Annotated in this window: 62 protein-coding genes (2 of these 62 cut by a window edge); 36 read left to right on the forward strand and 26 right to left on the reverse strand. The window is 72.0% G+C overall.

The window, feature by feature from the left end; translation table 11 throughout:
- Positions 1 to 180 carry the 5' end (the start) of an alpha/beta fold hydrolase gene (locus ACYVJ3_RS05620; RefSeq protein WP_460851539.1) on the reverse strand. It extends 762 nt beyond the left edge of the window, so 180 of the gene's 942 nt are visible here — the first part of the coding sequence; its start codon is at positions 178 to 180; its stop codon lies beyond the left edge, outside the window.
- A 69-nt stretch (positions 181 to 249) separates the two neighbouring features.
- Between ACYVJ3_RS05620 and ACYVJ3_RS05625 the strand changes: the two genes are divergently transcribed.
- Positions 250 to 1,050, forward strand: coding sequence for an esterase/lipase family protein (locus tag ACYVJ3_RS05625; protein WP_460851540.1), 801 nt, complete (start codon positions 250 to 252; stop codon positions 1,048 to 1,050).
- A 200-nt stretch (positions 1,051 to 1,250) separates the two neighbouring features.
- Here the strand turns inward: ACYVJ3_RS05625 and glpX are convergent, their stop codons facing one another.
- From glpX to ACYVJ3_RS05650, 5 genes are read right to left on the reverse strand one after another with little or no spacing between them, the layout of a single operon-like run.
- Complete coding sequence (gene glpX, locus ACYVJ3_RS05630) at positions 1,251 to 2,261, reverse strand: class II fructose-bisphosphatase (protein ID WP_460851542.1); 1,011 nt, start codon at positions 2,259 to 2,261, stop codon at positions 1,251 to 1,253.
- Positions 2,262 to 2,271: 10 nt separating this feature from the next.
- The gene (locus ACYVJ3_RS05635; protein WP_460851544.1) at positions 2,272 to 2,904 is read right to left on the reverse strand and encodes an ATP-binding cassette domain-containing protein; all 633 of its coding nucleotides are present in this window, start codon (positions 2,902 to 2,904) and stop codon (positions 2,272 to 2,274) included.
- A complete protein-coding gene (locus tag ACYVJ3_RS05640; RefSeq protein WP_460851545.1) occupies positions 2,901 to 3,692 on the reverse strand; it encodes an ABC transporter permease in 792 nt (263 codons plus the stop codon). Before ACYVJ3_RS05640 ends, ACYVJ3_RS05635 begins: the two co-directional genes overlap by 4 nt.
- Positions 3,689 to 4,420 (reverse strand): molybdate ABC transporter substrate-binding protein, encoded by a 732-nt coding sequence (modA, locus tag ACYVJ3_RS05645; protein WP_460851547.1) that lies wholly within the window; start codon positions 4,418 to 4,420, stop codon positions 3,689 to 3,691. The genes ACYVJ3_RS05640 and modA overlap by 4 nt, the downstream gene beginning before the upstream one ends.
- Complete coding sequence (locus ACYVJ3_RS05650; protein WP_460851548.1) at positions 4,417 to 4,818, reverse strand: TOBE domain-containing protein; 402 nt, start codon at positions 4,816 to 4,818, stop codon at positions 4,417 to 4,419. The genes modA and ACYVJ3_RS05650 overlap by 4 nt, the downstream gene beginning before the upstream one ends.
- A gap of 107 nt (positions 4,819 to 4,925) precedes the next feature.
- On the opposite strand from ACYVJ3_RS05650, the gene ACYVJ3_RS05655 reads away from it, so the two are divergent.
- On the forward strand, positions 4,926 to 5,507 hold the full coding sequence (locus ACYVJ3_RS05655) for a DUF4245 family protein (RefSeq protein ID WP_460851550.1): 582 nt from the start codon (positions 4,926 to 4,928) through the stop codon (positions 5,505 to 5,507).
- 8 nt (positions 5,508 to 5,515) lie between these two features.
- Here the strand turns inward: ACYVJ3_RS05655 and ACYVJ3_RS05660 are convergent, their stop codons facing one another.
- The 3 genes from ACYVJ3_RS05660 to ACYVJ3_RS05670 form a co-directional block, all read right to left on the reverse strand.
- A complete protein-coding gene (locus ACYVJ3_RS05660; RefSeq protein WP_460851552.1) occupies positions 5,516 to 5,710 on the reverse strand; it encodes an exodeoxyribonuclease VII small subunit in 195 nt (64 codons plus the stop codon).
- Entirely contained in the window at positions 5,703 to 6,932 is a 1,230-nt protein-coding gene (gene xseA, locus ACYVJ3_RS05665; protein ID WP_460851553.1) for an exodeoxyribonuclease VII large subunit, read from the reverse strand. Before xseA ends, ACYVJ3_RS05660 begins: the two co-directional genes overlap by 8 nt.
- A gap of 70 nt (positions 6,933 to 7,002) precedes the next feature.
- Positions 7,003 to 8,682 (reverse strand): NAD(P)/FAD-dependent oxidoreductase, encoded by a 1,680-nt coding sequence (locus tag ACYVJ3_RS05670; RefSeq protein ID WP_460851555.1) that lies wholly within the window; start codon positions 8,680 to 8,682, stop codon positions 7,003 to 7,005.
- A 38-nt stretch (positions 8,683 to 8,720) separates the two neighbouring features.
- On the opposite strand from ACYVJ3_RS05670, the gene truA reads away from it, so the two are divergent.
- Both truA and ACYVJ3_RS05680 read left to right on the forward strand, forming a co-directional pair.
- Positions 8,721 to 9,608: a tRNA pseudouridine(38-40) synthase TruA gene (truA, locus tag ACYVJ3_RS05675; RefSeq protein WP_460851556.1), complete on the forward strand. Its 888-nt coding sequence runs from the start codon at positions 8,721 to 8,723 to the stop codon at positions 9,606 to 9,608.
- The gene (locus ACYVJ3_RS05680; protein WP_460851558.1) at positions 9,605 to 10,210 is read left to right on the forward strand and encodes a class I SAM-dependent methyltransferase; all 606 of its coding nucleotides are present in this window, start codon (positions 9,605 to 9,607) and stop codon (positions 10,208 to 10,210) included. Before truA ends, ACYVJ3_RS05680 begins: the two co-directional genes overlap by 4 nt.
- Positions 10,211 to 10,374: 164 nt before the next feature.
- Here ACYVJ3_RS05680 and ACYVJ3_RS05685 read toward each other — a convergent pair whose 3' ends face one another.
- The 4 genes from ACYVJ3_RS05685 to ACYVJ3_RS05700 form a co-directional block, all read right to left on the reverse strand.
- Complete coding sequence (locus ACYVJ3_RS05685; RefSeq protein ID WP_460851561.1) at positions 10,375 to 11,034, reverse strand: maleylpyruvate isomerase family mycothiol-dependent enzyme; 660 nt, start codon at positions 11,032 to 11,034, stop codon at positions 10,375 to 10,377.
- A 9-nt stretch (positions 11,035 to 11,043) separates the two neighbouring features.
- A complete protein-coding gene (locus tag ACYVJ3_RS05690) occupies positions 11,044 to 12,399 on the reverse strand; it encodes an ABC1 kinase family protein (RefSeq protein WP_460851562.1) in 1,356 nt (451 codons plus the stop codon).
- An 81-nt stretch (positions 12,400 to 12,480) separates the two neighbouring features.
- Positions 12,481 to 13,008, reverse strand: a complete 528-nt coding sequence (locus ACYVJ3_RS05695) for a hypothetical protein (protein ID WP_460851564.1) — start codon at positions 13,006 to 13,008, stop codon at positions 12,481 to 12,483.
- On the reverse strand, positions 12,987 to 13,487 hold the full coding sequence (locus ACYVJ3_RS05700) for a thioredoxin family protein (RefSeq protein WP_460851565.1): 501 nt from the start codon (positions 13,485 to 13,487) through the stop codon (positions 12,987 to 12,989). The genes ACYVJ3_RS05695 and ACYVJ3_RS05700 overlap by 22 nt, the downstream gene beginning before the upstream one ends.
- Before the next feature lie 99 nt (positions 13,488 to 13,586).
- Between ACYVJ3_RS05700 and ACYVJ3_RS05705 the strand changes: the two genes are divergently transcribed.
- Together ACYVJ3_RS05705 and ACYVJ3_RS05710 are read left to right on the forward strand one after the other, a co-directional pair.
- Positions 13,587 to 14,060 carry a DUF3592 domain-containing protein gene (locus ACYVJ3_RS05705; RefSeq protein WP_460851566.1) on the forward strand — a complete coding sequence of 158 codons (474 nt, stop codon included), beginning with the start codon at positions 13,587 to 13,589 and terminating at the stop codon, positions 14,058 to 14,060.
- A 179-nt stretch (positions 14,061 to 14,239) separates the two neighbouring features.
- A complete protein-coding gene (locus tag ACYVJ3_RS05710; protein ID WP_460851567.1) occupies positions 14,240 to 14,566 on the forward strand; it encodes a hypothetical protein in 327 nt (108 codons plus the stop codon).
- 93 nt (positions 14,567 to 14,659) lie between these two features.
- On the opposite strand, the gene ACYVJ3_RS05715 is transcribed toward ACYVJ3_RS05710, so the two are convergent.
- Positions 14,660 to 14,956, reverse strand: coding sequence for a hypothetical protein (locus tag ACYVJ3_RS05715; protein ID WP_460851568.1), 297 nt, complete (start codon positions 14,954 to 14,956; stop codon positions 14,660 to 14,662).
- A gap of 50 nt (positions 14,957 to 15,006) precedes the next feature.
- Positions 15,007 to 15,645 carry a peptide-methionine (S)-S-oxide reductase MsrA gene (msrA, locus tag ACYVJ3_RS05720; RefSeq protein ID WP_460851569.1) on the reverse strand — a complete coding sequence of 213 codons (639 nt, stop codon included), beginning with the start codon at positions 15,643 to 15,645 and terminating at the stop codon, positions 15,007 to 15,009.
- Between the two features lie 427 nt (positions 15,646 to 16,072).
- Between msrA and ACYVJ3_RS05725 the strand changes: the two genes are divergently transcribed.
- The 7 genes from ACYVJ3_RS05725 (at position 16,073) to ilvA (ending at position 23,405) form a co-directional block, all read left to right on the forward strand.
- The gene (locus tag ACYVJ3_RS05725) at positions 16,073 to 16,651 is read left to right on the forward strand and encodes a hypothetical protein (protein ID WP_460851570.1); all 579 of its coding nucleotides are present in this window, start codon (positions 16,073 to 16,075) and stop codon (positions 16,649 to 16,651) included.
- A gap of 8 nt (positions 16,652 to 16,659) precedes the next feature.
- Complete coding sequence (locus tag ACYVJ3_RS05730; RefSeq protein ID WP_460851571.1) at positions 16,660 to 17,919, forward strand: copper resistance CopC/CopD family protein; 1,260 nt, start codon at positions 16,660 to 16,662, stop codon at positions 17,917 to 17,919.
- A 118-nt stretch (positions 17,920 to 18,037) separates the two neighbouring features.
- Positions 18,038 to 18,985, forward strand: a complete 948-nt coding sequence (locus ACYVJ3_RS05735; RefSeq protein ID WP_460851572.1) for a cupredoxin domain-containing protein — start codon at positions 18,038 to 18,040, stop codon at positions 18,983 to 18,985.
- An 84-nt stretch (positions 18,986 to 19,069) separates the two neighbouring features.
- Positions 19,070 to 19,699 carry a cupredoxin domain-containing protein gene (locus ACYVJ3_RS05740; RefSeq protein WP_460851574.1) on the forward strand — a complete coding sequence of 210 codons (630 nt, stop codon included), beginning with the start codon at positions 19,070 to 19,072 and terminating at the stop codon, positions 19,697 to 19,699.
- 69 nt (positions 19,700 to 19,768) lie between these two features.
- Positions 19,769 to 20,929: a cystathionine gamma-synthase gene (locus ACYVJ3_RS05745; protein WP_460851575.1), complete on the forward strand. Its 1,161-nt coding sequence runs from the start codon at positions 19,769 to 19,771 to the stop codon at positions 20,927 to 20,929.
- Positions 20,926 to 22,200: an AI-2E family transporter gene (locus ACYVJ3_RS05750; protein WP_460851576.1), complete on the forward strand. Its 1,275-nt coding sequence runs from the start codon at positions 20,926 to 20,928 to the stop codon at positions 22,198 to 22,200. Before ACYVJ3_RS05745 ends, ACYVJ3_RS05750 begins: the two co-directional genes overlap by 4 nt.
- Positions 22,197 to 23,405, forward strand: a complete 1,209-nt coding sequence (gene ilvA, locus ACYVJ3_RS05755) for a threonine ammonia-lyase (RefSeq protein WP_460851579.1) — start codon at positions 22,197 to 22,199, stop codon at positions 23,403 to 23,405. Before ACYVJ3_RS05750 ends, ilvA begins: the two co-directional genes overlap by 4 nt.
- A 37-nt stretch (positions 23,406 to 23,442) precedes the next feature.
- Here the strand turns inward: ilvA and greA are convergent, their stop codons facing one another.
- Positions 23,443 to 23,946, reverse strand: a complete 504-nt coding sequence (gene greA / locus ACYVJ3_RS05760; RefSeq protein WP_460851581.1) for a transcription elongation factor GreA — start codon at positions 23,944 to 23,946, stop codon at positions 23,443 to 23,445.
- Positions 23,947 to 24,037: 91 nt separating this feature from the next.
- Positions 24,038 to 24,454, reverse strand: a complete 417-nt coding sequence (locus ACYVJ3_RS05765) for a DUF4307 domain-containing protein (RefSeq protein ID WP_460851583.1) — start codon at positions 24,452 to 24,454, stop codon at positions 24,038 to 24,040.
- A 41-nt stretch (positions 24,455 to 24,495) separates the two neighbouring features.
- Here ACYVJ3_RS05765 and mca point away from each other — a divergent pair, with 41 nt between their 5' ends.
- Together mca and ACYVJ3_RS05775 are read left to right on the forward strand one after the other, a co-directional pair.
- Positions 24,496 to 25,392, forward strand: a complete 897-nt coding sequence (gene mca, locus ACYVJ3_RS05770) for a mycothiol conjugate amidase Mca (protein ID WP_460851584.1) — start codon at positions 24,496 to 24,498, stop codon at positions 25,390 to 25,392.
- A 4-nt stretch (positions 25,393 to 25,396) separates the two neighbouring features.
- On the forward strand, positions 25,397 to 25,645 hold the full coding sequence (locus ACYVJ3_RS05775) for a hypothetical protein (protein WP_460851585.1): 249 nt from the start codon (positions 25,397 to 25,399) through the stop codon (positions 25,643 to 25,645).
- On the opposite strand, the gene ACYVJ3_RS05780 is transcribed toward ACYVJ3_RS05775, so the two are convergent.
- Positions 25,630 to 26,238, reverse strand: coding sequence for a TetR/AcrR family transcriptional regulator (locus tag ACYVJ3_RS05780; RefSeq protein ID WP_460851587.1), 609 nt, complete (start codon positions 26,236 to 26,238; stop codon positions 25,630 to 25,632). The two genes, ACYVJ3_RS05775 and ACYVJ3_RS05780, sit on opposite strands and share 16 nt — an antisense overlap.
- Positions 26,239 to 26,302: 64 nt before the next feature.
- Here ACYVJ3_RS05780 and ACYVJ3_RS05785 point away from each other — a divergent pair, with 64 nt between their 5' ends.
- Positions 26,303 to 27,565 carry an oxygenase MpaB family protein gene (locus tag ACYVJ3_RS05785; RefSeq protein WP_460851589.1) on the forward strand — a complete coding sequence of 421 codons (1,263 nt, stop codon included), beginning with the start codon at positions 26,303 to 26,305 and terminating at the stop codon, positions 27,563 to 27,565.
- Positions 27,566 to 27,673: 108 nt separating this feature from the next.
- On the forward strand, positions 27,674 to 28,042 hold the full coding sequence (locus ACYVJ3_RS05790; RefSeq protein ID WP_460851591.1) for an MmcQ/YjbR family DNA-binding protein: 369 nt from the start codon (positions 27,674 to 27,676) through the stop codon (positions 28,040 to 28,042).
- On the opposite strand, the gene ACYVJ3_RS05795 is transcribed toward ACYVJ3_RS05790, so the two are convergent.
- Genes ACYVJ3_RS05795 through ACYVJ3_RS05815 form a run of 5 tightly spaced genes read right to left on the reverse strand, consistent with a single transcriptional unit; the run spans position 28,043 to position 31,312 of the window.
- Positions 28,043 to 28,366, reverse strand: a complete 324-nt coding sequence (locus tag ACYVJ3_RS05795) for a LapA family protein (RefSeq protein WP_460851593.1) — start codon at positions 28,364 to 28,366, stop codon at positions 28,043 to 28,045.
- 38 nt (positions 28,367 to 28,404) lie between these two features.
- Positions 28,405 to 29,307 carry a pirin family protein gene (locus tag ACYVJ3_RS05800; protein WP_460851594.1) on the reverse strand — a complete coding sequence of 301 codons (903 nt, stop codon included), beginning with the start codon at positions 29,305 to 29,307 and terminating at the stop codon, positions 28,405 to 28,407.
- Positions 29,308 to 29,310: 3 nt separating this feature from the next.
- Entirely contained in the window at positions 29,311 to 29,610 is a 300-nt protein-coding gene (locus ACYVJ3_RS05805) for a GNAT family N-acetyltransferase (protein WP_460851596.1), read from the reverse strand.
- A complete protein-coding gene (locus tag ACYVJ3_RS05810) occupies positions 29,607 to 30,251 on the reverse strand; it encodes an FMN reductase (protein WP_460851598.1) in 645 nt (214 codons plus the stop codon). The genes ACYVJ3_RS05805 and ACYVJ3_RS05810 overlap by 4 nt, the downstream gene beginning before the upstream one ends.
- The gene (locus ACYVJ3_RS05815) at positions 30,248 to 31,312 is read right to left on the reverse strand and encodes a CE1758 family FMN-dependent luciferase-like monooxygenase (protein ID WP_460851599.1); all 1,065 of its coding nucleotides are present in this window, start codon (positions 31,310 to 31,312) and stop codon (positions 30,248 to 30,250) included. Before ACYVJ3_RS05815 ends, ACYVJ3_RS05810 begins: the two co-directional genes overlap by 4 nt.
- 128 nt (positions 31,313 to 31,440) lie before the next feature.
- On the opposite strand from ACYVJ3_RS05815, the gene ACYVJ3_RS05820 reads away from it, so the two are divergent.
- The 4 genes from ACYVJ3_RS05820 to rlmC are packed head-to-tail and all read left to right on the forward strand — an operon-like array spanning position 31,441 to position 36,975.
- Positions 31,441 to 33,486, forward strand: a complete 2,046-nt coding sequence (locus ACYVJ3_RS05820; RefSeq protein WP_460851601.1) for a thioredoxin domain-containing protein — start codon at positions 31,441 to 31,443, stop codon at positions 33,484 to 33,486.
- On the forward strand, positions 33,483 to 34,286 hold the full coding sequence (locus tag ACYVJ3_RS05825; RefSeq protein WP_460851603.1) for a DUF1353 domain-containing protein: 804 nt from the start codon (positions 33,483 to 33,485) through the stop codon (positions 34,284 to 34,286). The genes ACYVJ3_RS05820 and ACYVJ3_RS05825 overlap by 4 nt, the downstream gene beginning before the upstream one ends.
- Before the next feature lie 50 nt (positions 34,287 to 34,336).
- A complete protein-coding gene (locus ACYVJ3_RS05830; RefSeq protein WP_460851604.1) occupies positions 34,337 to 35,818 on the forward strand; it encodes an aldehyde dehydrogenase family protein in 1,482 nt (493 codons plus the stop codon).
- A gap of 23 nt (positions 35,819 to 35,841) precedes the next feature.
- On the forward strand, positions 35,842 to 36,975 hold the full coding sequence (rlmC, locus tag ACYVJ3_RS05835) for a 23S rRNA (uracil(747)-C(5))-methyltransferase RlmC (protein ID WP_460851605.1): 1,134 nt from the start codon (positions 35,842 to 35,844) through the stop codon (positions 36,973 to 36,975).
- A 17-nt stretch (positions 36,976 to 36,992) separates the two neighbouring features.
- Here the strand turns inward: rlmC and trhA are convergent, their stop codons facing one another.
- Both trhA and ACYVJ3_RS05845 read right to left on the reverse strand, forming a co-directional pair.
- Complete coding sequence (trhA, locus tag ACYVJ3_RS05840; RefSeq protein ID WP_460851607.1) at positions 36,993 to 37,733, reverse strand: PAQR family membrane homeostasis protein TrhA; 741 nt, start codon at positions 37,731 to 37,733, stop codon at positions 36,993 to 36,995.
- 24 nt (positions 37,734 to 37,757) lie between these two features.
- Positions 37,758 to 38,765 (reverse strand): AIM24 family protein, encoded by a 1,008-nt coding sequence (locus ACYVJ3_RS05845; RefSeq protein WP_460851609.1) that lies wholly within the window; start codon positions 38,763 to 38,765, stop codon positions 37,758 to 37,760.
- A gap of 50 nt (positions 38,766 to 38,815) precedes the next feature.
- Between ACYVJ3_RS05845 and ACYVJ3_RS05850 the strand changes: the two genes are divergently transcribed.
- Positions 38,816 to 39,622, forward strand: coding sequence for an isoprenyl transferase (locus tag ACYVJ3_RS05850; RefSeq protein WP_460851610.1), 807 nt, complete (start codon positions 38,816 to 38,818; stop codon positions 39,620 to 39,622).
- Between the two features lie 75 nt (positions 39,623 to 39,697).
- A complete protein-coding gene (locus ACYVJ3_RS05855) occupies positions 39,698 to 40,222 on the forward strand; it encodes a hypothetical protein (protein WP_460851612.1) in 525 nt (174 codons plus the stop codon).
- Here the strand turns inward: ACYVJ3_RS05855 and ACYVJ3_RS05860 are convergent.
- The gene (locus ACYVJ3_RS05860; protein WP_460851613.1) at positions 40,219 to 40,770 is read right to left on the reverse strand and encodes an RNA polymerase sigma factor; all 552 of its coding nucleotides are present in this window, start codon (positions 40,768 to 40,770) and stop codon (positions 40,219 to 40,221) included. The two genes, ACYVJ3_RS05855 and ACYVJ3_RS05860, sit on opposite strands and share 4 nt — an antisense overlap.
- A gap of 19 nt (positions 40,771 to 40,789) precedes the next feature.
- Between ACYVJ3_RS05860 and ACYVJ3_RS05865 the strand changes: the two genes are divergently transcribed.
- The 13 genes from ACYVJ3_RS05865 to ACYVJ3_RS05925 form a co-directional block, all read left to right on the forward strand.
- Positions 40,790 to 42,400 carry a serine/threonine-protein kinase gene (locus ACYVJ3_RS05865; RefSeq protein ID WP_460851614.1) on the forward strand — a complete coding sequence of 537 codons (1,611 nt, stop codon included), beginning with the start codon at positions 40,790 to 40,792 and terminating at the stop codon, positions 42,398 to 42,400.
- 68 nt (positions 42,401 to 42,468) lie between these two features.
- Positions 42,469 to 42,942 carry a DUF3817 domain-containing protein gene (locus ACYVJ3_RS05870; protein ID WP_460851615.1) on the forward strand — a complete coding sequence of 158 codons (474 nt, stop codon included), beginning with the start codon at positions 42,469 to 42,471 and terminating at the stop codon, positions 42,940 to 42,942.
- Positions 42,943 to 42,982: 40 nt separating this feature from the next.
- Positions 42,983 to 44,314 carry a serpin family protein gene (locus ACYVJ3_RS05875; RefSeq protein WP_460851616.1) on the forward strand — a complete coding sequence of 444 codons (1,332 nt, stop codon included), beginning with the start codon at positions 42,983 to 42,985 and terminating at the stop codon, positions 44,312 to 44,314.
- Between the two features lie 11 nt (positions 44,315 to 44,325).
- Positions 44,326 to 47,973 (forward strand): transcription-repair coupling factor, encoded by a 3,648-nt coding sequence (gene mfd / locus ACYVJ3_RS05880; protein WP_460851618.1) that lies wholly within the window; start codon positions 44,326 to 44,328, stop codon positions 47,971 to 47,973.
- A gap of 14 nt (positions 47,974 to 47,987) precedes the next feature.
- The gene (locus ACYVJ3_RS05885; protein ID WP_460851620.1) at positions 47,988 to 48,566 is read left to right on the forward strand and encodes a hypothetical protein; all 579 of its coding nucleotides are present in this window, start codon (positions 47,988 to 47,990) and stop codon (positions 48,564 to 48,566) included.
- Positions 48,567 to 48,580: 14 nt separating this feature from the next.
- Positions 48,581 to 49,222: a MazG nucleotide pyrophosphohydrolase domain-containing protein gene (locus tag ACYVJ3_RS05890; protein WP_460851621.1), complete on the forward strand. Its 642-nt coding sequence runs from the start codon at positions 48,581 to 48,583 to the stop codon at positions 49,220 to 49,222.
- 116 nt (positions 49,223 to 49,338) lie between these two features.
- Positions 49,339 to 50,619 carry a CpaF family protein gene (locus ACYVJ3_RS05895; RefSeq protein ID WP_460851623.1) on the forward strand — a complete coding sequence of 427 codons (1,281 nt, stop codon included), beginning with the start codon at positions 49,339 to 49,341 and terminating at the stop codon, positions 50,617 to 50,619.
- Between the two features lie 4 nt (positions 50,620 to 50,623).
- A complete protein-coding gene (locus tag ACYVJ3_RS05900; RefSeq protein ID WP_460851624.1) occupies positions 50,624 to 51,475 on the forward strand; it encodes a type II secretion system F family protein in 852 nt (283 codons plus the stop codon).
- Positions 51,472 to 52,392 carry a type II secretion system F family protein gene (locus tag ACYVJ3_RS05905; RefSeq protein WP_460851625.1) on the forward strand — a complete coding sequence of 307 codons (921 nt, stop codon included), beginning with the start codon at positions 51,472 to 51,474 and terminating at the stop codon, positions 52,390 to 52,392. Before ACYVJ3_RS05900 ends, ACYVJ3_RS05905 begins: the two co-directional genes overlap by 4 nt.
- A gap of 28 nt (positions 52,393 to 52,420) precedes the next feature.
- On the forward strand, positions 52,421 to 52,618 hold the full coding sequence (locus tag ACYVJ3_RS05910) for a hypothetical protein (RefSeq protein WP_460851626.1): 198 nt from the start codon (positions 52,421 to 52,423) through the stop codon (positions 52,616 to 52,618).
- Positions 52,615 to 53,004 carry a TadE/TadG family type IV pilus assembly protein gene (locus tag ACYVJ3_RS05915; RefSeq protein ID WP_460851627.1) on the forward strand — a complete coding sequence of 130 codons (390 nt, stop codon included), beginning with the start codon at positions 52,615 to 52,617 and terminating at the stop codon, positions 53,002 to 53,004. The genes ACYVJ3_RS05910 and ACYVJ3_RS05915 overlap by 4 nt, the downstream gene beginning before the upstream one ends.
- Complete coding sequence (locus ACYVJ3_RS05920; protein ID WP_460851630.1) at positions 53,001 to 53,456, forward strand: hypothetical protein; 456 nt, start codon at positions 53,001 to 53,003, stop codon at positions 53,454 to 53,456. Before ACYVJ3_RS05915 ends, ACYVJ3_RS05920 begins: the two co-directional genes overlap by 4 nt.
- Positions 53,437 to 53,834, forward strand: the 5' portion of a protein-coding gene (locus tag ACYVJ3_RS05925) for a Tad domain-containing protein (RefSeq protein WP_460851632.1). It continues 52 nt past the right edge of the window; the window shows 398 of its 450 coding nt (coding positions 1-398); the start codon lies at positions 53,437 to 53,439; the stop codon falls past the right edge of the window. Before ACYVJ3_RS05920 ends, ACYVJ3_RS05925 begins: the two co-directional genes overlap by 20 nt.

Consider the following 53,834-nt stretch of genomic DNA (forward strand, 5'->3'; position numbering starts at 1 on the left):
TGCGAGGTCCTCGCAGAGCAGCGGGTCCCACCACGTCATCGGGCCGCCGAGGCCCATCACCAGCAGCAGCGGCTCGTCCGCCGGATCGCCGTACGTCTGGTAGCAGAGCTCGAGGTCCGGCGACACCGGCGCGAACAGCTCGGGGGAGACCTGGACGGGGAGGGGCGTGGGACCGGTCATGCATCCAGTGTGACCGCTGATCCTCGGACGTCCGACATTTCGTGCTTGCTTCGGGCTAGCATCCGTGGCGTGAGTCACACTCTCGCTCCGTTCTTGCTGCCCGAGGGCTACGCCCGTCCGCGGCTCTCCGCGCTGCTGCACGAGCGCCGCGTGGTTGAGGAGGCCGGGCGCGCCGTCGTACGTCGCGGGGTGGGGCTCGTACGCCGACCCGTCGGTGGCGGCGACGCCGACCCGATCCTGCTCGTGCCCGGGTTCCTCGCGGGGGACTGGACGCTGGTCGGCCTGGCGGAGCGGCTGCGCCGGGAGGGCTTCCGCACCTACCGCTCCTCGATCCACGCGAACGTCTCGTGCACGATCAACGCCGCCGCGATCGTCGAGTCGCGGCTCGAGTCGATCGTGGCGCGGCGTGGTCAGCGCGTCCAGATCGTGGGTCACTCGCTCGGCGGCATGATCGCGCGCGGTCTCGTCGTACGCCGCCCCGACCTGGTCGCGGGAGTGGTCACCATGGGCTCCCCGATGGCGGCGCCCGCCGCGCACCACGGACTGCTCACCAGCGGCGTACGCCTGCTGAACCGCATGAGCGAGGCCGGCATCCCCGGGGTCATGTCGGCCGACTGCGTCGCCGGTCGCTGCGCCCACCTGAGCTTCTCGGAGTCGCGCGAGCCGTTGCGCGGCAACGTGGCGATGACCAACATCTACTCCCGCCGCGACGGCATCGTCGACTGGCGTGCCTGCATCGACCGCCAGGGCACGGCCGTCGAGGTCCTCGCCTCGCACATCGGCATGGCCTTCGACCCGCGGGTCGGCGACGAGGTCGTGTCGGCTCTTCTGGCCCAGCGGGGTGGTGGGTCGCTCGAGGCGACTGGCTAGCTCGTTGGTTGAGTAGGTGCGAGCGCCAGCGAGCGCCGTATCGAACTAGCTCGTTGGTTGAGTAGGTGCGAGCGCCAGCGAGCGCCGTATCGAAACCAACCTCCGTCGATGGTCTCGATACGTCCTCGCCCAGCGGCTCGGACTACTCGACCAGCGAAGATACGTCCTCGCCCAGCGGCTCGGACTACTCGACCAACGAATCAGTCGAAGTCGATCGCCGAGTAGGCCCGCAGCTTGGACAGGCGGTGCTCGGAGGTGATCCGGCGGACGGTGCCGGAGCGGGAGCGCATGACGAGGGAGTCGGTGGTGGCGCCGCCGGAGCGGTAGCGCACGCCCTTCATCAGCTCGCCGTCGGTGATGCCGGTCGCGACGAAGAACGCGTCGTCACCGGTGACCAGGTCGTCGGTGTGGAGGACGAAGTCGGGGTCGAGGTTGTGGCCGGCGTCGAGGGCCTGCTGGCGCTCCTCGTCGTCCTTGGGCCACAGGCGGCCCTGGATGGTGCCGCCGATGCACTTCATCGCGCACGCGGCGATGATGCCCTCGGGGGTGCCGCCGATGCCGAGCAGCAGGTCGATGCCGGTGTCGGGGCGGGCGGCCATGATCGCGCCGGCGACGTCGCCGTCGGAGATGAACTTGATGCGCGCACCGGCCTCGCGGATCTCGCGCGCCATCTGCTCGTGGCGGGGGCGGTCGAGCAGGACGACGGTGACGTCCTCCGCGCCGGAGTTCTTGGCCTTGGCGACGCGCGCGATGTTCTCGGCGATCGGCAGGCGGATGTCGACGACGTCGGCGGCCTCGGGGCCGGTGACGAGCTTCTCCATGTAGAACACGGCCGACGGGTCGTACATCGTGCCGCGCGGGGAGGCGGCCATCACGGCGATCGCGTTGTTCATGCCCTTGGCGGTCAGGGTGGTGCCGTCGATCGGGTCGACCGCGATGTCGCACTCGGGACCGGTGCCGTCACCGACCTGCTCACCGTTGTAGAGCATCGGGGCGTCGTCCTTCTCGCCCTCGCCGATGACGACGGTGCCGTTCATCGAGACGGACGAGATCATCACCCGCATCGCCTCGACGGCCACGCCGTCGGCGCCGTTCTTGTCTCCCTTGCCGACCCAGCGGCCGGCGGCCATCGCCGCGGCCTCGGTCACCCGCACCAGCTCGAGGGCGAGGTTGCGGTCGGGGGCATCGGGCTCGACGCGAAGGCGCTCCATGACCCGAACCTTATCGGCTCTCCTCGCGCACCTCTCCGCCCGCCACACGGAGGAGACGGTCGGTGAGGGCTTCGATGTCCCGGGCGTCGTGCGAGACGACCAGCGCGACGCCGGCGTACGCCGAGAGGTGCGTCGCCAGCAGGGTCCGCAGCTCGTCCGCGGCGTCGGTGGCCAACCCGGTCAGCGGCTCGTCCAGGAGGAGCAGCCGTGGCTCGGTCACGAGCGCGCGGGCGAGGGCGACGCGCTGGGCCTGGCCGCCGGACAGCTCGGTGACGCGGCGGTCGGCGAGATCGGTGGCGCCCAGGCGCGCCAGCCAGTCGCCGGCGGCGGCTCGGGCGGCGGCGCGGGAGGCCCCGCGGGCGCGCGGCCCGAAGGCGACGTTCTCGATGGTGGTCAGGTGCGGGAACAACCGGCGGTCCTGGAAGACCAGTCCGACCTGTCGGTCGGCTGCCGCGAGCGTCAGGAGGTCGACGCCGTCCAGCTCGGCCGACCCGGTGCAGGAGACGGTGCCAGCCAGGGCGGCGAGCAGGGTCGACTTGCCGGCGCCGTTGGGGCCGACCACGCCGACCACCGATCCGGCGGGGGCGCTGAACGACGCCGACAGCCGCCCTGGCACCGCCAGGTCGACGGTCAACCCGCTCATGGGGCCACCAGCCAGCGGTCCCGCAGCGCCAGGAGGATCGCGACGGCGGCGAGGAGCATCACCAGGCTGAGCGCGACGACGGCGTCGGGGTCGGACTCGCGGGCGACGTACGTCAGTGACGGCATCGTCTGGGTGGTGCCCGGGTAGTTGCCGTTGAAGGTGATCGTCGCGCCGAACTCGCCGAGCGAGCGCGCCCACCCGAGCAGGAGGCCCGCGCCGATCCCGGGCAGTGCCAGCGGGACCGTCACCCGCCGGAAGGCGTGCCAGCGGGAGGCGCCGAGGGTCGCCGCGGCGGCGTCGTACTCCTGGCCGGCGGCACGCAGGCCACCCTCCATCGCGAGCACCACGAACGGCAGGCAGACGAAGACGTGGGCGAGGACCACACCCCAGGTCGTGTAGGGGAACGCGAAGCCGGTGGCGTCCAGCAGCGGCTTGCCGAGGACGCCGCTGCGACCGAACGCCGAGCGCAGCGCGATGCCGCCGACGACGGGCGGCAGCAGCATCGGCACCATCACGATCGCGCGCACGACGCGGCTGCCGGTGAACGGCACCCGGGCCAGCACCCACGCCAGCGGCAGGCCGAGCACGCCACAGATCGCGGTGGCCGCGACGGAGGTGAGCAGCGAGAGCCACAGCGCCTCGCGCACGGACCGCGACCCGAGGGCGTCGAGGACGGCGGCCGGGTGGGCCTGGGCGACGAGGGCCGCCAGCGGCAGCACGACGACCGCGACCGCCGCGGCCGCGAGGACCAGCAGCGGCAGCGGTGGGCGGCCGAGGGTGCGACTCACGGGGTGCCGAATCCTGCGGCGGTCAGCACCTTCCGGCCGTAGCGGCTGAGCACCAGGTCGGTCCATCCGGTGGCCAGGCTGAGGTGCGCGCTCTGGTCGAGCGGGCTGATGAAGTAGTCGGCCTTCGCCTTGTCGGCGCCCGGGATCGGGACCGCCGTCACGGCACTGCCTGCCGAGCGCGCGTCGCTGGCGTAGACGAGAGCCGCGTCGGCCTCGCCGCTCACCACCTTGTCGAGGGTCGCGCGGGCGTCGGGCTCGTCGCTCTTCGGCCGGGTGGTGACGTGCTGGGCGGCGAGCACCTCGTCGGCGACCTTCCCGCAGGGAGCGGCCGGGTCGCAGCGGACCCAGGCGTGGCCCGCGAGGTCCGCGAGCGAGCGGATGTGGTCGGCGTTGCCGGGCGCGGTGGCGATGACCAGGACGTTGGTCGCGAAGGCGCCGTCGTGCGCGGTGGCCGCTGGGCCGGCGGCCAGGAGTGAGTCGTGGTCGGCGGTGGCGAGCACGTCGCCGGGCGCGCCGTCCTTCGCCTGGGCGGCGAGGTCGGTGCTCGAACCGAAGCTGAGCTGTACGTCGACGCCCGGGTGCTCGGCCTCGAACGTCTTGGCCAGCTGCGTGAACACGTCGGTCAGGGACGAGGCGGCCAGGATCCGCAAGGTCGTGCGGTCGCTGCCGCAGGCGGTCAGTGCCAGCGCCAGGACCAGGCCGACCGCCGCGGCGATCAGGCGCCTCATCGGGCGGGCCGCTCGACGACGACGTTGGTGGACTTGATCGACGCGACGGCCAGCGCGCCCGGCTCGAGACCGAGCTCCGTCGCTGCCTCGGCGCTCATCAGCGAGACGATCCGGTAGGGCCCGCACACCATCTCGATCTGCGCCATCACCTTGTCCTTGGTCACCTTGGTGACCAGGCCCCGCATCCGGTTGCGGGCGCTGATGCCCGTGCCACCGATCCGCTCGCGCTCACCGCTGTCGATGAGCGAGGCCGCGAACGCGGCGAGGTCGGGCCCCGGGATCGACGTACGACCGTCGACGGTGTGGGCGCTCAGGCGACCGGCCTCGACCCAGCGGCGGACCGTGTCGGGGGAGACGCCGAGCAGGTCGGACGTCTCGGAGATGCGGTACGTCGTCACCGGGCGATTGTCGCACCTGCGGCGATCTGATGGCGATATCGGCGTAGATGCGACCGAAGGGCGGGCGCCGTCGGGTCTCTTGTCGACTCCGGGGAGAATGGGGCGCGATGAGCACCACGGAGCAGACCGGCCGGCCCGGCAAGTACAACCGCACGCCCTTCGGCCTGGTCGCGGCGCTGGTCACCACGGTCGTGGTCGTCGGCGGCCTGCTGGTGTTCATGGGGATGTTCCGGCACAGCACCGACATCAAGCCGCAGCCCATCGACTACCTGCAGGCGGTGCGCGACGCGCAGCCGCGGCTCGAGCCGGTCTACCCGACCCGCCTCCCGGAGGGGTACATCGCCACCCAGGCCCAGGTCCCCGACGACAACGACGGCTTCGAGATCGACCTGCTCCACGGCGAGCACGACTTCATCGGGATCCGCGTCGCGCACGTCGCGCCGATCGCGCAGCTGGTCCACGAGGGCATCGACAAGGACGCCGTCGACGCCGCGGACTACACCGTGCCCGCCGAGATCGCCGCGCCGCTCGCCCGCCACTGGGACGGCTTCCGCGACGACGGCGGTGACACCGGCTACGGCGCGGTCGTCGGGCGGCTGAAGGTGCTGGTCTACGGCTCCGCCCCGGCCGAGCAGCTCCAGCAGGTCGTGGACGTGCTCACCACGAAGCTGCTGCCCGAGAAGAGGTAGGTCTCGACCTACGACTCGGCGTCGACGACGGCGTCGAGCTTCTTGCGGGCACCGTCGAGCCACTCCTGGCACACGCCGGCCAGCTTCTCACCGCGCTCCCAGAGCGCGAGGGACTCCTCGAGGCTGGTGCCGCCGGCCTCGAGCTGCTGGACCACCTCGATCAGCTCGGCACGCGCGTCCTCGTAGGACGGGGTCTCACTCATGGGTCTCCTCGATCTGCTCGATCTTCTCGGTGGTGACGTGGAAGCGGCCGTCGGCGACGCGCACGCTCATCGCGGCGCCCGCGCTCGCGCCGGCCACGCTGGTGACGACGTGACCGTCGGCGTCCTGGAGGACGGCGTACCCCCGCTGCAGGGTGGCGAGGGGTGAGAGCGCGCGGGCGCGCGCCCGCTGGTGGGTGATGTCGTCGGCCGCGCGGTCGAGCCGGTGCGCGAGCGTACGTCGCATCCGCGCGCGCAGGGTCGCCACCTCGTCGGTGCGCGCGCTGAGCAGGTTGCGCGGGTCGGCGAGCGCCGGGCGTGAGCGGATCGCGTCGAGGCGGGCCTGCTCCTGGTCGAGCCAGTCGGTCATGCGTCGTCGGATCCGGTCGCGCGCTGCGGTGATGCCGGCGGTCTCCTGCAGGACGTCGGGGACGACCAGCTTGGCGGCGTCGGTGGGTGTGGAGGCGCGGACGTCGGCCACCAGGTCGAGGTGCGGGGAGTCCTGCTCGTGGCCGATCGCGCTGACCACCGGCGTACGGCAGGCGAAGACGGCGCGCACCACGCCCTCGTCGGAGAACGGGAGCAGGTCCTCGATCGACCCGCCGCCGCGGGCGATGACGATGACGTCGACGTCCGGGTGGGCGTCGAGGCGGCGTACGGCCTCGATGACCTCCTCGGCGCAGCGGTGGCCCTGCATCGCGGCGTACGCGATCTCGAACTCGACGCCGGGCCATCGGCGACGGGCGTTGTCGAGCACGTCGCGCTCGGCGGCGCTGTTGGCGGCCGTGACCAGGCCGACGCGGTGGGGGAGGAACGGGAGGCGGCGCTTGCGCTCGAGCGCGAACAGCCCCTCGGCGGCCAGCAGCTGGCGGCGGCGCTCGAGGCGCGCGAGCAGCTCGCCCAGGCCGACCATCCTGATCACGCGGGCCTGCAGGGAGAGCGTGCCGCGGTTGGCCCAGTAGGACGGCTTGGCCTGGATGACGATGCTCGCCCCCTCGGTCACCGGGGTCTCCAGGCCGTCGAACAGCACGCGGCTGCAGGTGACCGGGACCGAGATGTCGGCGATCGAGTCGCGCAGCGTGATGAAGACCGTCTGCATGCCGGGTCGGCGGCTGATCTGCGCGACCTGCCCCTCGACCCACACCACGCCGAGGCGGTCGATCCAGCCGGCGATCGCGTTCGCGATCGCGCGGACCGGAGCCGGCTGCTCCTGCGAGGTCTCCATGGCGCACACCCTAGGACCGTCTCGTCTCACTGAGAGTGACCCATCGGTCACTCTCAGTGAGACGAGGCCGTCAGAGGCCGCCGAGGTGGGCGTGGACGAGAGGTACGACGGACGCGCCCTCGCCGCTCGCGGCGGCCACGCGCTTCATCGAGCCCGAGCGGATGTCGCCGACCGCGAAGACGCCGGGAACCGTGGTGCACAGGCTCGGCGGAGGTACGCCGTCCACCCAGTGCTCGGGCGGGACGTCGCGGCCGGTGAGGACGTAGCCGTCCTTGTCGCGGCCGATGTGGTCACCCATCCACTCGCTGCGTGGCTCCGCGCCGAGCAGCAGGAACAGCCCGATGGCAGGCACGTCCTCGGTGGTGCCGTCGCGGTTGTCACGCAACGTCAGCCATCCCAGCCGCCCCTCGCCGCCGCCGTCGACGACCTCGGTGCAGGGGCGGACGGTGATCCGGTGGTGGTACGTCAGCTCCTTGATGAGGTACGCCGACATGGTCGTCTCGAGGCTCTCCCGGCGTACGACGATCGTCACGGACCGTGCGAACCGCGCGAGGTGCAGCGCGGCCTGGCCGGCGGAGTTGCCGCCGCCGACGACGACCACGTCACCGCCCTCCATCTCGCGCGCGACGGACATGGCGCTGCCGTAGTGGACGCCGAGGCCGAGCAGGTCCTCGAGCGGCTCGATGCCGAGCTTGCGGTAGGTGACGCCGGTGGCGAGGACGACGGTGCGGGCGTGCACGTCGCCGCCCTCGGTGTGCAGGACGTGCGGTGCGTTGCCCGCGCCGGGGGTGAGGCCGGTGACCTCCCAGCCGGTGAAGAAGCGGGTCCCGAAGCGGATCGCCTGGTTGCGGGCGCGCTGTGCGAGCCGCATCCCCGAGATGCCGCGGGGGAAGCCGAGGTAGTTGCGGATCATCGAGCTGGTCCCGGCCTGGCCGCCGATGGCGCCCATCTCGACGGCGACCGTGGTCAGTCCCTCGGAGGCGGCGTACACCGCTGAGGCCAGGCCCGCCGGTCCGGCGCCGACGATGCAGACGTCGATGACGGTGTGCGCGCCCTCGGGGTCGATCGAGTCGGGTCGGCCGTACATGCTCGCCGCGACCTCGCGGACGCTCGTCGGTGCGGTGAGGCCGGTCCTGATGTTGCGGACCAGGGGGAACGTCTGCGCGTTGCCCGCTCCCTTCCATTCCTCGACGGCGGCGCTGCCCTCGGGCGAGTCGGGTGCGTGGACGGCGTTGGGCATGCCCATCCGGTCGAGGAACTCGCGGATCTCGTTGGCGAGGCGGTCGTCCGGCGGCGCGATGATCTCGGCCGCGATGACGAGCGGTGCGGCGACGGTCGAGCCCCAGTCGGACAGGAGCTCGGAGACGGCGCCGTGGAACTCCTCGTCCCGTTGGCCTCGGGGCATGAGCAGGAAGGCGTCGTACTTGCCGGTCGTCATACCGGTCCGCAGCGCCTCGGCGTCCTCGAGGAAGTGCTCCCAGTGGGCGGCGACGAGGCGTCGTGCCGTCGGTACGGCGACCCGCCAGCTGTGCAGGGCGGCCATCGTGGGGGCGTCGGGGAGGCGGGACTCGGTGACGAAGAGGGCGACCTGGCGGCCGTCGGCGGTGAGGGTGCGTGCGGTCGCCTCGGCCTGGGCGGCCGTGGCGGCGGCGTGCAGGTCGTAGTCGCGGGCGTAGCGCCCGAACTCGTCGCGAACGAAGTCGGTGTGGTGCTCCGAGACGAGGATGATCACGGGGCGGTCGTCGGCCATGACCGCAGTATGTCGGGCGGCCACTAGCCTTGCTGCTCGTGGACGTGGACGTGGAGCCGAGGCTGCGGATGAGGATCCGGATCGACCTCTCCTACGACGGCACCGAGTTCAAGGGCTGGGCGGGGCAGCCTCTGCTGCGGACGGTCCAGGGTGAGCTGACCGCGGCGCTGCACGCGGTCCTGCGGCTGCCGGAGGGCACGCTGTGGGTCACCTGCGCCGGACGGACCGACTCCGGCGTGCACGCGCGGGGGCAGGTGGTGCACGTGGACCTGCCGGACGGGACTGCTCCGGAGGTGGTCGACGGCCTGCGGATCCGGCTGAACGGCTACCTGCCCACGGACGTGCGGGTGCGGCGCGTGGCGCTGGCTCCGGACGGGTTCGACGCGCGCTTCGCTGCCTTGTGGCGGCGCTACGCCTATCGCTTGGTCGACTCCGCGGAGGCGGTGGATCCGCTGACGCGGGGGCACGTCGTGCACTGGCGCCGGCCGCTGGACGTCGCGGCGATGGATGCCGCGGCCCGGCGACTGGTCGGTCTGCACGACTTCGCGGCGTTCTGCAAGAAGCGCGAAGGAGCGACGACGATCCGGACCCTGCAGGAGTTCTCGTGGTCGCGTGAGCCGTCCGGCGTCATCGTCGGGCACGTGAAGGCTGACGCGTTCTGTCACTCGATGGTGCGCGCGCTGGTCGGCTGCATGGTCCTGGTCGGTGAGGGCAAGCAGGACGCCGAGTGGGCGGAGGCGATCCTGCTCGGTCGCGTTCGCGACCAGCGGGTGCACGTCATGGCGGCGCGCGGGCTGGTGCTCGAGGAGGTCGGCTATCCCGACGAAGCGGGCCTCGCGGCGCGGGTCGCGGCGACCGCTGCCCGCCGGCAGGCGCACGAGGTCGACGGCCACCCGGACGACTCGGACCAGGAGGGCGAGGGATGACCACCGAGGACCACTACTTCTCCGCGGACCCGTCGGCGCCGTTCGCGCGCTCGTCGGTCTCGGCCGTGGTCTGGGACCACGAGCTGTCGCTGGTCTCCGGGTCCGGCGTGTTCGCCAACGGGCGCGTCGACATCGGTACGTCGGTGCTCTTCCGCGAGACTCCGCCGCCTGCCGGTGGGCGTCTGCTGGACCTCGGGTGCGGGTACGGCGTCATCGGGCTGGCGTGTGCCGTCGCGGCGCCGTCGGCCGTGGTGACCGCGGTCGACGTCAACCGGCGGGCGCTGCTGCTGGCCCGCGAGAACGCCGTGTCGCTGGGCGTGGACGACCGGTACGTCGCGTGTGAGCCGGCCGAGGTGCCCGCCGACGCGATCTTCGACGAGATCTGGTCCAACCCGCCGATCCGGATCGGCAAGGAGGCGCTGCATGCGCTCCTGCTGGAGTGGCTCCCGCGCCTGGCACCGGGCGGGCGGGCCGTGATGGTCGTCGGCAAGAACCTCGGCGCCGACTCGTTGCAGCGTTGGCTCGGCGACCAGGGCTTCCCCACCGAGCGGATCGCCTCCGCGAAGGGCTTCCGGGTCCTGGAGACGCGTCAGGCGGGCTGACCCGACCGTGGCCGTGGCTGCCTGTGGCCGCGCTTGCTTGCATGCCTGCAAGTGGGTCGGTGCGGTCCTTGCTTGCATGCCTGCAAGTGGGTCGGGCGGTCCTTGCTTGCATGCATGCAAGTAGGCCGGAGCCGTTCCTTGCAGGCATGCAAGCAAGCCACGGCTCAGGGTGTGATCGCGGCAGCGAGGACCTCGGCGACGGCGGGGTCCTCGGCGGGACGGCGCTTCCACAGCGTGAGGTAGAGGTCGGCGGCGGTGCCGACGAGCGGGACGGAGGCAGGGGCCTCGCCGATCGTGACGGTCCGATCGACGTCGGTGGCGGTGATGACGAGCGAGGTGGCGAGCGGATCGATCCGCTCCATGCGCACCTGGCGCGGGTAGAACAGCGTCGCGACCTCGTCGACACCGTCCCAGGCCAGGTCGGCCGGCGGCGCCCAGTCCGCCTCGCGCCCGAGCGCCAGGAAGGCGTCGTACAGGTGGATGACGGTCTCGTGGACCTGGCGACGTCGCCAGAAGCCCGCGACCTGCTCGGTGCCGAACGTCCAGGCCGGGGCGTCGGGCGCGGTCGACGACAGCACCTCGATCAGGTGAGCGGCCGCCGCGCGGTACCCGGTCGGCAGCTCCGAGGCCGCGAGCGGTTCGGACGTCCCCTGCGGATTTCTCTCGGTCACCGCGTGCGCGGCCCACAGGTGCACGGTCCGCACGTGCTCGCCGAGGTCGGCGAGGGTCCAGCCCGGGCAGCTCGGCACGGGCACCGCCAGGTCGGCGTCCAAGCACGTGGCGAAGGCGTCGGTCGAGTCCGTCAGCAGCCGGATCCAGTCCATGCCTCGACCCTAGCCAGTGGTCGATCGCAGCGGCGGCGGTGAGAACTCCGGGAGGAACTCCTCGAGGATGGCCCGGAAGGGCGCCTCCGCCCCGAGCTGCGAGAGCACGCCGATCCCGCCCACCCAGGTGCGGTGGATGAGCATGTACGACGGCGGCAGGTTGAGCTTGATCGCGACGGTGTACGCCGGGCTCCGCGGGTTGTTGATCCGCTGGAACTGCTCGCGCATCCACGCCCGCGAGAAGCGGAACCGCTCGACGAGCGTCGGCTCCACGAACGGCGAGAGGTAGTCCATCAGCAGCTCGGGCTCGATCCGGATCCGCTCCTTGACGAAGCCCTCGGCACGCAGCCCCGCCATGAGGGCGTCGCCGTCACTGGCCGCACACAGCGAGATCAACCGACCCATCGGCGCCGGGAGCCCGGGCTGGGGGAGCCGCGCGACCGCCCCGAAGTCCAGGACACCCATCCGACCGGGGCTCCCGTCCTCGTTCGGGATGATCCGGAAGTTCCCGGGGTGCGGGTCGGCGTGCAGCATGCCGGTCTTCGCCGGTCCGGAGAACTGGAAGCGGGTGAAGATGTGGCCGTAGTGGTCGCGCTCCTCCTGGGAGCCGTTCGCGATCACCGTCGCCAATGATCCGGCGGAGTCGAGCCACTCGGTGATCAGCACGCGCGGGCCGACCGCGACGACGTCCGGCACCACGATCTCGGCGTCCTCCCGGAACGCGATCGCGAATGCTCGCTGCGCGTCCGCCTCGAGCTGGTAGTCCAGCTCCTCGCGCGCCCGCTCCTGGATCTCCTCGACCAGCGGCTTCATGTCGACGCCGGGGATCAGCGGCCCGATCGCCCGTGCCGCGCGGGACAGCGTGCGCAGGTCGGAGAGCAGCGCGTCGGCAGCGTTCGGGTACTGCACCTTCACGGCGACCCGGCGGCCGTCGTACCAACGCCCCTCGTGGACCTGCCCGATCGAGGCCGCGGCCGTCGGTGCGCCGTCCATCCACACCAGCTGCGACTTCCAGTCGGCGCCGAGGTCCTCGGCGAGGATCTCGCGCACGGTCATCGTCGGCATGGGTGGCGCGCTGTCCTGCAGCTTGGTGAGGTGCTCGCGGTAGGGCGCCGCCATCTCCTCGGGCAGCGCCGACTCCAGCACGGACAGCGCCTGCCCGAACTTCATCGCACCGCCCTTGAGCTCGCCGAGCGTGCGGAACAGCTGCTCCGCGGTCCGCTGCTGGATCTCGCTCATCACCAGCTCGGCCGGCGCACCACCGATCCGCTTGCCGAAGCCGACGGCCGTGCGACCGGCGTACCCCAGCGGCAGTGCGGCCAGGCGCGCCGTACGGGATGCCGCCTTGCGGGGGAGATCGGCCATGCCGCCCATTGTGACGGTGAGAGTCAATCCGCGAGGGGGTTCCGGCGCACCAGACGGATCAGGGCCACCCGGATCCCACGGCTACCGACGACTCGCGACCCGGATCACGAGGTCGTGGACGGGGATCAGGCACACCCGGCGGCTGCACGCCCCGTAGCTCACCTCGACCGTCGCCGCGCCCGGACCGGTCGGTTCGACCGGGATCGTGAACGTGACCGGTCCGTTCGGGTAGACCGGGAGCGTCACGTCCGGGCCGGAAAGGTGCAGGCCGTACGCCGCCACGTCGGCTCGCGCCCGTCCCCGTGCGGTCAGGCCGCCACCGACGGTGATCCGCGTCGGGACGCCCAGGCCATCGACGCCGCCGTCGGGCATGTCCAGGCTGTAGAGGTGGAAGCCGCGACGCAGCGGACGGAGCCGCACGCGCACCGTGGAGTCGGACGTCAGCACGGCGCTCACCCGTACGCCGCTCCGCGTGACCGCGTGTGCCGGCGGGGGTGTGCCCGCGGGGTGGGGGTCCCCGCAGCCGCTCGCGGTGAGGAGCGCCGTGGCGGTGGCCACGAGGGCCGCGCGCCGTCGTACGGCGGGCGTCACGATGAGGCGTGCGCCCACTGGCCGAGGAACGTGGTCACCTGGGCCGCCGTCATCGTGCGCGCGTTGGCGAAGGCCCCGTCGTTGCTCGCGTAGGCGATCCGGCCGGTCGGGGTCAGGACGACGAGTGCCGGTATGCCGCTGCTCCGCAGGTCGACGTACTTCCGGGCCAGCCCGAGGTTCTGGTCGAAGTCGCCGACGTCGACCTCGACCAGGTGGAATCGCTGCAGCGCTCGCGCCACGCCCGGCCGCCGGTAGAGCCCGTCCAGCGTCACGCAGTCGGGACACCAACCCGCGCCGAAGTCGATCAGCACCGGGCGGTGGTCCTTGGCGGCCGCTGCCCGTGCCCTCGCGACGGCCGCCGTCGCGCTGAGGGGCGCATGCCTGGTCGCCGGCCCGCCCTGGGGACCAGGTCCGGTCGCGCCGGAGTCCATGCCGCACCCGGCCAGGCTCACGACCAGCAGGGCTGAGGCAAGGAGACGAAGCGGCCGGCCGATCACGGGGTCAGTATGGGGTGCCGGCGGGGTGCGTGCACCGGCTACGGGACAAGTCGGCAGCTTCGCCGCCGTCGCGCCCCTCCGTGGGCCTAGGCTCCGGCCATGGGTCGGGGGTCTCAGTGGTTGCCGGACGACACGCCGGCGTCGAGCGGTCGTGGTCGTGGCCTCCGTGATCGCTGGCAGGTGCTGGCGGCGCTCGCGGCGCTGTGCCTGCTGGCAGCGGTCGGGTTCGTGGTGGCCATCGTGATCGGCTGGTCCGACGAGGGGTCGTACGACACCAGCACGACCGGCACCGTCACGCATCGTCACGTCGGGCGCAACTCGTACTGCCAGGTTCGCGCTGAGTTCGAGGTCGGCGGCACGAGGTACACCGCCACCGACGACCCGAGCTGCACGGGCTTGGTCGGCGACCGCGTGACGATCCGCTACTCGTCCGATGACCCGTCGAACGCGACGATCGGCTCGACGGGCGATCTGATCGGCTACACGGTCGTCTTCGGCTGCATCGCCGCGTTGTGCCTGGCCATCGCCGCCGGCCTGGCCGCGATGGCCCGCAGCACCCGGAGGGGTGGGTGAGGGTGGGCAACCGCTCCGATGGACGTACCAAAGTCGGTCTGGAGATGTCTGCCACGCGTGGCAGACATCTCCAGACCGACTTTGGTACGTCCATCGGAGCGCGGGAGTCGTGATTCGCCAGCGGACCCGTCGAATGGCGCCTAGCGTTCGGGCAGAAGCGACTGCCCGAGGAGGCCTCGATGTCCCGTGAGCGGAAGCTCGCCCTGTGGGCTGGTGTGGTGGCGGTGCTGTACGTCGGGCACGCGGGTGTGGGTGCTCTCGCGCTGGTCGCAGCCGTGCCGGACCTGCCCCGCGGTCCGCGGCCTGTCGCGATCGGAATCGCCCTGGGCACGATCGTCTGCCTCGCCGGGCCGCTCGGCCTCATGTGGATGTTCACCGACACCGAGGGTCAGGTCGCCCCGGGCAGGGCGACGACGCCGTGGGAGGCGACCAACCTGGTGATCGTCGGGCTCGACCTGGTGGTCGCGGTCGGCGCGATCGCCTTCGCCCGGCGGTCCCGTCGCTAGGCGATCACGCGGGGAACGGCACGCTGGTGTCGGCGTGGCAGCGGTAGCCGAACTCGGAGGTGTCCGGCACGCGTCGGCGCCGGCCAGCGCACCTCACCCGCGTGCGGGTCGGCCCAGTCGCTCGCCGGGCAGACGAATCCAGGTCAGCAGGACGCGTAGCCCCAGGAGCACGCAGATCGCCGTCCAGAGGCTGTCGGGTTCGACGACGTGCGCGACGAGGAGGACGCAGCAGACCACGAGTCCGAGGTACACGACTGCCCCGACGACCATGCGGACGACGAGCCCCTGCGGCTCGCCGCGACGATGAGCCCAGAGCGCGGCGCCGAACGTGACCAACGACTGGAACGAGAAGGCGACGATGCCGAGGCACGCGACCACCGAGGAGATCACTGAGCAGCGCTGTCGAGGAGGCCCTGGTGCATCTGCGGCAGGTCAGGCGATCACGCGGGGAACGGCACGCCGGTGTTGGCGTGGCAGCGGTAGCCGAACGGGTTCTTGTGGAGGTACTGCTGGTGCGCGGGCTCCGCGTAGTAGTACGCCGACGAAGGGGCGATCTCCGTGGTGATCTCGCCGTAGCCACGCTCGCGGATGACGTCGGCGTACACCTTGGTCAGCTCGCGGGCCGTCTCTTCCTGGGCAGGGGAGTGGAAGTAGATCGCGGAGCGGTACTGCGAGCCGACGTCGTTGCCCTGGCGCATGCCCTGGGTGGGGTCGTGGACCTCGAAGAAGCGCTTCACCAGATCCGCGTAGGACACGACAGCGGGGTCGAAGACGATGCGGACCGCCTCGGTGTGGCCGGTGCGACCGGTGCAGACCTCCTCATAGGTGGGGTGCGGGGTGAAGCCGCCGGCGTACCCGACCGACGTCGACCAGACGCCCGGGATCTGCCAGTACATCTCCTCGGCACCCCAGAAGCAGCCCAGGCCGAACTCCGCGACCTCGAGCCCGTCCGGCACGTCGTCGGTCATCAGCGGGGTGCCGAGCACCTCGTGGTGGTCCGGGAGGAGGAAGGGGTACGACGACCGCCCCGGCAATGCCTCGGAGCGATCGATCATCTGGGACTTCTTGGCGCCGAACACGCTCCCATCCTCCCTTGCCGCGCAAGGTCTTGGACAGCGGGCGCGTGCGCGGCGTCACACCGGCGCCTCGCGGCGGCCGCCCATGCGACACGCAGGTAAACCCGTCCTTCCGGCGACGACCTCGCCGTCCTTCCGGCGGCGTTACCGCGCGGAAACCGGAGATCCGCCTCCACGGGCGGGGACGGCCCGCCGGGGGTGAGCACGCCGCCCGCGAGATGACGCCGCCTGTTAACAGCCACTCACCCCACGGGCCGATGACGAGGCCCCGACGGTGCGTCCGAAGTTACTGGCGGCGCGGCCGGGGCACACGCTCGCGTAACCGGGCGGGCTTTGCATGGGCACACCTCGGCAACCGGCTCCACCGTCGTCGGGGCGCTCATCTCGGACGCCGGGCAGGCCCCGCCCGGCGGCGACAACGGAGGTTCCGATGACCCTTCCCAGCCTGCGTACCGTCGACCCGCGGGAAGCCGGTGTGGCCGCAGCCCTCGCCGGTGGCGTCGTCGTGGTCCTCGCGTACGCCGCCGGCTTCGGCATCGTCGAGCCGACGCAGGTCGTCGCCGCACCGACCCACCAGGCACCGGCTCGGCCGGCGCCCGCCCCGCTCGCGCTCCCGGCACCGCCGGTCGTGCCCGCGGCGGCCGCTCCGCTCGCCCCAGCTCCGGTGCCCGTGCCGCCGCCGTCCCCGAGCTGGCCCGCGCTCCCGACCGCGAGCCCGACCGTGCCCCCGCCGTCACCGACGACCGCGCCGTCCTCGGCTCCGTCACCGGCCACCCCGACCTGCCGCTCGCTGCTCGGTCAGCTGCCCGTCGTCGGTGACCTGGTCCCCGGAGCGACCACCAGCGGCGGTCTGCTCGGACTCGGGTCCCTCCTCGACACCACGTTGACGACGGTGATCGGCCCGCACACGGCCGCCGGTGTCGACTGCCTGACCGGGTCGGTGGCGCGCCCGCTGCTCGGGGACTGCTGCGCACAGAAGTCGTCGACGACGGACGGGGCAGCGCAGTGATGCGGGCGGTGAGGCGCGTCCTCCTCGCGGTCCTCGCAGTCGTCGCGCTCTCCCTCGTGCTCGCCGCCCCTGCCGCTGCCCACGACGAGCTGGTCGGCTCGACCCCTGCCGCGGGCGCGACGCTCGCACACCTCCCGCCGAGCGCGACCCTGACCTTCAGCGAGCCCGTCCGCGCGAGCGACGTCGTCGTGAGGGTCGGCCACCGGCGCCTCGGCGTAAGTCCCGTCGAGGGGCGGCCGGCGACGGTCCGGGTGAGCCTGCGCGGGATCCATCCCGCCGGCTCGCTGCGGTTGTCCTGGCGCGCGGTCGACGACGAGGACGGCCACGTGACCACCGGCGTCCTGGCTCTGCACCTGCGGTCGGCGGCACCGACCGCGGAACGCGGCAGCACGCCGACCCCGCCGATCGACTGGCGCGCAGCTCTCGCGCGCGGCCTCGGCTACCTGGCCACGGTGCTGTTCGTCGGAGCGCTCGCCTTCATCGCGTTCCTGTGGCCGCGCGGCGCCTCGCAGCGCCGGGCCCGCGGCCTGCTCGGGGTCACCTTGGTGCTCGGGATCGTGTCCGCAATCGCGCAGCTGTGGGTGGTGCTGCGGGCCGCGGGAGGCGCCCTCGACCTGGCTCAGCTGCTCGACCAGGACTTCGGCCGCGTGGACGTCGCCCAGGCCCTCCTCTGGGGACTGGCCGCCGTCGTGGTCGTCGGGGTGTGGCAGGGCGGCGAGGTCGCCGTACGCCGCCTCGCGTGGCGGGTCGGCGCGGTCATCGTCGCCGCGGGCCTGGTCCGCACCACCGGCATGACGGCGCACGGCGCGCAGACGGCACAGCCCGCGTGGGGCGAGGTCGCCGACTTCGTCCACCTGTGCGCGGTGAGCGCCTGGGTCGGCGGTCTGCTCGTGCTCTCGCTGTGCGTGCTGCCCGGTGGTCGGCCCGACGAGGTGCCCGCCGTCGTACGCCGCTTCTCGCGGATCGCCCTGGGATCGGTCGTCCTGGTGGCGGCGACCGGACTGGTGCTCGGCTGGCGCATCGCCGGCACGGTCCCGAGCTTCTGGGACACCCGCTACGTGCTCGTGCTGGCCGCCAAGGTGACCGTCTTCGGCCTGGTCCTGCTGGTCGCGATGCGGTCCAAGCACCTCGTCGAGCGCCGGCTGGTCGGTGAGGACGCGCGTGCCGGCGTACGTGCCCTCGCGCTGTCGGTCGGCGCCGAGACCCTGCTGGTCGTCGTCGTCCTCGGCGTCGCCAGCGTCCTGGCCACCTCGAGCCCGGGCGTGTGACCCGCGTGCCCGCCCTGATCGCTCCCGTCGCCGACGCTGTCGGCGGGAACTGTCCCGGGACCCTGCCGCGTCGCAGACGGCTGGTTCTCCGGGTTCACCCCACCGAAAGGAACACCCGATGAATCCGAAGCTGTCCGTTGCACCGCTCACACCCTCCCAGGCGCTCGGCCGGTGGCGCAGCACCACGCTGCTGGTGCTGGGCCTGGTCGCGCTCGTCATCGCCATCGCCGGCCTCGCCGCTACGCCCAAGGGTGGCGGCACCGTCTTCCTGCACAACAGCGCGAACACCTCGCGGTTGGCGGCGAAGGCCAAGGCCTCCGGCGTGACCATCAAGATCGCCGACTACAAGTTCGCGCCGGCCGCGACCAGCGTGCCGGTCGGTACGACGGTCACCTGGATCAACACCGACACCGCGCCGCACACCGTGTCGGTCAGCAAGGGACCGGTGAAGTTCGACTCCGGCATGCTGAACAAGGGCCAGAGCTTCTCCTACACCTTCAAGACGGTCGGCACGTACTCCTACTACTGCGCGGTGCACCCGGACATGACCGCGACGATCACCGTGACCGCCGCCGCTCCGGCCCCGGCTCCGACGACGGCCCCGCCGACGCACGCACCGACGCACTCGCCGACGCCCGCGCCGACGCCGTCCGCTCCGCACACCGCCACCCCGACGCCGGCACCGACGGCCACCGGCTCCACCGGCATGCCCATGCCGATGCCGGCCGGTGACTGCACGGGCCTGAGCGCTGTCACCGACCGGTTCCTGGCGCACGTCTACTCCGCGCACCTGCAGGAGTCGCCGGGTCAGCAGGTCAGCGACATCGCCTCGACCGACCGGTGGGTCAAGAACCACACCGTGTGGATCGGCAGCATGCTCCAGCCGCTGACCGAGGGCTCGCAGTCCGCGCTCGACCTGTTCCTGCAGCACGTGTACGTCGCGCACCTGCAGGAGTCGCCGGGCCAGCAGGTGGGGGACATCCTCGACCTGGACCGCTGGCTGGGCAACCACACGGCGCTGATCGGCAACATGCTGGCGCCGCTCACCGGGACCTCGTCCTGCTAGTCCCGAAGAGCTGAGCGGTGGCCCGGCCGAGTCGCAGTCGGCCGGGCCACCGCTCCCATCATCCCCCCATTCGAGGAGATCCCCATGAAGCCGATGCCCGTCGTACGCCTGCTCGCCGTCGCCGCGAGCCTCGCCCTGGGACTGCTCGTCCTCCTCGTCGGCCCGCCCGCGCAGGCGGCCGCCCACCACGTCGACATGGCGGGCTACGCGTTCTCCCCGAGCGCCCTGACGGTGGACGTGGGGGACACGGTCACCTGGACCAACCACGACCCCGCACCCCACGACGTCACCGTCACGAGTGGGCCGCAGACGGTGCACTCGCCGATGCTCAGCAGGGGGCAGAGCTGGACCTTCACCTTCCAGCGGCCCGGCACCTACTCCTACATCTGCAGCGTGCACCCCGACATGCGCGCCTCCGTGACCGTCGCGGCGGCGCCCGCACCGTCGCGGGCCGCCGTACCCCCGTCGATGCCGTCGTCCTCCGTCGCGCCGCATGCGGCGCCGCGCGGTCCTGCCCGCCACCCGGCCGGTGCTGCGAGCCATCCGCGCAAGGTCGCGACGCCGGTGACCCCGGCTCCCACGGCCTCCGACGACCGGCCGGCGATGAGTCCGCTCGTGCTCGTTGCGGGTGCGGCCGCCGCGGTCATCGTGTTCAGCCTGCTGCTGATGGCGGCTCGGCCGACGGCGGCGGGACGCGACATCTCGACCGGCTGAGGCCGCAACGATCTGGTGACGATCGCGGCGATGCCACCCGCGTGCCCGGATCGCCCGTAGGCTCGTGGCGTGAGCGACCGCGACCTCTCGCAGGCGGGTTTCGAGACCCGGGCGATCCACTCCGGCTACGAGCCGGACCCGACCACCGGGGCGGTGATCCCGCCCATCTACGCGACGTCGACGTACAAGCAGGACGGCGTCGGCGGGATGCGCGGAGGCTATGAGTACAGCCGCTCCGCGAACCCCACGCGTACGGCGCTCGAGAGCACCCTCGCCGCGCTCGAGCACGCGCGCCACGGGTTCGCGTTCGCCTCCGGCCTGGCGGCCGAGGACACCCTGGTGCGGGCGCTGTGCAAGCCCGGCGACCACGTGGTCCTGCCGAACGACGCCTACGGCGGCACGTTCCGGCTCTTCGACAAGGTGGAGCAGGTCTGGGGGCTGGACCACAGCCCGGCCGACCTCTCCGACCTCGCCGCCGTCGCCGCGGCCATCCAGCCGGGCCGCACGCGCCTGGTCTGGGTGGAGACGCCGACCAACCCGTTGCTCGGCATCAGCGACATCAGGGCGATCGCCGAGCTCGCCCATGCGGCGGGTGCGCTGCTCGTCGTCGACAACACCTTCGCGTCGGCCTACCTGCAGCAGCCGATCGCGCTCGGCGCCGACGTCGTCGTGCACAGCACCACCAAGTACGCGGGCGGCCACTCCGACGTCGTCGGGGGAGCCCTGGTGACCGATGACGACGAGCTCGCCGACAAGATCCGCTTCCACCAGAACGCCATCGGCGGGGTGGCCGGTCCGTTCGACGCGTGGCTGACCCTGCGTGGCCTGAAGACCCTCGCGCTGCGGATGGAGCGCCACTGCGACAACGCGGAGCGGCTCGTCGACTTCCTGTGCGCGCACCCGAGCGTCGGCGAGGTGATCTACCCCGGCCTGGAGACCCACCCCGGCCACGAGGTCGCGGCCCGCCAGATGCGCAGGTTCGGCGGGATGATCTCGTTCCGCGTCAAGGGCGGCGAGGAGCAGGCGCTCGCGGTCTGCGCGGCGACCCGGGTGTTCACGCTCGGTGAGTCGCTCGGCGGGGTGGAGAGCCTGATCGAGCACCCCGGCCGGATGACCCACGCGAGCGTCGCCGGCACCGAGCTCGAGGTCCCCGCCGACCTGATCCGCCTCAGCGTCGGCATCGAGACCGTCGAGGACCTCCTCGCCGACCTCGAGCAGGCGCTGGCATGACCGACGAGACCCCGTCGGTCGAGGAGGTTGCGACCCCGCCGGAGAAGCCCGAGACGGAGTCCGAGGCCTCCGCGCGCCGGGAGCGCGACCTGATCCGCCGCTTCGCACAGTTGTGGCACCAGCGCGAGCGCGACGAGATCGAGGTCGTGACCGGTCCCTCGGACCTCCGCCGGGCCGAGGTGCCGTTCGGCCTCGACCTGGCCGCGAGCTGGGCCTGGCGGCTGCTGCTGATCGGCGGCGCGATCTACGTCCTGCTCAAGCTGGTCGGCTTCTTCGCCGTGGTCACCATCCCGATCGCGGTGGCGCTCCTGGTGAGCGCCCTGGCGGCTCCCGGCGTCGGCCGGCTCGAGCGGTGGAAGGTGCCGCGCGGCCTGGCGGCCCTGCTCGTCGTGGCCACCGGCATCGCCTTCGTCACCGCCCTGCTGACCTTCGCCGGCCAGCAGGTCGCGACCGGTGCCAGCGACCTCGCCGACTCCACCGTCAAGGGGCTCGGCGAGATCCGCGACTGGCTCCAGAACGGTCCGCTGCACGCCTCCGACAGCCAGATCAACGACTGGATCAAGAAGGCCCAGGACTCGATCAGCAAGCAGTCCGACGGGGGCAAGGTGCTCGGTCGGGTGACCGAGGTCGGGTCCGCCGTCGGCCACGTGGCCGCCGGCTTCTTCATCACCCTGTTCGCGACGTACTTCTTCCTCGCCGACGGCCGTCGCATCTGGGCCTGGACCGTGCGGCTGGCCCCGCGCGGCGCCCGCGAGCGCGTCGACAGCTCCGGCAAGGTCGCCTGGCTCTCGCTGGTCCAGTTCGTCCGCGCGACCGTGATCGTGGCGTTGTGCGACGCGATCGGCATCGCCGTCGGCGCCGCGATCCTCAAGGTGCCGTTCGTGCTGGCGATCGGCGTGCTCGTCTTCCTCGGCGCGTTCGTGCCGATGGTCGGCGCGTCCGTCGCCGGAGCCGTTGCGGTCCTGGTCGCGCTCGTCGAGCACGGCCCCGTCACCGCGGGCGTCATGCTCGCCGTCGTCATCGGTGTCCAGCAGTTCGAGGGCCACGTCATGCAGCCCTTCCTGATGGGTCGGTGGGTCTCGCTGCACCCGCTCGGCGTGATCATCGCGATCGCCAGCGGCGTGATCATCGCCGGCGTGGCAGGGGCCCTGGTCGCCGTACCGCTCGCTGCCGCAGGCAACGCCGTGGTGCTCCACCTCGCCGACATCGCGCGAGATCCCCAGGCGGAGGCCGAGGCGGAGGCCGACGTCGGCGACAAGGCCGTCGCATGAGCGACTTCGGCGTCGCCGACATCGAGGCGGCCCGGCCGCTGGTCGACTCCGTCGCGGTCCGTACGCCGGTCGCCGAGTCGCGCTGGCTCAGCGCACTCACCGGCCAGCAGGTGTGGCTCAAGTGCGAGAACCTGCAGCGCACGGGCAGCTTCAAGGTGCGTGGTGCCGCGGTCCGGATCGCGCGACTCGACGAGGACGTCAGGGCCAGGGGAGTCGTCGCCGCGAGCGCCGGCAACCACGCGCAGGGCGTCGCGCTCGCGGCCCAGCAGCTCGGCATCCCCGCCACGATCTACATGCCCGACGGAGCGCCGCTGCCCAAGGAGCGCGCGACGCGTGCCTATGGCGCCGACATCGTCTTCGGCGGGCCGACCCTCGAGGACTGCCTGGCCCTGGCCATCGCGCGCTCGGAGGAGACCGGCGAGACGCTGATCCACCCCTTCGACCACGCCGACATCGTCGCGGGCCAGGGCACGCTCGGGCTCGAGATCATCGAGCAGCTACCGGACGCGGCGACCGTGATCGTCCCGGCCGGAGGCGGCGGGCTGCTGGCAGGCGTGGCGATCGCAGTCAAGGTCCACCGCCCGGGGATCAGGGTGATCGGGGTGCAGGCGGCCGGGGCCGCGGCGATCGCGCCGTCCCTCGCCGAGGGCCACCCGATCCGGCTGCCCCACATGGCCACCATCGCCGACGGCATCGCCGTCGGCCGGCCGGGGGAGTTCACGCTGCCGCTCATCGAGGAGTACGTCGACGAGCTGGTCACCGTCTCCGAGGACTCCATCGCCCGTGCCCTCCTGGCCCTGGTCGAGCGCGAGAAGCTCGTCGTCGAGCCCGCCGGCGCGGTGGCCGCGGCCGCCCTCGCGGACCTCGCCGATCGTGGGGAGGCACCTGAGGGCCCGATCGTCGTGGTGCTCTCCGGCGGCAACATCGACCCCCTGCTGCTGGGCAAGGTGATCCAGCACGGCCTGGTCGCGGCGGGGCGCTACCTGCGGGTCGACGTACGCATCAACGACCAGCCGGGCGCGCTCGCGCGGCTGCTGGAGGAGCTCGCCGACGCCGGCGCCAACGTCCTGGAGATCGCCCACGAGCGGCTGTCGTCCGCGCTGCACGTCGGCGAGGTCGCCGTGCACCTGCAGCTGGAGACGCGCGGCCCCGAGCACGCAGAAGCCGTGCTCGCGCGGGTGCGCGAGCACGGCTTCGTGGCCTAGTCGGTCGGGCCCTGCCGGCAGCGCGGGCCTCGGCAGATCAGGCGCCGTAGGGCTTGGCGTCGAGGATGACGACGCGCAGCTCCTTGCCGGTCGGGCCGGCGTAGGACACGGTCTCGCCCCGGGAGCGGCCGTTGATGGCGGCGCCGAGCGGGGCCTCGGGGGTGAAGACGGTCATGTCGCCGGGTGCGCCCTCGCGCGAGCCGAGCAGCAGGAAGCTCTCGGCCTCGTCGTCGTCATCGCCCTCGAACTTGTAGGTCACGACCATGCCGGGCTCGACCACGCCGTCGTCGGCGGGCGGCGCGACGATCTCGGCCTTCTCGAGCATGGCGGTGAGCTGCTTGATGCGGCCCTCGAGCTTGCCCTGCTCGTCGCGCGCGGCGTGGTAGCCGGCGTTCTCCTTGAGGTCGCCCTCGTCGCGGGCAGCGCTGATCTCGGCGACGATCTCGGCACGCCGGGGTCCCTGGAGGTGCTCGAGCTCGGCCTTCAGCTTGTCGTAGGCATCCTGCGTCAGCGCGACCTTGTCGTTACCGGTCTGCGTCATCGGGGGCCTCCTAGGAAAGTGGTCCAACTAAAGGATCACCGCCCAGGGCTCTCCCTTGGGCGGCGCAGCGACCACTCTAACGCGGAACCGGTCAGTGGGGGCGCGGCTGCCCGGGGGCGGTGCAGCCGAGCCACTCGATCGAGTCGGCCATCCGGGTGGTCCGGAAGGTGACCTTGTACGCCGTGTCCGGGTCGGCCTCGCGCGGTGCGATGAACGTGTGCCGGCCGACCTCCTCGCCGTTGCTGGCCAGCGCTCGCACCGTGCAGGTCGCGACGACGGGGCCGTCGCCGTACTTGATCTGGTACTTGATCCAGGCCTGGTGGGGGCCGTTCTGGTCCTTGGTGACCTCGGAGGAGGAGACCGCCGGGTCGGCCGAGCGGAAGACCACCCAGCCCAGCCAGAACGCGAGCGCCACGACGACGAGTCCCGCGACGACCTTGACCACGAGGCGGGAGGTGCGGGAGGGGGCGCCGTACCGCTGCTGCAGGGAATCCGACGGCTGGCTCACGGGTTAATCGTGGCATGCCGGCCCCCACTAGCATTCAGAGCATGTCGAGCGACCGCAGCGGCCTGCGCCTGATGCACGTGCACGCCCACCCCGACGACGAGTCCAGCAAGGGCGCGGCGTCGACGGCCAAGTACGTCGCGGAGGGCGTCGACGTCCACGTCGTGACCTGCACGGGCGGTGAGCGCGGCTCGATCCTCAACCCGAAGATGGATCGCCCCGGGATCCTGGAGAACATCCACGAGATCCGCCGCCAGGAGATGGAGCGGGCGCGCGACATCCTCGGCGTGACCCAGGACTGGCTCGGCTTCGTCGACTCCGGCTGGCCCGAGCCCGACGAGGACGGCAACCGGCCGCCGCTGCCCGAGGGCTGCTTCGGCCTGGTCCCGATCGAGGAGGCGGCTCGTCCGCTGATCCAGCTGGTGCGCAGCTTCCGCCCGCACGTCATGACGACGTACGACGAGAACGGCGGCTACCCGCACCCCGACCACATCAAGTGCCACGAGGTGTCGGTCTACGCGTTCGAGAAGGCGGCGGACCCGGCGTACGAGCCCGAGCTCGGCGAGGCCTGGCAGACGAGCAAGCTCTACTTCCACCACACGTTCAACCGGCCGCGCATGCAGGCGCTGCACGACGCGATGGTCGAGCACGACCTCGAGTCGCCGTGGGCCGAGCGGCTCGCGACCTGGGAGCCGAACCCCGAGTGGGACGCCCGGATCACCACGAAGGTGCCCTGCGCGGAGTACTTCGGCGTACGCGACCAGGCGCTGCTCGCGCACGCCACCCAGATCGACCCGGACGGCTTCTGGTTCGCGGTTCCGCGCGAGATCCAGGAGAAGGTCTGGCCGACCGAGGACTACGAGCTGGTGACCTCCCACGTGGAGGCGCCGACCCCCGAGGACGACCTGTTCACCGGCATCACCACGACAGTGGGAGGATGAGGGCATGTTCGACGTGCTGATTCGCGCCGCTGGCGCCCCGCCCGAGGCTCCGCCGGACGACAAGGTCGTCGCGGGATGGTTGGCGTTCTGGATCTTCGTCGGGCTGATCGCGGCCGTCGTCGTGCTGTGCTGGAGCTTCGTCCGGCAGCTGCGCAAGGCCGAGAGGGCCAAGGAGGCGGGCGTCCTGTTCTCCGACAAGGACGCGAAGGCCGCCCGTGCCGCGGCCGACGACGAGGCTCACGCCGACAAGTAGCCCTCCACCAGTGCGACGATCTCGTCGAGCACCTGCTCGCGGTCGTACGCCGGCTGGTCGAGCACCCAGCGCACGCTGAGGTTCTCCATCGCGATCACGATCATCCAGGACGTCAGGCCCGGGTCGGGTCGCTTCGAGGTGCCCGGGCGAAGCACGAGGTACGCCCCCAGCAGGTCCCGAACCCGTCGCTCGAGTGCGTTGCGGCGGGCCGAGATCCGCGAGATCGGCAGCTCCTCGTTGAGGACCCGCAGCAGCTCGGAGTCGGCCTCCAGGGCGGTGATGAGGGCGTCGGCGACCGCGCGGGTCAGCTGCTCGCCGGGCGCGGGCCCGTCGGCGAGCTCGGCGATGCGGTCAGCCAAGGAGGCGCTGACGCGCTCGGAGACCTCGTCCCAGTAGCGCTCGATGACGATCGCCATGATCGAGGCCTTGTCGGGGAAGTACTGGTAGAGCGACCCGGGGCTGACGTCGGCGGCCTGGGCGACCCGGTTGGTGGTGAGGGCGTCGTACCCGTCGCTCTTGAGGACCTCGCGGCCGGCCTCGATGATCCGCTCGACCATCGCCTTGGAGCGGGCCTGTCGGGGTTCCTTGCGCACGGTCCGAAGGCTATCGGAAAACCCGACTTGAATGCGAGCGAAAACTCGCGTCATGCTGGGGGCCATGACCGATCTGCAGGCCGTCGAGACCGAGCATCCCACGCGCCACCGCGCGGGCCACTCCCGCAACGTCGCGCTCGGGCGTCCGCTCAAGATCGCCGCACGGATCAAGGACGTCGACGAGGAGCTGATGCAGCGCATCGGCCGGGGGTTCTTCGAGCGCGACGAGCTCGGTGCCTCCCTGGCCGCGGCGATCCGCTCCTCCGCCGGCACGTCCGGCCGGGTCACGATGGCGCAGTTCCAGCGGGCCCTGGCCGGTGGCGTCGCCTCCGTCGCCGACGCCCCGCCGGCCCTCGTCGCGTTCTTCGCCGAGGTCGAGGAGGAGCCGGAGTGGCTGGACCGCGAGCTGCTCGAGCTCGGCGCCCGCTTCCTGCGCCGGCTCGGCCGCAACGCCGACGACGTGCTGCTCCAGCTCTCGCTGATCGGCGGCTACCGCTTCGGTGGGCCGACCGACCTGCTCGTCCAGACCGGCGGCCTGACGGGGCCTGCCACGCTGCGCCGCCTCGCCGAGACGCAGAAGTGGGGGACCGTCCTGGCTGATCCCGGCTCGCTGCGGGCGCCCCGCAGCGGGGAGCCCGGCGGTGAGGCCTGGCGGCTGACCGTCCACGTCCGGCTGATGCACGCGCTGGTCAACCACGCCTTCGAGCCGCGGTGGGACTCCGCGACCTGGGGCCTGCCGATCAACGTGTCCGACCAGGCGTCGACCCTCGGCCTCTTCGACGGGGTCCTGCTGCTCGGCGCCCGTGCCCTCGGCGTACCCGTCTCCAAGCGCGACTCGCGCGCCCTCATGCACCTGTTCAAGTACGTCGGCCACGTGATGGGCGTGGCGCCCGACTTCCTGGTCGACTCCGAGGCCGAGCGGCACAGGCTCAACTACCACGTCCTGCTCGCTCAGGGCCCGATCACCGAGGCCGGCCCGCAGCTCTCGCAGGCCGTCGTCGAGGCCCAGCTGATGCGGCAGTTCGCCGGTTGGCCGAGCCTGCTGCAACCGCTCCGGGCCCGCTTCGAACGCGAGCGCCTGCTCTCGATGCTCACCGTCTTCCTCGGCGTGCGGAGCATGCGCGAGCTCGGCCTCGGCGTACGTCCCCCGTGGGCGTTCGCCTACCTGCTGCCGCTCAACACGCTGCGCTACCGCGTCCTCGGCCGGTCCGACGCCGCGAAGATCCGGCTCGAGGACGACGGCGCCGCGACGAGCCGGGCGATCCTGGCGAGCTACTTCGTCGGCGGCGAGGAGTCGCTGGGCGAGCTGTCGTGTGACTCCGTGTAACTACGTGTTGTGATTACTACCAGGGTGAAGGACCACCCGGGTAGTGGTCACAACACGTAGTTACACCACCCCGTGCGCGATGTCGGCGCTCGGTGAGACGCTGACCCCGTGGCGACACGTCCGGAGGTGCCGCTCGACATGGTCGAGCGCATGCGCGCGATCCTCGAGCCGCTTCCCCAGGTGAAGGAGGAGGGGGCGTGGGTCGGGGTACGCTGGCGCGTCGGCAGCGCCACGGTCGCGCACGTCTTCGGCGGTGAAGGCCAGCTGTTCCGCGTCATCTTCCGGGCCGAGCCCGACGAGGTGATGGCGTTCCGCCACATGGGCGCGCCGTACTTCAAGACCGAGTGGGGCGGCAACGTCGTCGGGATGACCCTCGACGACGCCACCGACTGGGTCGAGCTCGGTGAGCTGCTCACCGACTCCTACTGCCTCCAGGCGCCGGTCAAGCTCGTCGAGCAGGTCGACCGGCCGGCCTGATCAGCCCTTGCGGGCCAGGCGCGCCTTGCGGTGGCGCTGGAGGGCGCGCACGGTGCCGATGCAGACCGCGAGCACGAGGCCGATGGCCACGCTGACCAGCAGTGCCAGGGCCAGCGGCAGGTGCCAGGTCCAGCCGAGGAACTGCACGGAGGTGTCCTCGGTGTTCTGGCCGACGAACACGATCAGCAGGATCAGCAGGATCGCGAGCACGGTGAGGGCCAGCGTCAGCCTGCTCTCGCCCTTCGCGGGGCGACCACTCTGGTCGCGGCCGGTGTCGGACGTCGCGACCTGCTCGTTGTCGGCGGTCTCGTCGTGGTCGTTCATCGCGCTCCTCCAGGACTTCGGGGTGCGCAGCGTATCGCTCAGCCCCGCGGCTTCAGCCGTACGCCGGGAAGCGCCGGCGCGTGCAGCGCGTCCATCGGATCGTCCGCGGGCAGTCCGAAGCGGTCCTGCTCGCCGGTCGCGAGCAGCGACTCCCACTCGTGGCGGTAGGCGACGACCTCCTCGTGGCTGCGGCCGATGAAGTTCCACCACATGACGATCTGCTCGCCGAACGGGGTGCCGCCGATCAGCATCACCCGGGTCGGCTCGGTCGCCCGGAGCGTCACCGCGGCGGTGCCGGTCGGGAGGTGGGCGAGGTGGGCCGCCGGGAGGTCGGTGCCGTCGACCGCGACCGCGCCGGTGTCGAGCAGGACGCCGTGCTCGAAGGCCGGGTCGAGGTCGAGGGTGAGGGATGCTCCCGGCGAGAGCGTGATCTCGGCGCCGAGCAGCGGCGTGTGCGTGGCGACGGGCGAGGTGCTGCCGAGCAGCGACCCCAGGAAGACCCTCGCCTCCCAACCGTCACCGGCGACCGGCGGCGGGACGTACGCCTGGAAGCCGGGCTCGATCTCGCGCGCCTCGTCGGGGAGTGCCAGCCACAGCTGGCAGCCGTGCAGGATCGTCGTCTCGGGGGTGGAGTACTCCGAGTGGCTGATCCCGCGGCCGGCGGTCATCAGGTTGAGCGCGCCCGGCCGGACCCTGGCCCGGTTGCCGGCCGAGTCGTTGTGGTCGACCTCGCCGGTGAACAGCCAGCTCACGGTGGCCAGCCCGGTGTGGGGGTGCGGCGGCACCACCATCGGCTCGCTGACCGTGACGTCGTCGGGACCGTAGTGGTCCAGGAAGCACCACGCGCCGATCGTGGTTCGCTCGCGGGACGGCAGGGTCCGGCGTACGTTCATCGCACGCAGCCCGCCGAGGGGGACGTCGCGGGGCGCGATGACCTCCATGGCTCAGTCGCCGCCCGGGAAGTCGGCGAGGTCGGCGTACTCCGGGTGCTTGCGGATGTACGACGCGACGTACGGGCAGTGCGGGATGGCGCGCTTGCCCTGCGCGCGGACGTCGTCGAGGGCGACCTTGACGAGCTGGCCGGCGAGTCCCTGACCGGCGTACGCCGGGTCGATCTCGGTGTGCACGAAGTCGAGGTGCGTCGCGTCAGGCACGAGGTACTGGGCGAAGCCGGCGAGCTCGCCGTCGACGTGGATCTCGTAGCGGTGGCGCTCGTCGGCGCGGGCGATGCTGATGTCGGTCATCGGTCGTTCCTCTCGAGGAGCTGGTCGAAGCTGATGAAGCCCTCGGCCGTCGGGTCGAAGGTAGTACCGCCCAGGAGGCGCGGTGCCGGCGGAAGGGTCCCCGGTACGTCGAGCAGGCGCACCAGCTCGGTCGCCGCGCGCTCGACGCGGGCCGACAGCCGGCCGGAGTCGGTGGAGCCGAAGTCCTCGCTGGCCGCGAACACGGCGGTCGGGACCGGCACCGCCTTGAGGTAGCTGAACAGCGGCCGCAGCGCGTGCTCGAGCACCAGCGAGTGGCGCGCGGTGCCGGCGGTCGCGCCCATCAGGACCGGCTTCCCGTCCAGCGCGCCCGGCTCCAGGACGTCGAAGAACATCTTGAAGAGTCCGGCGTACGACGCCGAGAACACCGGCGTGACCGCGATCAGCGCGTCGGCATCGCGCACCGTCGCCAGTGCCTCGGAGAGCGCCCCCGACGGGAAGCCGGTGAGCAGGTTGTCGGCGAGCGCGTGGGCCAGCTCGCGCAGCTCGATCACCTCGACCTCGACGTCCTCGCCGTCGGCGAGCAGCTGGCGGGCGGTGGCGTCGGCCAGCTGGTCGGCGAGGAGGCGGGTGGACGACGGCGAGGAGAGCCCGGCCGTGACGACCGCGAGGTGGCGGGTCATCGCGTCACCGCCGGGTGCACGGGCGCGTCCGGGACGTGCGCGGGGCGACCCTCGGCGAAGCCCGCACGCATCGCCGGCAGGATCTCGCCGAGCAGGTCGAGCTGCTCGAGGACCGTCTTCAGCGGCAGGCCGGCGTGGTCGACCAGGAAGAGCTGGCGCTGGTAGTGCCCGGCGTACTCCTTGGCCGCCAGGGTGCGCTCCAGGACCTGTTGCGGCGAGCCGACGACGAGCGGCGTCTGGGCGGTGAAGTCCTCGAGGGAGGGGCCGTGGCCGTAGACGGGGGCGTTGTCGAAGTACGGCCGGAACTCGTCGACCGCGTCCTGGCTGTTGGGCCGCATGAAGAACTGGCCGCCGAGACCGACGATGGCCTCGTCCGCCGTGCCGTGGCCGTAGTGCTCGAAGCGCTCGCGGTAGAGGCTCACCATCTGCCCGGCGTGCGAGGGCGGCCAGAAGATGTGGTTGTGGAAGAAGCCGTCGCCGTAGTACGCCGCCTGCTCGGCGATCTCGGGCGAGCGGATCGAGCCGTGCCAGACGAACGGCGGTACGCCGTCGAGGGGTCGTGGCGTGGACGTGAACCCCTGCAGCGGCGTACGGAACTTGCCCTCCCAGCTCAGCGACTCCTCCCGCCACAGGCGGTGCAGCAGCGCGTAGTTCTCCACCGCCAGGCCCAGGCCCTCGCGGATGTCCTTGCCGAACCAGGGATAGACCGGGCCGGTGTTGCCGCGGCCCATCATCAGGTCGATCCGGCCCTCGGCGACGTGCTGGAGGTAGGCGTAGTCCTCGGCCAGGCGGACCGGGTCGTTGGTGGTGATCAGCGTCGTGGAGGTGCTGAGGATGATCCGCTCGGTCTGCGCGGCGATGTTGGCCAGCAGGACCGTCGGGTTGGCAGGAGCGACGAACGGCGGGTTGTGGTGCTCGCCGGTCGCGAACACGTCGAGCCCGATGTCCTCGGCCTTCTTGGCGATCGCGATGGTCGCCTTGATCCGCTCGTGCTCGGTCGGCGTGGTCCCGGTCGTCGGGTCCGCGGTCAGGTCCCCGACGGTGAAGATGCCGATCTGCATGGCTGGCTCCTTGGTAGATGACGTGTCAACTATAGGCTGAACCGCACGCCCGCCGATGTTGTTCCCGGCCGCTCCGGAACACGGGCCGGATGACCGGGTCGTCGCTGCTGCCGTGACAGGCTGGTGAGGTGCCGAACCGACTGGCTGCCGCCACCTCGCCGTACCTCCTCCAGCATGCCGACAACCCGGTGGACTGGTGGGAGTGGGGTCCGGAGGCGTTCGCGGAAGCGAAGAGGCGCAACGTCCCGATCCTGCTGAGCGTCGGGTACGCCGCCTGTCACTGGTGCCACGTGATGGCGCACGAGTCGTTCGAGGACGCCGAGACGGCGGTGGCGATGAACGAGGGCTTCGTGAACATCAAGGTCGACCGCGAGGAGCGGCCCGACGTCGATGCGCTCTACATGCAGGCCACCCAGATCATGACCGGCCAGGGCGGCTGGCCGATGACGGTCGTGCTCGACCACGACGCCGCGCCGTTCTTCGCGGGCACCTACTTCCCTGACCAGCCACGGCAGGGCATGCCGTCGTTCCGGCAGATCCTCAGCGCGCTCTCGGAGGCGTGGCGGGACCGGCGCGACGACGTACGCACGGCGACGACGGAGATCACCTCCCGCCTGGCCGAGTCGGTGCAGCCGCCGTCCGCGCCGATCACGGCGGAGATCCTCGATGCCGCTGTCGAGCGGCTCGCAGCCGAGTTCGACCCGATGGCCGGCGGGTTCGGGAGCGCCCCGAAGTTCCCGCCCTCGATGGTGCTGGAGTTCCTCAGGAGAGTTGGTTTCGATACGGCCTCGCCTGGCGGCTCGGCCTACTCAACCAACGACAAGGCCCGGCACATGCTCGCGCGCACGACCGCGGCGATGGCGGGCAGCGGCATGTACGACCAGATCGGCGGTGGGTTCGCGCGGTACGCCGTGGACCGCGGCTGGGTCGTGCCGCACTTCGAGAAGATGCTCTACGACAACGCTCAGCTGCTCGGCCTCTACGCCCGGCTCGGGACCGATCAGGGCGACCGGGTCGCGGCCGAGACCGCCGACTTCATGCTCCGCGAGCTGCGCACCGACGAGGGCGGCTTCGCCTCCGCGCTCGACGCCGACTCCGAGGGCGAGGAGGGCAAGTTCTACTCCTGGACGCCGGCCCAGCTGGTCGAGGCGCTCGGCCAGGAGAAGGGCGAGTGGGCGGCCGAGCTGTTCGAGGTCACCGAGGCAGGCACCTTCGGGCACGGTACGTCGACCCTGCAGCTGCGCCACTTCCCGACCGGGGTGCGCGAGCAGCGGTGGCTCGCCGAGGTCCGGGCCCGGCTGCTCGACGTACGGGCTCAGCGCGTGCGTCCGGCTCGGGACGACAAGGTCGTCGCCGCCTGGAACGGCCTGGCGATCACCGGCCTGTGCGATGCCGGGCGACGTCTCGGCCGGCCCGATCTCGTCGCTGCGGCCGTGGCTGCCGGCGAGCTGCTGGTGCGGGTCCACCTCACGGCGGATCTCGGGCAGCCAGGAGGCGGATCTCGGCTGCTGCGGGTGTCGAGGGACGGTGTCGCGGGGGCCCACGCGGGGGTGCTGGAGGACTACGGCTGCGTCGCGGCAGGCTTCGTGAGCCTCGCGCAGGCGACGGCCGACCCGGTCTGGCTGACCCGCGCGCGGCTGCTGCTCGACGAGGCGCTGGTCGGCTTCAAGGCCGGCGACGGCGGGTTCTACGACACCCATGTCGACGCCGAGAGGCTGTTGACCAGGCCCCGCGACCCGGGCGACAACGCCAGCCCGAGCGGGCTCTCGTCACTGGTCCACGCGCTGGTCGAGGCGCACGCGCTGACCGGCGTCGGGCGCTACCGCGACGCCGCCGAGGCGGCGCTCGCGACCGTCGCCAAGCTCGCCGAGCGGGCGCCGCGCTTCACCGGCTGGTCCCTCGCCGCGGCCGCCACGCTCGACGGCGGTGGCCCGATCGAGGTCGCCGTGGTCGGAGCTGCCGGACCGGAGCGCGATGCCCTCGAGCGCAGGGCCCTGCGGATCCCGGGCGCCGTCGTGGTCGCGGCCGACCCCTCGGCAGGTCCAGGCAGCGGGGGAGCGGGCATCCCCCTGCTCGAGGGGCGTACGCCGGTCGACGGGCGCGCGGCGGCGTACGTCTGCCGTGGCTTCGTCTGCGAACGGCCGGTGACCGACCCGGAGGAGCTGCGGCCATGAGCTTCCGGCCCGACCCCACGAGGTTCTACGACGGCGGCACCGCGATGGCGCCGCCGGACCCGACGAGCGAGCCGCGGATCGTCCTCGAGCGGATCTCCGAGCGCGGCGTCGAGTACTTCCGCATGCAGCGCCGGATCGCCTACCGCGACCGGGAGCACGGCGAGCTGCTGGTGCCCAAGGACCCGACCAGGTTCGTCACCGACCTGACCTCGGTCCCGACGATCTTCACCTGGCTGGTGCCGAAGACCGGCACGCATCTCCCGGCCACGCTGCTGCACGACGGGCTGGTGCACGGTCGCCACGAGCCCGCGACGTACCTCTCGACCGACGGGCACGTCCTGGACCGGGTGGCGGCCGACCGGGTGCTGCGCGCCGCGATGCGCGACGCCGGGGTCGGCCCGGTGCGCGGCTGGTTGATCTGGTCAGCGGTGACGCTCGGGACCATCACCGCCGGCGACACGGCGTGGAGCCGTGGCCGGCACCTGCGCTACCTCGTGCCGGCGTACGCCACCATCGCGATCATCGTGACGCTCGGGGTGATCGCGACCCTCGACCTGTTCGACGTCGTGAACTGGCTGCCGTGGATGGGCGACCGGTCGTTCGTGGCCGAGCTGTTCGGCGGGCTGGCCGGTGCGATCGCCATCCCGTTCGTGCTCGGACTCACCTGGGGACGGTTCGCGATCGCCGGCGTGATCACCGGGATCGCGCTGGCCGTCCTGCTGCACGTGACGGTCATGCTGGCGCTGGTCACCGGGCTCTACCAGGCGACCGAGTGGTTGGCCCGGCGCCTCTACCGCTGAGATGCGAACAACTACTCGCCTTCGGGGGAGGGTCGCAGTAGGTTCGGGACGTGACCACCACGGACGCCCCCGCACAGACCTTCGACTCGCTCGACCCCGTGACCGACGAGGTCGTCGCGAGCCACCCGATCCACGACGCCGAGGCGGTCCGCGCGGCTGTCGCGACCGCCCGGGCCGAGGCCGAGTGGTGGCGCGCGCTGGGCTTCGCCGGCCGCAAGCAGAAGCTCGCGCTGTGGCGCGGCCTGCTCGCGCGCAAGATGGAGGAGCTCGCCTCGGTGATGAGCGCCGAGACCGGCAAGCCCGCCGGTGATGCGCTGCTCGAGTGTGCCCTCGCCGTCGACCACCTCGCCTGGGCCGGCTCGCACGCCGCCAAGGTGCTCGGCCGCCGCTCGGTGTCGCCCGGCCTGATGATGGTCAACCAGGCGGCGTCGGTGGAGTACAAGCCGTTGGGTGTGGTCGGCGTCATCGGCCCGTGGAACTACCCGGTCTTCACCCCGATGGGCTCGATCGCCTACGCCCTCGCGGCCGGCAACGCCGTCGTCTTCAAGCCGTCGGAGTACACCCCCGGTGTCGGCGAGTGGCTGGCCCGCAGCTTCCTCGAGGCCGTCGGTCGCCCGGTCCTCCAGACGATCACCGGGTACGGCGAGACCGGTGCTGCGCTGTGCGCCTCCGGGGTCGACAAGCTGGCGTTCACCGGCTCGACCGCGACCGGCAAGCGGGTGATGGCGGCCTGCGCCGAGAGCCTGACCCCGGTCGTCATCGAGGCCGGCGGCAAGGACCCCTTCATCGTCGACGAGGACGCCAAGATCGCCGAGGCCGCCGACGCCGCGCTCTGGGGCGCGTGCGCGAACGCGGGCCAGACCTGCGCCGGCGTCGAGCGGATCTACGTCCACGAGAAGGTCTACGACCAGTTCGTCACCGCGCTGGTCGAGCAGGCCAAGGGCATCCGTGCCGATCGTGGCCAGCAGGTCGGCCCGATCACCATGCCGAGCCAGAAGGACATCATCAAGAGCCACATCGACGACGCGCTGGCGCGGGGCGGCAGGGCGCTGCTCGGCGGCGCCGGCGCGGTCGGCGACCACTTCGTGCAGCCGACGATCCTGGTCGACGTCCCCGAGGACTCCAAGGCCGTCCAGGACGAGACGTTCGGCCCGACGATGACCGTCGCGAAGGTCAAGGACATGGCCGAGGCGATCAGGCTCGCCAACGGGACGCGCTACGCCCTCGGATCGACGTACTTCGGCAAGAAGAACGCCGACCAGGTCGTCGACGGCATCCGCGCGGGGATGACCGCCATCAACGGCGTGATCACCTTCGCCGGCGTACCCAACCTGCCGTTCGGCGGTGTCGGCGACTCCGGCTTCGGGCGCATCCACGGGGCCGACGGGCTGCGCGAGTTCACCTACCCGCACGCCGTGACGCGCCAGCGGTTCAAGCCGGCGTTCCCGCTGACCAGCTTCCAGCGCACGGCCAAGCACGAGGGCACGCTGACCTCGATGGTCGCCAAGCTGTACGGCCGCCCGGGGAAGTGACCGTGCGCCGATAGGCTCGGCGCATGGACTGCCGGCACTTCTCTGCGGGGGAGTGCCGGTCCTGCACCTGGCTCGGCCAGCCGTACGCCGACCAGCTGGCCCGCAAGGACGCCTCGGTGCGCGACGCGCTCGGCCTGGCTCCGTCGGTCTGGCGCCCGCCGTTCGGCGGGCCGGAGTCGGGCTTCCGGAACAAGGCCAAGCTGGTCGTCACCGGGACCTCCGGCTCACCTCGTCTGGGGATCCTCGACGGATCGGGTGAGGGCGTCGACCTCAGCGACTGCGGGCTCTACCCGGCCTCGCTGCAGGCCGCCTTCCCGCACCTGGCCGCGTTCATCGGACGGGCCGGGCTCACGCCGTACGACATCACGACGCGCAGCGGCGAGCTCAAGCACGTCCTGGTGACCGAGTCGCCGGACGGCGAGCTGATGGTCCGCTGGGTGCTGCGCTCGACCGAGGCCGAGACACGGATCCGCAAGCACCTCCCGTCGCTGCTGTCGGCCCTGCCGGCCGCCCGGGTCGTCACGCTGAACATCCAGCCGGCGCACGCGGCCGTGCTCGAGGGTGTTCGCGAGATCGTGCTCACGCCTGAGGACACGCTGCCGATGCGGGTGAACGGGCTGACGCTGCACCTGCGGCCACGCAGCTTCTTCCAGACCAACACGGCCGTCGCGGCCGGGCTCTACCGAGCCGGCGCGGGGCTGGTCGAGGACTCCGCACCGCGCGCCGTCTGGGACCTCTACTGCGGTGTCGGAGGCTTCGCCCTCCATGTCGCCGCGTCCGATCGCAGCGTTACCGGCATCGAGATCAGCCAGGACGCGATCGCCTCCGCCCGACGCTCGGCGGCCGACGCCGGCCTGACCGGCCTGGGCTTCGAGGCCGACGACGCCACGACGTACGTCCTGGGGCGGGACGCCCCGGACCTGGTGGTCGTGAACCCGCCGCGGCGCGGTCTGGGCGACGAGCTGGCCGGGTGGCTGGAGGCATCCGGGCCCCGCCACGTCCTCTACTCCAGCTGCAACCCCGAGACCCTGCGGCGCGACCTCGCCACGATGGCGGGCTACCGCGTCGTCAGCGCGCAGCTCTTCGACATGTTCCCGCAGACGGGCCATGCCGAGGTGCTGGTGCTGGCCGAACGGCAGGTTTCCCAAGGTATGTAGGGAAACCTGCAGAGGGCTCAGCGCAACGCGTACGTCGCCAGCGAGACGCCGACGTACTGCGCGATGAAGGCCACGATGGTGAACACGTGGAAGACCTCGTGGAAGCCGAACCAGCGCGGCGACGGGTTCGGCCACTTGAAGCCGTAGACCAGGCCGCCGAGCGTGTAGAGCAGGCCGCCGGTGCAGATGAGGGTGAAGATGGCGACGCCGACACCGACCCCGAGCTCCATCGCCCCGTCCAGGAACGAGGGGATGAAGAAGACCGCGGCCCAGCCGAGCGCGATGTAGACCGGCGCGGAGAGCCAGCGTGGGGCGCTGGGCCACAGCATCTGCAGCGCCACGCCGATGATCGCTCCGGTCCAGACGATCGCGAGCATCCAGATCCGCTTGGAGCCGTCGAGCAGGATCAGCGCGAACGGCGTGTAGGAGCCCGCGATGAAGACGTAGATGTTCGCGTGGTCGAACCGGTTCAGGAACGCGTGCATCCTCGGCGACCACGTCCCGCGGTGGTACGTCGCCGAGATGCCGAACAGCAGCAACGCGGTCGCGACGTACAGCGAGGAGCCGACCCGGGTCGCCGGCGTCGGCGACAACGTGATGAGCACCGTGCCGGCAGCGATGACGACCGGCGTGGTCCCGGCGTGCAGCCAGCCGCGCAGCTTGGGCTTGACCTCGGCGAAGGCCTCCGCGACCTCGGTCCGGGCCGTCTCGATGCCGGCGCGTGCGCGCTGGCTGGTGCGCTGCATCGCCTCGTTCATGTGTCCGAGGTTAGTGGGTGGGGGTCAGTGGGTGTGCGACGGCACCGTCGCACCCTCCGAGGGCTGGACGATCACGAAGCCCGGGCCCTGGAACGAGACCTGGAACGCCTCGCCCGACCCGCGCCCGATCAGCGCGCCAGCGGTCATCGTGGAGCGGAGAGAGGTCTGCAGGTGCACCGACCACGCGACGAGGGCGTTCGCGTCGGCGTACGTCGGGGCCTCCTGGGCGTTGAGCACGACCGGCTGGCCGTCGGTCGTGATGGCCACCCAGCCCGTTCCGCGCAGCGTGGTGTTGAACAGGCCGCCGGCCGCCATCGAGCCGCCCCTGACCCGCTCGACGTTCCAGTCCAGCGACTCCGAGAACGCGAGCACGTTCTTGCCGTTGACCGACAGGCCGCTGTCGGCGAGCTGGAGGATGTGCACGTCGTGCGCCTCGTCGGCGAGGAAGACATCGCCCTGACCGGCGACCCGCATCAGCGAGAGACCCTCGCCGGTGAGCGCCTTCTTGAGGAACTTGGTCGCGCCCCCGCCCTGGTAGGCGAAGTCGACGGTGCCCTGGTAGGCCACCATCGCGCCCTGCTTGGCCAGGAACGGCTGGTCGAGGCGCACCCGCAGCATCTTCTTGTTCTGCAGCACCGGTCCGCTGCCGCTGACCTCGCTGTACGTCCCGTCGATCAGCTCGCCGGAGATGCCGGCGAAGGCATCGGTCGGCACGGCATCCGGGTTGTACGCCGGCGCGCCGCTCGAGGCGGTGGTGAGCTCGGGCGTCGGGTCGGTGGTCTCGGTCCCGTCGGTCCAGCCGCCGGAGGTCGGCGGCTGCTCGTCGTCCTGCTGCGACTCGGCGAGAGTGTCGGCACCGTCGGTCCAAGCGGGCGTCGGCTGCTGGGCGGACTGGGCGAACTGGGCCGGCGGGTGCAGCGGGTCGGTCGCCACGTTGCCGCGGTCGGAGACGTGATCGGTCCACGCCGCGCCGTCCCAGTAGCGCAGCTCGTGCCGGCCGGTGGGGTCCGGGTGCCAGTTCGCGGCGGTCATCGGCGTACCTCTTCCAGGCTCGGGTCGGTGGTGGCCATCGTGGCACCAGGATGGTGGATCGCCACACCACTAGTGTGGGAGACGTGGCGGATTGGAAGCGCGGTGTGCGCAAGGTTCTCTATCCGGCGTACGAGGCGCGGATGCTGCGCCGCATGCCCGACAACCTGCCCCAGCACATCGGCGTCATGCTCGACGGCAACCGGCGTTGGGCCAAGGCCGTCGGCCGCGACACCGCGCACGGCCACCGCGCGGGGGCGGCGAACATCGAGCCGCTGCTGAGCTGGTGCGACGAGATCGGCATCAAGGTCGTCACGCTGTGGCTGCTCTCCACCGACAACCTGAACCGTCCCGCCGACGAGCTCGAGCCGCTCCTGGAGATCATCGTCGACGCCGTCGACTCGCTCGCCGACCAGCAGCGCTGGCAGCTCAACCCCGTCGGCGCGCTCGACCTGCTGCCGACCGCGATGGCCGAGCGGCTCAAGCACGCTGCCGAGCGCACCGCCCACGTCGAGGGGATCATCGTCAACGTCGCCGTCGGGTACGGCGGACGCCGCGAGATCGCCGACGCCGTGAAGTCCCTGCTCGTCGATGCCTCCTCCCGTGGCCTGTCGATCGACGAGGTCGCCCAGCAGATCGACGTCGAGCACATCGCCGACCACCTCTACACCAAGGGTCAGCCCGACCCCGACCTCGTCATCCGCACCTCGGGGGAGCAGCGTCTCGGCGGCTTCCTCCTCTGGCAGAGCGCCAAGTCCGAGTTCTACTTCTGCGAGGCCTACTGGCCCGACTTCCGCCGCGTCGACTTCCTGCGCGCCGTTCGTGCCTACGCCGTTCGGGAGCGGCGTCACGGGGTCTGACCTCGTGGTGGCTGGGGCGCAACCAACCCCGCGAACCGGGCGTCGGAACAGGCACGACCACCGGAAGGACGCGCCATGTTCCGCATCGCCCTCGTCTCGCTGTCCCTGGCGGCGACCGCCGCCGTGACGACCGGCTGCGGTGCCGGTGCCGACGATCCGGGTACGCCGGACGCGACGACTCCGACGCGATCCCAGGCCTTCGGCCCGCAGGGGTACGCCGGCGTGGACATCGGCATGGACGCGGCGGCTGCCCGTGGGGCCGGGGCGAAGGTCGGTCACCTCAAGGGGGAGTCGTGCGCCGGCCTGGTCCTGCCCGGGGCGAAGCGGCTGCGCCACCGGGTCGATGGCTGGGTCTCGGCGAAGGTGGGCGTCGCCCTGATCACCACGACCGACCGCAAGGCCGCGACGCCGGAGGGGATGCGGGTCGGCATGACGCAGGCACAGGTCCACGCGATCTACCCGACGGCGCAGGACCAGCCCGACTTCTGGCGCGTCGCCGTGCCGGGCCACCCGGGCCTCTCCTACTGGTGGGGCTACGCCGAGCACGCCCGCGTCGGCGCGCTGACGATCGTCAGCGACCGCCAGGACTGCGTGAACTAGTCCTGCACCCGCAGCAGCGGCTGGACCGTCTGGCGGCCGCGGTGGATCCATGCCTTGACCGTGCCGAGGGGCGCACCCATCTGGGAGGCGATCTCGTTGTAGTCGAGCTCCTGGATGTCCCGCAGGACCAGGGCTTCGGCGTGCTCGGGATGCGTGGCGGCGAGGATCTCGAGCGCCTCGAGCAGGTCGAGCCGTGAGCCGGCGATCACCGAGGTCGTGCGGGGGTCGGCCGTCTGGGGCAGCTCCTCGACGCCGTGCTCGGCGGAGCGACGCTTCAGGGAGCGGTACGTCGACCGGGCGCTGTTCGACGCCACGGCGTGCAGCCACGTGGTGAACTTCGACCGTCCGCCGAACGAGCCGATCTTCGTGGCGACCAGCAGCAGGGCGTCCTGGGCGGCCTCCTCGGCGTCCTGCGGGTGCAGCAGCATCCGGCCGCAGATGCGGCGTACGCGGGGCTGGATCGCGGCGAGCAGGTCCTCCAACGCCTCGCGATCCCCAGCAGCGGCGCGCAGCGCCAGGTCATCGAGGTCGACGAGGTCCGAGTCCACGTGCTGCACAATATCCGGCGTGACCCTTCCGGAACGGCTCGGCCGCCTGCGTCGCGTCGACCGGATCGGCGCCGGCGGCTTCGCGACCGTCTGGCTCTACCACGACCCGGACCTCGACTCGCCCGTCGCGGTGAAGGCGCTGGCCGACAACTGGGCGCAGCGCGAGGACGTCCGTGAGCGCTTCCTCGAGGAGGCGCGGATGCTGCGCCGGGCCGACTCCGAGCACGTCGTGCGCGTCTACGACATCGGCGAGGTCGACCAGACGCCCTACTTCGTCATGTCGTACGCCGACCTCGGCTCGCTCGCGACGCTGACCGATTCCGGCCCCGTCGACCCCCAGAAGGTCGTCGACCTGATCGGCCAGGCCGGTGAGGGCGTCCACGTCCTGCACCGCCGCGGCATCATCCACCGCGACATCAAGCCGCAGAACCTGCTGCTGCGCTCCGGCGAGGACGACGAGACCGAGGTGCTCGTCGCCGACCTCGGCGTCGCCAAGGCGATGTTGCACGCCAGCGGCCTGACCCAGGTGGTCGGCACCCCGGCGTACATGGCGCCCGAGCAGGCCATCGGCCTCGGTGTCGACGTACGTGCCGACGTGCACGCGCTCGGTGCCGTCGCCTACCACCTGATGACCGGCCGCTTCGCCCGCGACGGCGGCATCGGCGACCTCGCCGCCCCCAAGCTCCCGCCGGCGCCGTCGAGCATCGACCCGGCGCTGGCGCCGTACGACGAGGTGCTGCTCCGCTCGCTCGAGCCGCGACCCGACGACCGCTACCCGGACGTCCCGTCCTTCCTGCGTGCGCTGCGCGCGGTGGCGCCCACGATGCTGCGCGACCCGGCGATCACGCCGCCGCCCGCGAGCCCCACGATCCTCCAGCAGCCGACCGCGATGGAGCCGCCCCGCACGCCGGCCGCGCCGCCGCAGCCCCCGGACCCGACGCCGGAGCGCCCGCGCCGCAACCTCCTGCGCACCCTCATCATCGTGATGCTGGCCGTGTTCCTCGTCGTCGGTGGAGCCGCGGTGGCGCTGCTGCTCGCCGACCGGACGCGTGACAACGGCAAGCCCGGGGGAACCCCGTCGACCGGCCCGACCTCGACGTCCCCCAGCGTGGTGCCGTCTCCCGACATCACCTATCCGCCGCTGGTCCACCCGAACCTCCTGGTGCGCCACCGGCTGACCGGGCCGACCGGCACGACGTGGTCCTACCGGGTGCCCGAGGGCTGGGTGCCGTCGAGTCCCATCACCGGTGCCCCGATCCTCCCGGCCGACCTCGACCAGCAGGTCCAGGTGCGCTGGCGGCCGGCAGGCGAGCCGGCGATCGGTGGCTACAGCGTCCGCTTCGAGGCGCTCGACCCCGCCCTCACAGTGACGCAGGCACGGGACGCGAAGATCGCCGGACTCGAGCACGCGCACTACCCGGGCTTCACGATCCTCCGCCAGACCGCGGACGGCATCTGGTTCACCTACATCGACGCGACCCCGCACCTGCGCTACAACTACTTCCGCTGGGTCCCGGGCCCCGATGGCAAGGCCGGCATGGAGATCTCGGTGTCGGGCCGCAAGGTCGAGCGCACCAACCTGCGGGTGCTCATCGACCAGGCCGCGCAGGCGGCCGTCCCCGTCTCCTGACCCGCGCCGCGAGGATCACACCGTCGCGGATGCCCTCTCCCCACCGGGGGATCGCTAGCGTCACAGGCGTGAGCTCGTTCCTGTCCCGCCCCGTCGCCGTCTTCCGCCGCATCGCGATCGCCGAGGCGATCACCTGGGCGCTGCTGTTGTTCGGGATGTTCCTGAAGTACGGCCCGGTCGACAACCCGATCGGCGTCAAGATCTTCGGGATGGTCCACGGCGTCGTGTTCATCGCGTACGTCGTCACCACGGTCACCGTCTGGGTCGACCAGCAGTGGACGTGGAAGCGCGGTCTGCTCGCGCTCGCCGCCGCCATCCCGCCCTTCGCGACGTACGCCGTCGAGGTCGTCGCCGTGCGTGGCGGCTGGCTGGGGGAGCAGTGGCGCCTCCGCGGTGCCGCCGACGAGGGTCTCTCCAAGCCCGAGCGGCTGGTCCGCTGGCTGCTGGAGAAGCCCCTGCGCGGCCTCGCCGTCGCTGCTGTCGCCGTCGCGGTGCTGACCGTCGTCGCGCTGGTCGTCGGTCCGCCGGCGTCGTCTTCCTGACCCTCGGGAACCTCCTGCGGGGGTCGTGCGTCCGACGGGCATGCTCGGACGACGACACCTGATCCAGATGGGCGGCCTCGCGCTGCTCGCCACCTCGGCCGGCGGCCTGCTCTCGGGCTGCTCGGGCGGCGACCCGGACGCCGGCAGGGGCGTCGAGCTGGTCTCCGCCGGCACCCCGCGCTCGGCCGCGGACCCGACGCTGATCGCCCCGACGGTCGAGGGCATGGACGCCTTCGCCGCCAGGCTGTACGCCGCCGTGGCCGGCCAGCAGCAGGGCAACCTCGTCATCTCGCCGTACTCCGTCGCCGCAGCGCTCTCGATGACGCTCGCCGGAGCGCGCGGCCGCACCGCGCAGCAGCTCTCGGGCGTGCTCGGCGCGATCGGTCTGGGAGGCCGCTGGCACGACGGCGTCAACGCGCTCACGTCGTACGTCGACTCGCTGGCCGGTGAGCGCCAGCGCGCCGACGGCACCACGGTGACCCTGGGCCTGCGCACCGCCGACGCGGTCTTCGGCCAGCGCGGGGTGCCGTGGCAGCACGACTTCCTCGAGATGCTCGCGAAGGACTACGGGACGGGTGTGCGGGCGGTCGACTTCACCGACCCCGAGCCGGTGCGCCGCCTCATCAACGCCTGGGTGGCCGACGCCACCGACCACCGCATCGAGGACCTCATCCCGAGCGGGGTGCTGGACCCGGGCACCCGGCTCGCGCTGGTGAACGCGATCAGCCTGACCGCGCCGTGGGACGACCCGTTCGAGCACACCGCCACCAGCGATGGCCCGTTCCACCTGGCCGGAGGAGGAGTGCGGAAGGTGCCGATGATGCACCGGACCGGACAGCTGGAGCAGGTCGAGGGGAGCGGCTGGAGCGGCGTACGTCTTCGGTACGCCGGCGGCGCGCTCGCCCTCACGGTCGTGCTGCCCGACCCCGGACGCCTCAGCGCGGTCGAGGTCGGCCTCGCCGGGGGCGGTCTGGCGACGGCACTCGGTCCGGGGCGGACCGGGCCGGTGGAGCTGTCGCTGCCGAAGTGGTCCTCGCGCACGGCCCTGTCGTTGGCCGAGGTGCTCGCGGGACTCGGGGCCGGCGATGCCTTCGACCCGGGCCGCGCGGACTTCAGCGGCATGACGCGGGCGCAGCGCCTGTACCTGTCCGCGGTGCTGCACCAGGGGCGCATCGAGGTCGACGAGCACGGCACCGAGGCGGCGGCCGCGACCGCGGCCGTGATGACGGTCGGCGCCGCCCCGGTCCGGGAGCGGCCGACCAGGTTCGTCGTCGACCGCCCCTTCCTGTACGCCGTGCACGACGTCGCCCACGGCACACCCCTGTTCCTCGGACGGGTGACCGACCCGACCGCTGAGGGTGGTCGCGCCTAGGATCGGTCAACGTGTCGCTCGCCGGTCTGACTGATCTCGTCCTCGCCGATCCCGCCCTGGCGGCGGCCCTCGCCGACGGCGGTCCGACCGAGGAGCTGACCGGCCCCGCGCCGCTGCGACCGTTCCTGGTGGCGGGCCTGGCCCGCGCCGGTCGGACGGTCCTGGCCGTCACCGCCACGACCCGGGAGGCCGAGCAGCTGACCGCCGAGCTCGGCGACCTGCTCGACCCGGCCCGGGTGGCCTACTTCCCGAGCTGGGAGACGCTGCCGCACGAGCGGCTCTCGCCGCGCTCCGACACCGTCGGCCGTCGCCTGGCGGTGCTGCGACGGCTGTGCCACCCCGGCACCGACTCCGCGGCCACCGGGGTCCAGAACGGGCCGCTGGACGTCGTCGTCGCACCGGTCCGCTCCCTGCTCCAACCGCAGGTGAAGGGCTTGGGCGACCTGGTCCCGGTCGAGCTCGCCACGGGCAGCACCCGGCAGATCGACGACGTCGTCGCGGGACTCGTCGGGGCGGCGTACACGCGCGTCGACCTCGTCGAGAAGCGCGGCGAGTTCGCCGTGCGCGGCGGCATCGTCGACGTCTTCCCCCCGACCGAGGAGCACCCGGTCCGGGTGGAGTTCTGGGGCGACGAGGTCGAGGAGATCCGGTCCTTCGCCGTCGCCGACCAGCGCACCATCGACAAGCTCGACCGGCTCTGGGCGCCGCCGTGCCGCGAGCTGCTGCTGACCGACGAGGTCCGCGAGCGCGCGCGCACCCTCGGGCAGGAGCGGCCCGAGCTGCTCGAGATCACCGACAAGCTCGCCGAGGGCATCGCCGTCGAGGGCATGGAGGCGCTGATCCCCGTCCTCGTCGACGAGCTCGAGCTGCTCGTCGACCTGCTCCCTGCTGATGCGCAGGTCCTCGTCCTCGACCCGGAGCGGGCCCGCGCTCGCGCCCACGACCTCGTCGCCACCTCCGAGGAGTTCCTCGGGGCGTCCTGGGCCGTTGCCGCCAGCGGTGGCCAGGCGCCGATCGACCTCCAGGCCGCGTCCTACCGCGAGCTCGGTGAGGTCCGCACCCATGCCCGCGACCGTGGCATGTCCTGGTGGACGCTGAGCCCGTTCGGGCTGGATGGCGCCGATGGTTTCGATACGTCCTCGCCTAGCGGCTCGGACTACTCAACCAGCGGCGATACGTCCTCGCCTAGCGGCTCGGACTACTCAACCAGCGGCGATACGTCCTCGCCTAGCGGCTCGGACTACTCAACCAGCGCCATCGTGGCGGCGCCGACGTACCGCGGCGACGTCGAGAAGGCCCTCACCGACATCGCGACGTGGCACGGCGACGGCTGGACCGTCGTCGTCACCCACGCCGGCCACGGCCCGGCGCAGCGCATGGTCGAGGCGCTGGGCGAGCGCGACCTGCCCGCGCGGCTGGTCGAGACCATCCCGACCGAGCAGGACGTCAACCCCAAGGTCGTCACCGTCACCTGCGGCGGCCTCGCGCACGGCGTCCTCGCCGAGCACGGCAAGGTCGCGATCCTCACCGCCGAGGACATCGTCGGCCAGAAGGCCTCGACCCGTGACATGCGGGCGATGCCCACGCGCCGCAAGAAGCAGATCGACCCGCTCGAGCTCAAGACCGGCGACTACGTCGTCCACGAGCAGCACGGCGTCGGCCGCTTCGTCGAGATGAAGCAGCGCGTCGTGCACGGAGCCACCCGGGACTACCTCGTGCTCGAGTACGGCGCCTCCAAGCGCGGCGCCCCGGCCGACCGGCTCTACGTCCCGGCCGACGCGCTCGACCAGGTCACCCGCTACGTCGGTGGCGAGCAGCCCAGCCTCGACCGGCTCGGCGGAGCCGACTGGACCAAGCGCAAGAACAAGGCGCGCAAGGCGGTCCGCGAGATCGCCGCCGAGCTGATCAAGCTGTACGCCGCCCGCCAGGCCACCCGGGGCCACCAGTTCGGTCCTGACACCCCCTGGCAGCGCGAGCTCGAGGACGCCTTCCCGTTCCACGAGACGCCCGACCAGCTGACCACGGTCGACGAGGTCAAGGCCGACATGGAGCGCGTCGTACCCATGGATCGCCTGATCTGTGGCGACGTCGGCTACGGCAAGACGGAGATCGCCGTCCGTGCCGCCTTCAAGGCGGTCCAGGACGGCAAGCAGGTCGCCGTGCTGGTCCCGACGACCCTGCTGGTCACCCAGCACCTCTCCACGTTCATGGAGCGCATGAGCGGGTTCCCCGTCGTCCTCAAGGGCCTCTCGCGCTTCCAGACCGACAAGGAGGCGAAGGAGATCATGGCCGGGATGGCCGAGGGGTCGATCGACATCGTCGTCGGCACCCACCGCCTGCTCGGCGCGGACGTGAAGTTCAAGGACCTGGGCCTGATCATCGTCGACGAGGAGCAGCGCTTCGGTGTCGAGCACAAGGAGCAGATGAAGCGGCTCCGGACCTCGGTCGACGTGCTCTCCATGTCGGCGACCCCGATCCCGCGGACGCTCGAGATGGCGATCACCGGCATCCGTGAGATGTCCACGATCACCACGCCTCCCGAGGAGCGGCACCCGGTGCTGACGTACGTCGGCGGCTACGAGGACCGCCAGGTCGTCGCCGCCGTACGCCGTGAGCTGCTGCGCGACGGCCAGGTCTTCTACATCCACAACCGGGTCAACTCGATCGAGAAGGCCGCTGCCAAGCTGCGTGAGCTGGTGCCCGATGCGCGCGTCGCGACGGCGCACGGCCAGATGGGCGAGAAGCAGCTCGAGCAGGTGATGCTCGACTTCTGGGAGAAGCGCTTCGACGTGCTCGTGTGCACCACCCTCGTGGAGTCGGGCCTGGACGTCTCCAACGCCAACACCATGATCATCGAGCGGGCTGACACCCTCGGCCTGTCCCAGCTCCACCAGCTGCGCGGTCGCGTCGGGCGGTCCCGTGAGCGGGCCTACGCCTACTTCCTCTACCCGACCGAGAAGCCGTTGACCGAGACCGCGCACGAGCGGCTCGCCACGCTGGCGCAGCACTCCGACCTCGGCGGCGGCATGGCGATCGCGATGAAGGACCTCGAGATCCGCGGCGCGGGCAACCTGCTCGGCGGCGAGCAGTCCGGGCACATCGCGGACGTCGGATTCGACCTCTACGTCCGCCTGGTCGGTGAGGCCGTCCGCGAGTTCCGCAGCGACGGCGGCGCGCCGGAGGTGCTCGACGAGGTCCGCATCGAGCTGCCCGTCGAGGCCCACCTGCCGCACGACTACATCCCGTCCGAGCGCCTGCGCCTGGAGATGTACAAGCGCCTCGCCGAGGTCCGCACCGACGACGACGTCGACGCCATCATCGAGGAGCTCAAGGACCGGTACGGCGACGCGCCCGAGCCCGTCGTCGCGCTCCAGCTGGTCGCGCGGTTCCGTGCCCGCTGCCGGCAGGCGGGCCTGACCGAGATCTCCACGGTCGGCAAGAACATCCGCTTCGCGCCGGTGGTGCTGCCGGACTCCCGCGTCGTGCGGCTCAACCGGATGTACCCCAAGTCGATCGTCAAGGCGCAGGCCGAGGCGATCCTGGTCCCGCGTCCCGGCACGCCCGGCCAGCTGGGCAAGCCGATCGAGGGCGTCGCGCTGCTTGAATGGGCGCGCCTCGTCATCGATGCTGTGATCGACCCGCGCGAGACCGCCGGGTAGGAGAAGGAGCCAGCGTGCGTCGTACGTCCCTCATGGTTGTCCCGATCGCGCTGCTGCTGGCTGGCTGCGGCCTCGGCGAGGGGGCACCGCACCCGGGCGTCGCGGCGTCCGTCAACGGCGCCGAGCTGTCGCTGAGCGCGCTGGACCACCTCGTCGACGCGGTCTGTGTCGCCAACGCCCACGACCCGCAGGGACAGCCCGTCCCGCGCGCCGGCGTCGAGCAGGACCAGGTCCGCGGCTGGGTCCGCAACAAGGCCCTGATCACGTACGCCGCCGCGCACGAGATCGCGGTCCCGAGCTCCGAGCGCGACCTGAGCACGCTGGTCCCGGGGTGGTCGGACATGACCGCCGACGAGCAGGCCGCGCTGCAGGAATACGCCACCGAGTCCGTGGAGGCCGACGCGATCGCCAAGGACCCCGGCACCGCCGGCGCCCAGGCGGGTGACTTCCACATCGTGATCAACCCGCGGTTCGGGCTCGCTCCGGGTGACACCGGGCTGAGCGGTGTCGACACCGATCTCTCGGTCCCGGTGAGCGCCGAGGCGAAGGGGCAGTCCGTCGTGGGGCTCCCGCCTGGCCAGGTCTGCGGCTGATCTGCGGGGCCGAGATGACCGACGCGGTCTCCGAGTTCGTCGCCGTGATGCGGCGGCTCCGGGCCGAGTGCGCGTGGAAGCAGGAGCAGACCCACCGCTCGCTCGCGCGCTACCTCCTCGAGGAGACCCACGAGACGCTCGAGGCGATCGACCGAGGGGATCATGAGCACCTCCGCGAGGAGCTCGGCGACCTCCTGCTGCAGGTCGTCTTCCACGCCGTCATCGCGGAGGAGGCCGGCGTCTTCGACCTCGACGAGGTCGCCCGCGGCATCACCGAGAAGATGATGCGCCGCAACCCGCACGTCTTCCCCCCGGCAGCGCTGGCCGGGTCGTCGGTGGCCGAGCCCGTCGAGACCCTCAGCGCCGACGAGGTCGACGCCCAGTGGCAGCGGATCAAGGCGACCGAGAAGGGCCGGACCTCCTTGGTCGACGGCATCCCGCCGACCCTCCCTGCCCTGCTGTACGCCGACAAGCTCCTGGCCCGCCTCGCCGACGCCGGCCGCCCGGTCGCGGTCGACCCGGCGTCCGCCGACATCGGCGAGCGCCTCCTCGCGCTCGTCGCCGAGGCCCGCGACGCCGGCGTCGACCCGGAGCAGGCGCTGCGCGACGTCGTACGCCGACGGCACCCCCGCCCAGACTCACTCAGATGTGAGTGAGTCTGGTCCTCGGGCGTCCTTGAGCGCCGGTTCTCCACAGAGCCTGTCAACACCTCTCGCGCAACCGGGATTCTTCGCTTACCGTTCAGGGGCCATCACTCATCTCGGGAGTTCTCGTGGCCCTGCAGCAGCAACCCGTCGGCGCGCCCGCGCCCCCGCCCCGTCCCAGCGAGGACGTGGTGGCGAGCCTCGACGAGGCGCTGCGCTCCGTCGTACGCCGCGACGCCCTCGACCCCCAGCGCGAGGTCGGTGCCGTGCGGGCCCATGCGCGGGCGATCGTGCGCGCCCACGACGAGCGCAGCCTCACGGGCATGGTCGCCCCGATCGCCGACCCGGAGGCCCTGGTCAGCGAGCTCGTGGCCCGGGTGGCCGGCTTCGGTCCGCTGCAACCCTTCCTCGATGATCCGGGTGTCGAGGAGCTCTGGATCAACTCGCCGGATCGTGTCTTCATCGCCCGGAACGGCCGCCACGAGCTGACCAACCTGATCCTCACCGAGGCGCAGGTGACCGAGCTGGTCGAGCGGATGCTCAAGACGACCGGTCGCCGTATCGACATCAGCCGCCCGTTCGTCGACGCGATGCTCCCGGCCGGTCACCGGCTGCACGTGGTGCTCGAGGGGATCTCCCGGGGCTTCTCGGCCGTCAACATCCGGAAGTTCGTCGTCCGTGCCTCGCGTCTCCAGGAGCTGGTCGAGCTCGGCAGCCTGACGCCGGAGGCCGCGCGGTTCCTGGAGGCGAGCGTGCGGGCCGGTCTGAACATCCTGGTCACCGGAGGAACCCAGGCCGGCAAGACGACGATGTTGAACTGCTTGGCGGCGGCGATCCCCGGCGGGGAGCGGGTGATCACGGCCGAGGAGGTCTACGAGATCCGCTTCAACCACCCCGACTGGGTCGCGCTCCAGACCCGCCAGGAGGGCCTCGAGGGGACCGGCGAGATCCGGCTGCGCGACCTGGTCAAGGAGTCACTCCGTATGCGGCCCAACCGGCTGATCGTCGGCGAGGTCCGCTCCGAGGAGTGCCTCGACCTGCTCCTCGCCCTCAACTCCGGTCTGCCGGGCATGTGCACCATCCACGCCAACTCCGCCCGCGAGGCCCTGACCAAGGCCTGCACCCTGCCGTTGCTGGCCGGCGAGAACATCAGCGCGCAGTTCGTCGTACCGACCGTCGCGGCCAGCATCGACCTCGTGGTCCACCTGACTCTGGACCCCAAGGGCACCCGCCGCGTCAGCGAGGTCGTCGGGGTCCCGGGCCGGATCGAGCACGGCATCATCGAGACCGAGCCGATCTTCGAGCGTCGCGGCGGCGAGCTGGTCCGGGCGATCGGGATGCCGCCACGGCCGGAGCAGTTCGAGCGCGTGGGGATCGACGTACGCCGCCTCCTCGGCGACGCGAGGTAGCACCGTGGGCGCACTCATCGGGTTGGCGTGCGGGGTCGGCGTGCTCCTCATCTGGAGTGCGTTCGCGTGGCCGCGCAGGCAGCGTCCCGAGCGCCAGCAGGGCCGGTTCGACCGCCTCCTCGCCGAGGCCGGCATGGCGGAGGTGACCTCGCGCTCGCTCGTCCTCGCCTGCATCGCCTCGACGATCGCCGCGGCCTTCGTGGTCCTCGTGCTGACTCGCACGCCGCCGATCGCCCTGGTCCTCGGGGCGCTCGCCGGGTACCTGCCGATCGCGATCGTGAGCGGTCGGGTCCGCCGGCGGCGCAGGGAGCACGCCGAGGTGTGGCCGGAGGCGATCGACGACCTCGCGAGCGCGGTCCGCGCTGGGATGTCCCTGCCCGATGCCGTCGCCGCGCTCGCCGACCGCGGCCCGGCTGCGCTCCAGCCGGCGTTCGCCGCGTTCGCCCTCGACTACCAGGTCTCCGGTCGGTTCGGCGACTGCCTCGACCGGCTCAAGGCCCGCCTCGCCGACCCCGTCGGTGACCGTGTCGTCGAGGGCCTGCGGGTCGCCCGTGAGGTCGGTGGTGGAGAGCTCGGCCGCCTGCTGCGCAACCTGTCCGGCTACCTCCGCGACGACCTCCGCACCCGCTCCGAGCTCGAGGCGCGCCAGAGCTGGGCGGTCAACGGCGCCCGGCTCGCGGTCAGCGCCCCGTGGCTGGTGCTGCTCGCGATGTCGACCCAGCCCGAGGTGATCGCGCGCTACCGGTCGGCGATCGGCACCCTGATCCTCGTCGTCGCGGCGCTGATCTGCGTCGTCGCCTATCGGCTGATGATCCGCCTCGGTCGCCTGCCGGCGGAACGGAGGATCCTGTCGTGACGCTCGCGGGCGGTCTCCTCGGCGCGGCCCTGGGGTCGGGCCTGCTGCTCATCGCCGCCCACGTGCTGGTGGGCCGCCGGCCGCGGCTGGAGTCGCGGGTCCTTCCCTACGTCCGCGACCTGATGGCCGACACGCACCGCGCGCCGGTCGTGCCGGCCAACGCCCTCGCCGCGATCTACGGGCCACTCGTGCGACGGGCCGCCGACACCGTCGAGAAGGTCCTCGGCGGGGCCGAGTCCGTACGCCGGCGCCTGGCCCATGCCGGCCTCGACCGGTCCGTCCACGACTTCCGCGTCGAGCAGGTCCTCTGGGGCTGCGCCGGCTTCGGCATCGCTGCGGCGATCTCCGTGCTGCGCGCCCTCTCGACGCCCACCCCCGTGCTCCCGCTGCTGCTGATGTGCCTGGGCGGCTTCGCGCTCGGCGTGCTCGTGCGCGACAACCGGCTCAGCGCCCAGGTCAAGCAGCGCCAGCAGCTGATCCTGGCCGAGTTCCCGACCGTCGCCGAGCTGCTCGCGCTCTCCGTCGCGGCGGGAGAGGGACCCGTCGCCGCCCTCGATCGCGTCGTACGCCGCAGCCGCGGCGAGCTGAGCCGCGACCTGGCCGATGTCCTGGCGGGGATCCGCACCGGTGAACCGGTCGCGGACGCCTTCGACCGGCTCGCGGCGACCAGCAGCGTCGGCGTCGTGACCCGCTTCGCGCACGGCATCGCGGTCGCCATCGACCGGGGGACCCCGCTCGCGGACGTGCTGCACGCGCAGGCCGCCGACGTCCGTGAGGCCGGTCGTCGCGAGCTGATCGAACGGGCCGGGCGGCAGGAGATCTTCATGATGCTGCCCGTCGTCTTCCTGGTGATGCCGCTGGTCGTCGTCATCGCGTTCTGGCCGGGCTACGTGGGCCTCTCGCTCATCGTGCACTGACGGTCACTCTCGGAAAGGCAGGACAGGAATGGATCCGATCAAGTGGTGGGCCCACGCGCACGCGTTCGCGGTCACACGCAACGGGCAGCGGCGCGACCAGCGGGGCGACGTCCCCGGCTGGGTGCTGATCACGGTCATGACGATCACCGTCGGCATGGCGCTGTTCGCGATGGCGCGACCGATGCTCACCGGCATGCTGCGCAACGCACTCAACTCGGTGAAGTGACCACCCGGTCCCGCGGACAGCGGGGCAGCGCCGTGGTCGACGCCGTGCTCGTGATGGTCCTGCTGGTGCCGCTCTTCCTGGCGATCGTCCAGGTCGGGCTGGTGCTGCACGTCCGCAACTCGCTGGCCTCCGCGGCCGCCGACGGGGCGCGGCTCGCGGCCACCTTGGACCGTGGTCCGAGCGACGGCATCGCCCGCACCCGCGCGCAGATCGCGGCGTCCGCCGGTGGTGGCTTCGTGACCAGCGTGCGGAGCCGGCGTACGACGGTCGACGGCGAGCCGACCATTGAGATCGTGGTCCACGCCGAGGTCCCCGCGCTGGGGCTGGGCGGGCCGGCGATCGGCTTCGACGTCACCGGCCGCGCCGTCGAGGAGCAGCCGCGATGAGGCGCCGGACGACGCAGCGGGGGAGCGCGCTGGTCGAGGTCACCTGGATCGCGCTGGTCCTCATGCTGCCGCTGATCTGGATCGTCGTCTCGATCTTCCAGGTCCAGAAGGGCGCGTTCGCGGTGAACGCCGCGGCGCGCGTGGCCGCTCGCGCCTACGCCCTCGCCGACAACGACGTCGCGGGGCAGCGCGACGCCGAGGTCGCCGTACGCCGGGCGCTGCGCGACCAGGACGTCCCTGGCGGGGCCAGGGTCCGCATCACCTGTACGCCGTACCCCCACGACTGCCACAACGGGACCTCGGTGATCACGGTCGTGGTGGACACCTCCGTCGGGCTGCCGATGCTGCCCGACATCCTCGGCGGTGGCGCACCGCGCTTCGCACTGCACAGCACGCAGACCGTGCCGATCGGGCAGTTCCAGGAGGTGTCCGGTGCGCCGGCCGGCCGATGAGCGCGGCTCGAGCCTGCCGCTCGTCATCGTGCTCGTCGCGATCGTCATGCTGCTGATCGGCGTCGTGGTCGACGCGAGTGCGGCGTACCTCGGCCACCAGCAGGTCGACTCGCTCGCCGACGGCGCGGCTCTCCGCGGCGCCGACCTCGCCGCGCAGGGCACGAGCTCCTACGGCAAGGGCCTCGACCACGGCCCGCTCAACCTCAGCCAGCACGAGGCCGACGCCGCCGTCCGTGCCTACCTCCGCGACGTCGGCGCCGCCCGCGACCACCCCGGCCTGCGCGCCACCGTCGCCATTCGGGGCAACCGGGTCGTCGTCGTCCTGACCGCCCGCGTGCGGCTCCCGCTGCACGTCCCCGGTGCCCCGATCCTCACCAC

It is taken from the genome of Nocardioides montaniterrae (assembly GCF_054782655.1).

Bases quoted from the DNA above. Each gene is read 5' to 3' on its own strand.
- ACYVJ3_RS05845 (WP_460851609.1), bottom strand. From the start codon at position 38,765: ATGACCGCCGCGAACTGGCACCCGGACCCCACCGGCCGGCACGAGCTG.
- ACYVJ3_RS05725 (WP_460851570.1), top strand. From the start codon at position 16,073: ATGACCCTTCCCAGCCTGCGTACCGTCGACCCGCGGGAAGCCGGTGTG.
- glpX (WP_460851542.1), bottom strand. From the start codon at position 2,261: ATGGAGCGCCTTCGCGTCGAGCCCGATGCCCCCGACCGCAACCTCGCC.
- ACYVJ3_RS05655 (WP_460851550.1), top strand. From the start codon at position 4,926: ATGAGCACCACGGAGCAGACCGGCCGGCCCGGCAAGTACAACCGCACG.
- mca (WP_460851584.1), top strand. From the start codon at position 24,496: ATGTCGAGCGACCGCAGCGGCCTGCGCCTGATGCACGTGCACGCCCAC.
- ACYVJ3_RS05815 (WP_460851599.1), bottom strand. From the start codon at position 31,312: ATGCAGATCGGCATCTTCACCGTCGGGGACCTGACCGCGGACCCGACG.
- ACYVJ3_RS05660 (WP_460851552.1), bottom strand. From the start codon at position 5,710: ATGAGTGAGACCCCGTCCTACGAGGACGCGCGTGCCGAGCTGATCGAG.
- xseA (WP_460851553.1), bottom strand. From the start codon at position 6,932: ATGGAGACCTCGCAGGAGCAGCCGGCTCCGGTCCGCGCGATCGCGAAC.
- ACYVJ3_RS05785 (WP_460851589.1), top strand. From the start codon at position 26,303: ATGACCGATCTGCAGGCCGTCGAGACCGAGCATCCCACGCGCCACCGC.
- ACYVJ3_RS05800 (WP_460851594.1), bottom strand. From the start codon at position 29,307: ATGGAGGTCATCGCGCCCCGCGACGTCCCCCTCGGCGGGCTGCGTGCG.
- ACYVJ3_RS05680 (WP_460851558.1), top strand. From the start codon at position 9,605: ATGACCACCGAGGACCACTACTTCTCCGCGGACCCGTCGGCGCCGTTC.
- ACYVJ3_RS05775 (WP_460851585.1), top strand. From the start codon at position 25,397: ATGTTCGACGTGCTGATTCGCGCCGCTGGCGCCCCGCCCGAGGCTCCG.
- greA (WP_460851581.1), bottom strand. From the start codon at position 23,946: ATGACGCAGACCGGTAACGACAAGGTCGCGCTGACGCAGGATGCCTAC.
- ACYVJ3_RS05825 (WP_460851603.1), top strand. From the start codon at position 33,483: ATGAGCTTCCGGCCCGACCCCACGAGGTTCTACGACGGCGGCACCGCG.
- ACYVJ3_RS05685 (WP_460851561.1), bottom strand. From the start codon at position 11,034: ATGGACTGGATCCGGCTGCTGACGGACTCGACCGACGCCTTCGCCACG.
- ACYVJ3_RS05850 (WP_460851610.1), top strand. From the start codon at position 38,816: ATGGTGGATCGCCACACCACTAGTGTGGGAGACGTGGCGGATTGGAAG.
- modA (WP_460851547.1), bottom strand. From the start codon at position 4,420: ATGAGGCGCCTGATCGCCGCGGCGGTCGGCCTGGTCCTGGCGCTGGCA.
- ACYVJ3_RS05810 (WP_460851598.1), bottom strand. From the start codon at position 30,251: ATGACCCGCCACCTCGCGGTCGTCACGGCCGGGCTCTCCTCGCCGTCG.
- ACYVJ3_RS05670 (WP_460851555.1), bottom strand. From the start codon at position 8,682: ATGGCCGACGACCGCCCCGTGATCATCCTCGTCTCGGAGCACCACACC.
- ACYVJ3_RS05920 (WP_460851630.1), top strand. From the start codon at position 53,001: ATGAGGCGCCGGACGACGCAGCGGGGGAGCGCGCTGGTCGAGGTCACC.
- ACYVJ3_RS05750 (WP_460851576.1), top strand. From the start codon at position 20,926: ATGACCGACGAGACCCCGTCGGTCGAGGAGGTTGCGACCCCGCCGGAG.
- ACYVJ3_RS05875 (WP_460851616.1), top strand. From the start codon at position 42,983: ATGCTCGGACGACGACACCTGATCCAGATGGGCGGCCTCGCGCTGCTC.
- ACYVJ3_RS05705 (WP_460851566.1), top strand. From the start codon at position 13,587: ATGGGTCGGGGGTCTCAGTGGTTGCCGGACGACACGCCGGCGTCGAGC.
- ACYVJ3_RS05735 (WP_460851572.1), top strand. From the start codon at position 18,038: ATGAATCCGAAGCTGTCCGTTGCACCGCTCACACCCTCCCAGGCGCTC.
- ACYVJ3_RS05635 (WP_460851544.1), bottom strand. From the start codon at position 2,904: ATGAGCGGGTTGACCGTCGACCTGGCGGTGCCAGGGCGGCTGTCGGCG.
- ACYVJ3_RS05710 (WP_460851567.1), top strand. From the start codon at position 14,240: ATGTCCCGTGAGCGGAAGCTCGCCCTGTGGGCTGGTGTGGTGGCGGTG.
- rlmC (WP_460851605.1), top strand. From the start codon at position 35,842: ATGGACTGCCGGCACTTCTCTGCGGGGGAGTGCCGGTCCTGCACCTGG.
- trhA (WP_460851607.1), bottom strand. From the start codon at position 37,733: ATGAACGAGGCGATGCAGCGCACCAGCCAGCGCGCACGCGCCGGCATC.
- ACYVJ3_RS05740 (WP_460851574.1), top strand. From the start codon at position 19,070: ATGAAGCCGATGCCCGTCGTACGCCTGCTCGCCGTCGCCGCGAGCCTC.
- ACYVJ3_RS05805 (WP_460851596.1), bottom strand. From the start codon at position 29,610: ATGACCGACATCAGCATCGCCCGCGCCGACGAGCGCCACCGCTACGAG.
- ACYVJ3_RS05890 (WP_460851621.1), top strand. From the start codon at position 48,581: ATGACCGACGCGGTCTCCGAGTTCGTCGCCGTGATGCGGCGGCTCCGG.
- ACYVJ3_RS05855 (WP_460851612.1), top strand. From the start codon at position 39,698: ATGTTCCGCATCGCCCTCGTCTCGCTGTCCCTGGCGGCGACCGCCGCC.
- ACYVJ3_RS05795 (WP_460851593.1), bottom strand. From the start codon at position 28,366: ATGAACGACCACGACGAGACCGCCGACAACGAGCAGGTCGCGACGTCC.
- ACYVJ3_RS05690 (WP_460851562.1), bottom strand. From the start codon at position 12,399: ATGGCCGATCTCCCCCGCAAGGCGGCATCCCGTACGGCGCGCCTGGCC.
- ACYVJ3_RS05910 (WP_460851626.1), top strand. From the start codon at position 52,421: ATGGATCCGATCAAGTGGTGGGCCCACGCGCACGCGTTCGCGGTCACA.
- ilvA (WP_460851579.1), top strand. From the start codon at position 22,197: ATGAGCGACTTCGGCGTCGCCGACATCGAGGCGGCCCGGCCGCTGGTC.